The organism is Pseudomonas sp. MWU12-2345 (genome assembly GCF_023242385.1).
Taxonomy (GTDB): domain Bacteria; phylum Pseudomonadota; class Gammaproteobacteria; order Pseudomonadales; family Pseudomonadaceae; genus Aquipseudomonas; species Aquipseudomonas gingeri_D.
Map to the genome: position 1 here is coordinate 1 of NZ_JALLJA010000028.1, position 51064 is coordinate 51064.

At 62.0% G+C, this 51064-nt stretch carries 48 protein-coding genes; 25 read left to right on the top strand and 23 right to left on the bottom strand.

Features of this window, described 5'->3' with window-relative positions; translation table 11 throughout:
* Positions 1–32: 32 nt before the first annotated feature.
* The 3 genes from M5C71_RS31835 to M5C71_RS31845 all read right to left on the bottom strand — a co-directional run bounded on the left by M5C71_RS31835 (position 33) and on the right by M5C71_RS31845 (position 3087).
* Complete coding sequence (locus M5C71_RS31835) at positions 33–872, bottom strand: amidohydrolase family protein (protein ID WP_248769566.1); 840 nt, start codon at positions 870–872, stop codon at positions 33–35.
* 158 nt (positions 873–1030) lie between these two features.
* Positions 1031–2314 (bottom strand): MFS transporter, encoded by a 1284-nt coding sequence (locus M5C71_RS31840; RefSeq protein ID WP_103495858.1) that lies wholly within the window; start codon positions 2312–2314, stop codon positions 1031–1033.
* Positions 2315–2355: 41 nt separating this feature from the next.
* Entirely contained in the window at positions 2356–3087 is a 732-nt protein-coding gene (locus tag M5C71_RS31845; protein WP_248769567.1) for a GntR family transcriptional regulator, read from the bottom strand.
* 156 nt (positions 3088–3243) lie between these two features.
* On the opposite strand from M5C71_RS31845, the gene M5C71_RS31850 reads away from it, so the two are divergent.
* The gene (locus tag M5C71_RS31850; protein ID WP_248769568.1) at positions 3244–4137 is read left to right on the top strand and encodes a neutral zinc metallopeptidase; all 894 of its coding nucleotides are present in this window, start codon (positions 3244–3246) and stop codon (positions 4135–4137) included.
* Entirely contained in the window at positions 4138–5124 is a 987-nt protein-coding gene (locus M5C71_RS31855) for an alpha/beta hydrolase (protein ID WP_248769569.1), read from the top strand.
* 145 nt (positions 5125–5269) lie between these two features.
* On the opposite strand, the gene M5C71_RS31860 is transcribed toward M5C71_RS31855, so the two are convergent.
* From M5C71_RS31860 to M5C71_RS31870, 3 genes are all read right to left on the bottom strand, one after another.
* Positions 5270–5863, bottom strand: coding sequence for an HAD family hydrolase (locus M5C71_RS31860; protein ID WP_248769570.1), 594 nt, complete (start codon positions 5861–5863; stop codon positions 5270–5272).
* On the bottom strand, positions 5860–6729 hold the full coding sequence (tesB, locus tag M5C71_RS31865; protein WP_103495853.1) for an acyl-CoA thioesterase II: 870 nt from the start codon (positions 6727–6729) through the stop codon (positions 5860–5862). Before tesB ends, M5C71_RS31860 begins: the two co-directional genes overlap by 4 nt.
* Before the next feature lie 147 nt (positions 6730–6876).
* The gene (locus M5C71_RS31870; RefSeq protein WP_103495852.1) at positions 6877–7446 is read right to left on the bottom strand and encodes a GNAT family N-acetyltransferase; all 570 of its coding nucleotides are present in this window, start codon (positions 7444–7446) and stop codon (positions 6877–6879) included.
* 93 nt (positions 7447–7539) lie between these two features.
* Between M5C71_RS31870 and M5C71_RS31875 the strand changes: the two genes are divergently transcribed.
* Together M5C71_RS31875 and M5C71_RS31880 are read left to right on the top strand one after the other, a co-directional pair.
* Positions 7540–8460, top strand: a complete 921-nt coding sequence (locus M5C71_RS31875; RefSeq protein WP_103495851.1) for a histone deacetylase — start codon at positions 7540–7542, stop codon at positions 8458–8460.
* 309 nt (positions 8461–8769) lie between these two features.
* Positions 8770–10029 carry a TIGR03862 family flavoprotein gene (locus M5C71_RS31880; protein WP_248769571.1) on the top strand — a complete coding sequence of 420 codons (1260 nt, stop codon included), beginning with the start codon at positions 8770–8772 and terminating at the stop codon, positions 10027–10029.
* Between the two features lie 138 nt (positions 10030–10167).
* On the opposite strand, the gene M5C71_RS31885 is transcribed toward M5C71_RS31880, so the two are convergent.
* The gene (locus tag M5C71_RS31885; protein WP_100941488.1) at positions 10168–11502 is read right to left on the bottom strand and encodes a DEAD/DEAH box helicase; all 1335 of its coding nucleotides are present in this window, start codon (positions 11500–11502) and stop codon (positions 10168–10170) included.
* A 58-nt stretch (positions 11503–11560) separates the two neighbouring features.
* Entirely contained in the window at positions 11561–12451 is an 891-nt protein-coding gene (yedA, locus tag M5C71_RS31890; RefSeq protein WP_152741758.1) for a drug/metabolite exporter YedA, read from the bottom strand.
* Positions 12452–12612: 161 nt separating this feature from the next.
* Between yedA and M5C71_RS31895 the strand changes: the two genes are divergently transcribed.
* A complete protein-coding gene (locus M5C71_RS31895; protein ID WP_103495848.1) occupies positions 12613–13074 on the top strand; it encodes an Lrp/AsnC family transcriptional regulator in 462 nt (153 codons plus the stop codon).
* Between the two features lie 159 nt (positions 13075–13233).
* Here the strand turns inward: M5C71_RS31895 and M5C71_RS31900 are convergent, their stop codons facing one another.
* The 6 genes from M5C71_RS31900 to M5C71_RS31925 form a co-directional block, all read right to left on the bottom strand.
* Positions 13234–13731, bottom strand: coding sequence for a Bro-N domain-containing protein (locus M5C71_RS31900; protein ID WP_248769572.1), 498 nt, complete (start codon positions 13729–13731; stop codon positions 13234–13236).
* Positions 13732–14136: 405 nt separating this feature from the next.
* Positions 14137–14778: a hypothetical protein gene (locus M5C71_RS31905; protein ID WP_177145902.1), complete on the bottom strand. Its 642-nt coding sequence runs from the start codon at positions 14776–14778 to the stop codon at positions 14137–14139.
* Positions 14779–14793: 15 nt separating this feature from the next.
* Positions 14794–16173, bottom strand: coding sequence for an AAA family ATPase (locus M5C71_RS31910; RefSeq protein ID WP_248769573.1), 1380 nt, complete (start codon positions 16171–16173; stop codon positions 14794–14796).
* Between the two features lie 189 nt (positions 16174–16362).
* Positions 16363–16974 (bottom strand): 3'-5' exonuclease, encoded by a 612-nt coding sequence (locus tag M5C71_RS31915; RefSeq protein WP_177145904.1) that lies wholly within the window; start codon positions 16972–16974, stop codon positions 16363–16365.
* Between the two features lie 26 nt (positions 16975–17000).
* Positions 17001–17480: an NYN domain-containing protein gene (locus tag M5C71_RS31920; RefSeq protein WP_100941494.1), complete on the bottom strand. Its 480-nt coding sequence runs from the start codon at positions 17478–17480 to the stop codon at positions 17001–17003.
* A 352-nt stretch (positions 17481–17832) separates the two neighbouring features.
* Positions 17833–18618, bottom strand: a complete 786-nt coding sequence (locus M5C71_RS31925) for a DUF2076 domain-containing protein (RefSeq protein ID WP_248769574.1) — start codon at positions 18616–18618, stop codon at positions 17833–17835.
* A 182-nt stretch (positions 18619–18800) separates the two neighbouring features.
* Here M5C71_RS31925 and M5C71_RS31930 point away from each other — a divergent pair, with 182 nt between their 5' ends.
* Entirely contained in the window at positions 18801–19463 is a 663-nt protein-coding gene (locus M5C71_RS31930; RefSeq protein ID WP_103495843.1) for a YciC family protein, read from the top strand.
* A 10-nt stretch (positions 19464–19473) separates the two neighbouring features.
* Positions 19474–20556, top strand: coding sequence for an endonuclease/exonuclease/phosphatase family protein (locus tag M5C71_RS31935; protein ID WP_248769575.1), 1083 nt, complete (start codon positions 19474–19476; stop codon positions 20554–20556).
* A gap of 148 nt (positions 20557–20704) precedes the next feature.
* On the opposite strand, the gene hrpB is transcribed toward M5C71_RS31935, so the two are convergent.
* A complete protein-coding gene (gene hrpB / locus M5C71_RS31940; RefSeq protein ID WP_248769576.1) occupies positions 20705–23236 on the bottom strand; it encodes an ATP-dependent helicase HrpB in 2532 nt (843 codons plus the stop codon).
* 265 nt (positions 23237–23501) lie between these two features.
* Between hrpB and M5C71_RS31945 the strand changes: the two genes are divergently transcribed.
* Together M5C71_RS31945 and M5C71_RS31950 are read left to right on the top strand one after the other, a co-directional pair.
* Complete coding sequence (locus M5C71_RS31945; protein ID WP_103495838.1) at positions 23502–23921, top strand: polyribonucleotide nucleotidyltransferase; 420 nt, start codon at positions 23502–23504, stop codon at positions 23919–23921.
* A 33-nt stretch (positions 23922–23954) separates the two neighbouring features.
* Positions 23955–24845 (top strand): cation diffusion facilitator family transporter, encoded by an 891-nt coding sequence (locus M5C71_RS31950; RefSeq protein WP_152741752.1) that lies wholly within the window; start codon positions 23955–23957, stop codon positions 24843–24845.
* 4 nt (positions 24846–24849) lie between these two features.
* On the opposite strand, the gene M5C71_RS31955 is transcribed toward M5C71_RS31950, so the two are convergent.
* Positions 24850–25995: a DUF6515 family protein gene (locus M5C71_RS31955; protein ID WP_103495836.1), complete on the bottom strand. Its 1146-nt coding sequence runs from the start codon at positions 25993–25995 to the stop codon at positions 24850–24852.
* Positions 25996–26451: 456 nt separating this feature from the next.
* On the opposite strand from M5C71_RS31955, the gene M5C71_RS31960 reads away from it, so the two are divergent.
* Together M5C71_RS31960 and M5C71_RS31965 are read left to right on the top strand one after the other, a co-directional pair.
* Complete coding sequence (locus M5C71_RS31960; RefSeq protein ID WP_007937367.1) at positions 26452–26931, top strand: Lrp/AsnC family transcriptional regulator; 480 nt, start codon at positions 26452–26454, stop codon at positions 26929–26931.
* A gap of 216 nt (positions 26932–27147) precedes the next feature.
* A complete protein-coding gene (locus M5C71_RS31965; protein WP_100941503.1) occupies positions 27148–27357 on the top strand; it encodes a DUF2788 domain-containing protein in 210 nt (69 codons plus the stop codon).
* A gap of 12 nt (positions 27358–27369) precedes the next feature.
* Here the strand turns inward: M5C71_RS31965 and M5C71_RS31970 are convergent, their stop codons facing one another.
* The 4 genes from M5C71_RS31970 to M5C71_RS31985 form a co-directional block, all read right to left on the bottom strand.
* Entirely contained in the window at positions 27370–28002 is a 633-nt protein-coding gene (locus M5C71_RS31970) for a pseudouridine synthase (RefSeq protein WP_248769577.1), read from the bottom strand.
* A gap of 238 nt (positions 28003–28240) precedes the next feature.
* Positions 28241–29713 carry an AMP nucleosidase gene (gene amn / locus M5C71_RS31975; RefSeq protein WP_152741749.1) on the bottom strand — a complete coding sequence of 491 codons (1473 nt, stop codon included), beginning with the start codon at positions 29711–29713 and terminating at the stop codon, positions 28241–28243.
* Positions 29714–29796: 83 nt separating this feature from the next.
* Entirely contained in the window at positions 29797–31446 is a 1650-nt protein-coding gene (locus M5C71_RS31980; protein ID WP_103495834.1) for an acyl-CoA dehydrogenase family protein, read from the bottom strand.
* 90 nt (positions 31447–31536) lie between these two features.
* A complete protein-coding gene (locus tag M5C71_RS31985) occupies positions 31537–33921 on the bottom strand; it encodes a hybrid sensor histidine kinase/response regulator (protein WP_248769578.1) in 2385 nt (794 codons plus the stop codon).
* Positions 33922–34207: 286 nt separating this feature from the next.
* Between M5C71_RS31985 and M5C71_RS31990 the strand changes: the two genes are divergently transcribed.
* From M5C71_RS31990 to M5C71_RS32005, 4 genes are all read left to right on the top strand, one after another.
* Positions 34208–35005: a hydroxymethylpyrimidine/phosphomethylpyrimidine kinase gene (locus M5C71_RS31990; RefSeq protein ID WP_103495832.1), complete on the top strand. Its 798-nt coding sequence runs from the start codon at positions 34208–34210 to the stop codon at positions 35003–35005.
* 35 nt (positions 35006–35040) lie between these two features.
* A complete protein-coding gene (gene thiE, locus M5C71_RS31995) occupies positions 35041–35664 on the top strand; it encodes a thiamine phosphate synthase (RefSeq protein WP_103495831.1) in 624 nt (207 codons plus the stop codon).
* 17 nt (positions 35665–35681) lie between these two features.
* Positions 35682–36965 (top strand): glutamate-1-semialdehyde 2,1-aminomutase, encoded by a 1284-nt coding sequence (hemL, locus tag M5C71_RS32000; RefSeq protein ID WP_248769579.1) that lies wholly within the window; start codon positions 35682–35684, stop codon positions 36963–36965.
* Between the two features lie 225 nt (positions 36966–37190).
* A complete protein-coding gene (locus M5C71_RS32005) occupies positions 37191–37739 on the top strand; it encodes an SEL1-like repeat protein (protein WP_103495829.1) in 549 nt (182 codons plus the stop codon).
* A gap of 3 nt (positions 37740–37742) precedes the next feature.
* On the opposite strand, the gene M5C71_RS32010 is transcribed toward M5C71_RS32005, so the two are convergent.
* The gene (locus tag M5C71_RS32010; RefSeq protein WP_103495828.1) at positions 37743–38069 is read right to left on the bottom strand and encodes a DUF1820 family protein; all 327 of its coding nucleotides are present in this window, start codon (positions 38067–38069) and stop codon (positions 37743–37745) included.
* Between the two features lie 133 nt (positions 38070–38202).
* Here M5C71_RS32010 and miaB point away from each other — a divergent pair, with 133 nt between their 5' ends.
* The 5 genes from miaB (at position 38203) to lnt (ending at position 43463) form a co-directional block, all read left to right on the top strand.
* A complete protein-coding gene (gene miaB / locus M5C71_RS32015; RefSeq protein WP_248769580.1) occupies positions 38203–39531 on the top strand; it encodes a tRNA (N6-isopentenyl adenosine(37)-C2)-methylthiotransferase MiaB in 1329 nt (442 codons plus the stop codon).
* Between the two features lie 73 nt (positions 39532–39604).
* Entirely contained in the window at positions 39605–40606 is a 1002-nt protein-coding gene (locus M5C71_RS32020; RefSeq protein WP_103495826.1) for a PhoH family protein, read from the top strand.
* Positions 40599–41057: an rRNA maturation RNase YbeY gene (gene ybeY, locus M5C71_RS32025; RefSeq protein WP_103495825.1), complete on the top strand. Its 459-nt coding sequence runs from the start codon at positions 40599–40601 to the stop codon at positions 41055–41057. The genes M5C71_RS32020 and ybeY overlap by 8 nt, the downstream gene beginning before the upstream one ends.
* Before the next feature lie 34 nt (positions 41058–41091).
* Positions 41092–41931, top strand: coding sequence for an HlyC/CorC family transporter (locus M5C71_RS32030; RefSeq protein ID WP_103495824.1), 840 nt, complete (start codon positions 41092–41094; stop codon positions 41929–41931).
* Positions 41932–41939: 8 nt separating this feature from the next.
* Positions 41940–43463, top strand: a complete 1524-nt coding sequence (lnt, locus tag M5C71_RS32035; protein ID WP_248769581.1) for an apolipoprotein N-acyltransferase — start codon at positions 41940–41942, stop codon at positions 43461–43463.
* A 126-nt stretch (positions 43464–43589) separates the two neighbouring features.
* On the opposite strand, the gene M5C71_RS32040 is transcribed toward lnt, so the two are convergent.
* Together M5C71_RS32040 and M5C71_RS32045 are read right to left on the bottom strand one after the other, a co-directional pair.
* Positions 43590–44351 (bottom strand): YdcF family protein, encoded by a 762-nt coding sequence (locus M5C71_RS32040; protein ID WP_248769582.1) that lies wholly within the window; start codon positions 44349–44351, stop codon positions 43590–43592.
* 121 nt (positions 44352–44472) lie between these two features.
* The gene (locus M5C71_RS32045; protein WP_152741742.1) at positions 44473–44790 is read right to left on the bottom strand and encodes a hypothetical protein; all 318 of its coding nucleotides are present in this window, start codon (positions 44788–44790) and stop codon (positions 44473–44475) included.
* A gap of 223 nt (positions 44791–45013) precedes the next feature.
* Here M5C71_RS32045 and leuS point away from each other — a divergent pair, with 223 nt between their 5' ends.
* The 5 genes from leuS to M5C71_RS32070 all read left to right on the top strand — a co-directional run bounded on the left by leuS (position 45014) and on the right by M5C71_RS32070 (position 51034).
* A complete protein-coding gene (gene leuS, locus M5C71_RS32050; RefSeq protein WP_103495820.1) occupies positions 45014–47620 on the top strand; it encodes a leucine--tRNA ligase in 2607 nt (868 codons plus the stop codon).
* Positions 47621–47708: 88 nt separating this feature from the next.
* Positions 47709–48314 (top strand): LPS assembly lipoprotein LptE, encoded by a 606-nt coding sequence (lptE, locus tag M5C71_RS32055; RefSeq protein ID WP_152741740.1) that lies wholly within the window; start codon positions 47709–47711, stop codon positions 48312–48314.
* 40 nt (positions 48315–48354) lie between these two features.
* On the top strand, positions 48355–49392 hold the full coding sequence (gene holA, locus M5C71_RS32060; protein WP_248769583.1) for a DNA polymerase III subunit delta: 1038 nt from the start codon (positions 48355–48357) through the stop codon (positions 49390–49392).
* Between the two features lie 90 nt (positions 49393–49482).
* Positions 49483–49644: an alternative ribosome rescue factor ArfA gene (arfA, locus tag M5C71_RS32065; RefSeq protein ID WP_103495818.1), complete on the top strand. Its 162-nt coding sequence runs from the start codon at positions 49483–49485 to the stop codon at positions 49642–49644.
* Between the two features lie 79 nt (positions 49645–49723).
* On the top strand, positions 49724–51034 hold the full coding sequence (locus tag M5C71_RS32070; RefSeq protein ID WP_248746873.1) for a lytic murein transglycosylase: 1311 nt from the start codon (positions 49724–49726) through the stop codon (positions 51032–51034).
* The last annotated feature ends 30 nt before the right edge of the window (positions 51035–51064 follow it).

The window sequence follows — 51064 nt, forward strand, 5'->3', positions numbered from 1 at the left end:
GATCGGGTTCCAACGCAAAGATATCGTCGTGTTCAGTCCTTCACGAAGCCGAACAACTCCGCCGCCGTATTGCACAGCAGATGCTGACGTAACGGCGCGGCGCAGGCCAGACGACGCAGACGATCAAGCTCCGAGCTGAAACCTACCTCCTGCTCATGCTGCGTATGCGGCCAATCGCTGCCCCACAACAAACGGTCCGGCCCCAGGGTTTGCAGCATCAACGACAAGGCCTTCTCGGCGAAATGCAGGTTTTCCATCGGCGTCCCGCCCAGCCGGTAAATACCCGAAACCTTGATCCACAAGCGCCCGCTTTCACCCAGTTCAAGCAGACGGGCAAAAGCCGGTTGCCCGGCCCCGAGCCGTGCATCGGGACGGCCGAAATGATCCACCACCACCTTGCAACCCAGCGCCAGCAACGGCTCGACCAAAGCCGGCAGATCCTCCAGTTGACGGTGTACTTCGACATGCCAGTCGAGGCGGCGTAAATGGCCGAAAAACACCTGCCACGACGCTTCGGCAAAGTCCGGTAGCGGCTGCCCCATCAGGTTCAGGCGAACGCCCGCCACGCCGAGTCCGGCCATCCGCTCCAACTCGCTGACGGCAATATCGCGCTCAACCACCACCACCCCGCGCAGCCGTTCGGGCTCCTGCTGCAATGCTGCCAGCAGATAGCTGTTGTCGGTTCCGAGGAAACTCGGTTGCACCAGCACACCGTGGCTCAGGCCGTTTTCCTGCAAGCGCTGCAGGTAGTCGGCCAGGGTCGCATCGTAGTCCGGTGCATAACGGCGCACGGTCGCAAGCCCCAGGCCGCGTTCGAAAACATGGGCATGGGCATCGATGCCGCGAATCGGCAGTGGGCAAGTCTCGGGCATGGAACTCATCTATGGCTGAAGCACCGCACAGGGCGGCGCGATATAAAGTTGAATCACGTCTGAACGCAGGTCTTGTGGCGATGAGGCCCTTGAGCCTGGCGTTGCCTGTCAGGACGCCTTCGCGGGCAAGCCCTGCTCCTACAAGTTACGTGGTGCTCTCAGGATAATTGGCGGGCATCTGCGCCCTTGGCCGACGCGACTTCCGGCACAGCCTCCTGCAGATTGCGGCCCTTGGTTTCCGGCAGCGCCAATGCGGCCAGCACCGCCACGCCGTAGGCGATCCCCGCATCGATACCGATGGCCGAACCCAGGGACATCGACTCGCTCATATGCCCGACCATGAACGGGAACACCGCCGACAGCACACGACCGAAGTTGTAGCAAAAGCCCACGCCGGCACCACGGACATCCGCTGGATACAGCTCATTGAAGAACGACCCCAGGCTGGCCGGGATCCCGGCGGCGAAAAAGCCCAGGGGGAAGCCGAGGAACAGCATCTGGGTATTGCTCAACGGCAGGAACAGATAGCACTGCACCGTGATCACGCAACAGAAGGCGAAGAGGATGATGTTCTTGCGCCGGCCGATACGGTCCAGCAACAGACCGCTGACCACACAGCCGAACCAGAACGCCACGATGATCACCGCCAGGTAGCCGCCAGAACTCAACACCGAAAGGTTGCGTTCGGTCTTGAGGAAGGTCGGCAGCCAGGTCATCACCGCGTGATAACCACCGTGCGCCCCCAGACCGAGGATGCCGCCGAGCAGCGTCACCCGCAGCAACTCGGGACGGAAGATCGCCGCCATCGAAGCCAACAAACCACGGCTCTGGGCCTTGGCCTGGCGTTGCGCGCTGTCGGGTTCGACCACGCTGCGCCGCACATAAATCACCAGCAGCGCCGGCAACAGGCCCACGAGGAACATCACGCGCCAGGCCATGGCCTCGGGCACGAAGGTATAGATCAGCGTAAACACCCCGACCGCCGCGCCCCAGCCGATCGCCCAGGCGCTCTGTACCGCGCCCATGACCTTGCCGCGGAACCGGGCCTGGATGGTCTCGGCCATCAGCACCGCGCCCGCCGCCCACTCGCCGCCGATGCCAAAGCCTTGCAGCGCCTTGACGATCAGCAACTGATTGAAGCTGGTGACAAAGGCCGAAAGAAAGGTGAACAACGAGAACCAGAGGATCATCCATTGCAGCGTTCGGACCCGGCCATAGCGGTCGGACAGCGTGCCGCCGAGCCAGCCACCGATGGCCGAACTGATCAGGGTCACGCCGCTGACCAACCCGGCATCGCCCTTGCTCAGGGCGAAGGCGGCGATCAGCGCGGGAATCGCCAGGCCGAACATTTGCACTTCCAGCGCATCCAGGGACCAGCCGCCAAAGCAGGCCCAGAATGTCTTGCGCTCCCTCGAGGTGATATCGCGATACCAACTGAACATGATTTCTTATCCTTATAGGTGAACGGGGAGCAGACCAGGGCTCAGCGAATCTCGACGCTGTAGCGGAAGTGGCTGGCCTGGCCACGGGAGCGCCGCCACTCCAGGGGCTGGCCGGCGTAGTCGCGGGCCAGTCGCTCGATCACCACCACCGGGCTGTTGGCCTCGATCTGCAACAACCGCGCATGGACCTCGCCCACGGCTTCGGCGGTGAGGGTTTCCTCGGCACAGGCGACGACCTGGCCGCACAGTTCCTCATAGATCGGATAGAGCAGCGGCCCCTGCTGTTCCAGATCGGCGCTCAGCAGCGCCTGGAACGGCCCCTTGGGCAGCCAGATTTCCTCGGCCAGCACTGGCGCGCCTTCCAGCAGTCGCAGACGGACCATACGGATAACCTCGGCCTCGGGCGGCAGCCCCAGGGCCTGGCTGACCGCCGAGGGCGCGGGCAGGGAATCGATATTGAGGATTCGGCTTTCGGGGACCTGGCGTTCACCGGCCAGGGTCTGGAAGCGGAAGAAGCGGAACAGCGAAGACTGGAACTGCGGGCGACGGATAAAGGTGCCGCGGCCTTGATGGCGTTCGAGAATGCCCTCCTCCACCAGCTTGTCGATGGCCTTGCGCACGGTACCGATGGACAGCTGGTACTCGCCGGCCAGCACCGTTTCGGTGGGAATCGCCTCACCCGGGCGCCAGCGGTTATTGGCTATTTGCCGGGCCAGTTCGTCACGCAGACGTTGATAAAGGGGCAGGCGTTCGTCGCTGGAAAGGGCATTCATTCTTGTAGTTATCCAGTCATCTATATGAATTTTTACCGAGTATTCTCCCTGGATGAAAAAGCGTCAAGTGGCTCGCCGAAACGGCCTGACGACCGGACTGGCGCTCACCCGCCCCAGCAGCAACACTCATTGCGACAGCAGCAAGAGGATTCCCACATGCTCTGGAGAAAAGGACGGCGCAGCGACAACGTGGTGGATGCTCGCGATGACGGCAATGCCGGGAGTGGCGGTCTGCGTTTTGGCGGGGGCAAAGGCTTGAGCCTGGGTGCCGTCGTGCTGATCGTCGGCATCGGTCTGCTCACGGGCCAGGACCCCATGCAGATTCTCGGAGAACTCAGCAACCACCTCAGCCAGCAACCTTTAGCCCCCGCCACTCAGCCAACCCGCCAGGCACCGCCGGCCAACGATGAGCAGGCGGACTTCGTCCGGGCCATTCTCGGGGACACCGAAGACACCTGGGGCCAGATCTTCCAGCAGGCCGGTCGTCAATACAAAGACCCGACACTGGTGCTGTTCCGCGGACGGGTCGCCTCCGCCTGCGGCCTGGCCGCCTCCGCCACCGGGCCGCTCTATTGTCCGGCGGATCAACGGGTCTACCTGGACCTGGATTTCTTCCGCGAGATGTCCCAACGCTTCAAGGCCGCCGGGGATTTTGCCCAGGCCTATGTGATCGCCCACGAAGTCGGCCATCACGTGCAAAACCTGCTCGGCGTGTCCGCCAGGATGCAGGCGGCCCGCCAGCAAGGGCAAAAGATGGAAGGCGCCGACGGCTTGCTGGTCCGCCAGGAACTGCAAGCCGATTGCCTGGCCGGGGTCTGGGCCTATCACGCGCAGCAACGCTTGAAATGGCTGGAGCCCGGCGATATCGAAGAAGCCTTGAATGCCGCCAACGCAATCGGTGATGATCGTCTCCAGCAGCAGGGTCAGGGGCGCGTGGTGCCGGACTCCTTCACCCACGGCACCTCTGCGCAACGGGTGCGCTGGTTCAAGACCGGCTTCGCCCAAGGGCAACTCAACCAATGCGATACCTTCGCCGCCAAGAGTCTGTAAATGAAAAAAATACTGTGTGGGTCATTGTTGTTGGGCATGTGCGTGATCGGCGCCCAGGCCCAGGCCAAGGAACACGGGCTCGAAGTCAGCCCCAATCACTTGAAGTTGTCGGCCGGTGAATTGAGCGTCGGGCTCAATCGCGATTGGCAGGGGCCGATGCCGGATGTGGAACGGGTGCTGATCATCGTCCACGGTCGGCTGCGTAACGCCATGACCTATCTGCAGAGCGCGGAGACCGCCGCGGCCCAGGCGGGCCAGGACCGCAATACCCTGATCATCGCCCCGCAGTTCCTCAATGACAGCGATGCGCGGAGCAATCACCTGCCGGGCAACCTGCTGCGCTGGCACGGCGATGACTGGATGGCCGGTTCGGAATCGACCGGGCCTTCGGCGATAAGCTCCTATGCGGCCCTGGACGAAGTGCTCCAGCGCCTGGGCAACAGGAAGAAGTTTCCGGCCCTGCGTGAAGTGGTCGTCGCCGGGCACTCCGGGGGTGGCCAGGTGGTGCAACGCTATGCGCTGGTAGGGCATGGCGATGCGCAATTGGCGGGGAGCGGCGTCAAGCTGCGCTATGTGGTCGCCAACCCGTCGTCCTACGCCTATTTCAACGCCCAGCGGCCAGTGGTGGGGTTCAGCCCGGCGAGTTGCCCGGGGTTCAACGACTGGAAGTATGGCCTGCAGAACCTGCCGGACTACGCCAAGGGGCAATCGCCGTCGCAGTTGGAGCAGGGTTATGTGCAACGCGATATCACCTACCTGCTGGGGCAACAGGACACCGACCCGAACCATCCGGCCCTGGACAAGAGCTGCGGGGCGGAAGCCCAGGGGGCGTATCGGTTGATTCGTGGGCATAACTATTTCGCCTACCTGCAACAGCGTCATCCGCAAGGGTTTACGCAGACGCTGGTCGAGGTGCCCGGGGTTGGGCATAACGGCGACGGGATGCTGACTTCGCCGCAGGGGCAGAAGGCGTTGTTTCAGCGCTGACGGTTTTCAGTGTGGGCAATGAGAGCAGCATTGCCCGCACTGGCCTCTTCGCGGGCAAGCTCCGCTCCCACAGGTTTTGCGTACTACTCAAAACTTGTGTACGACACTCCCCCTGTGGGAGCGGAGCTTGCCCGCGAAGAGGCCCTCAAGCCGAAAGCATCTGCCGAAGCGCGACACAATCCTCGGCATGCCAATCCGTCAGCTCCGGCCACGGGTTGTCCGGCAGGTTGACCAAGATGGTCCGAGCCCCCGCCGCCCGTCCGCAATCCAGGTCGAAACGATAGTCACCGACCATCACCATCTCGCTCGGCGCCACCTCCCAGGCTTCGGCCAATTTCAGCAAACCGCCCGGATGCGGCTTGGGCGGTGCTTCATCGCGACCCAGCACATCGGCCTCGGCGAAACAGTCCGCCAGGCCGATGGCCTCCAGCGTCACATGGGCCAGCTCGCGGGCATTGCGCGTCAGGATACCCAGGCGATAACCGCGCCCGGCCAACTCACGCACCAGCTCCACCGCCCCCACCGCCGGCTTCGAGCCCAGCGCCAGGTCCCGCTCGTGCTCCAGCAACCAGGCATGTTTGGTCGCGGCTTCATCCGCCGGCAATGCCGCCAGATGGGTGAGAATGTCGTGTTCCGGCGGAATCGACAGGGCCACGCGGATCGCGGCGAAATCGTGCACGGCCACCGTCAGGGTGCCGTCCATATCGAACACCCAATGACGTACCTCGGACAGACTCATGCCCAATCCTTGCGATGACGGATCAAGCCTTCCTGGGTCACCGATGCCACCAGCACACCGGCGCGGTTGTACACGCTCCCCCTGGAAAATCCGCGGGAATTGCCGGCCCACGGGCTGTCCATGGCATAGAGCAACCAGTCGTCAGCGCGCAGATCGGCATGGAACCACAAGGCATGATCAAGACTGGCGACCTGCATATCCTTCTGCCACACCGACTTGCCATGGGGCAGCAAGGACGTGGTCAGCAGACCGAAGTCCGAAGCATAGGCCAGCAGATATTTATGCAGTGCCGGCGAGTCGGCCAGTGCCCCATCGGCACGAAACCAGACGTACTTCACCGGGTCCGACGGCTGCGGGTTGTAAGGGTCCTTCTCGGTGACCGGGCGCACTTCGATGGGCTTGGGGCACAGGAGTTTTTCACGCATATGTTCGGGAATCAGGTGCGCACGTTGCTGGGTGAGCTCCAGCTCCGTGGCCAGGTTCTCCGGCCCGACGACCTGGGGCATGCTGCTCTGGTGCTCGAAACCTTCCTCGTCGTACTGGAACGAGGCGCTGCAGGTGAAGATCGGCTGGCCCTTCTGGATCGCCGTGACGCGCCGCGTGCTGAAGCTGCCGCCGTCGCGCACCCGATCGACCGAGTAGACCACCGGCAAACCGGCATCGCCCGGGCGCAGGAAATAACCGTGCATCGAATGCACATGCCGCGCTTGCTCGACCGTCTGGCTGGCCGCCGACAACGACTGGCCCAGCACCTGGCCGCCGAACAACTGGCGAAAGCCCAGGTCCTGGCTGCGGCCGCGAAACAGGTTTTCTTCAATCGGTTCCAGGGTCAGCAAGTCGACCAGGTCTTCCAGCACTTGGCTCATTCAAACGCTCCTCACACAGGGCAATACTGTTCACTTAACGACGATATCAAGCCATCCGTGCTTGTGTGGCCGGCACGCTGGCCACAGGCCTCGAATGATACAGCCTTTGTCGCTCCCGGCGGTGCAGCGGATCGGCCAACCCCGGGGTTATCCTTGCAGGGTGCGCAGCCATTGCGCGTGGTTGATGCGGTAGAGCACGTGGCGGCGCAACGGATGATCGTCGGCCAGCTTCGGATGCTCGAAGTCCGATTGCGGGTCGTAATGCATGCCGATAGCCTGCATGACCTTCTGCGATGCCGTATTGCTCTCGCTGGTAAAGGCCACGACCTCGTCCAGGGACAGGCGCTCGAAACCGCAGCGCAAGGCCGTCCAGGCCGCCTCGCTGGCATAGCCCAGGCCCCAGTGCTCGCTGGACAGGCGCCAAGCGATCTCCACCGCCGGGGTGAAGGTGGCCTCGAAGTTCACCTGCATCAGCCCGGTCAGGCCGATAAAGGCCCCGGTGTCCTTGCGTTCCAGCGCCCAGAGGCCAAAGCCGTATTCGGCGAAGTGCCCGCGAATCCGACCGATCAGCGCGGCACTTTCCAGACGGTTGAGGACTGTCGGAAAATAGCGCATCACCTGAGGATCGGCACACATCCGGGCAAACTCCGGCAAGTCCTCGTCGCGCCACTGGCGCAACAGCAAGCGTGCACTCTCAAGTTCCAGTATCGGCCCCATCAACTCTCTCTCCGGATTCTTTCAACACGGACTCCCTGCTCGTCAGTGTATCGCGCTGATAAGATCCTTCACTCCTTCCTACATGAATTCGCCATGCCGTTGCCTTTGATCTACCACGATGATTACAGCCCGGACTTCCCCGCGGACCATCGCTTTCCCATGGACAAATTCCGCCTGCTGCGTGATCACCTGGTGGACAGCGGCCTGACCCGGGACGCCGATCTGCTGCGCCCGGCCATCTGCCCTGTGGATATCCTCGCCCTGGCCCACGACCGTGGCTACATCGAGCGCTATATGGCCGGCGAACTGTCCCGCGAAGACCAGCGCCGCCTTGGCCTGCCCTGGAACGAGGCCCTGGCGCGGCGCACCGTGCGCGCGGTCGGCGGCTCGCTGCTGGCCGCCGAACAGGCGCTGGAACACGGTCTGGCCTGCCACCTGGCGGGCGGCACCCACCATGCCCATTACGATCACCCGGCGGGTTTCTGCATTTTCAACGACCTGGCAGTCATCAGCCGCTACCTGCTGGAAAGCGGCCGCGTGGGTCGGGTGCTGATCTTCGACTGCGACGTGCACCAGGGCGACGGCACCGCGCGCATCCTCGAAGACACCCCGGACGCCATCACGGTGTCCCTGCACTGCGAGAAAAACTTCCCGGCGCGCAAGGCCCACAGCGATTGGGACATTCCCTTGCCGATGGGCATGGGTGACGGTGACTACCTCAAGGTGGTGGATGACGCGTTGAACTACCTGCTGCCGCTCTACCAGCCGGACCTGGTGCTGTATGACGCCGGCGTGGATGTGCACAAGGACGATGCCCTGGGTTACCTGAAACTGACCGATGAAGGGGTGGCCGCCCGGGATGAAAGTGTCCTGCGCCATTGCCTGGGCCGGGATATCCCGGTGGTCGGGGTGATCGGCGGTGGCTACAGCAAGGATCGCCAGGCCCTGGCCCGGCGCCACGGGATCCTGCACCACAGCGCGCGGAAGGTCTGGGCGTCATCAGGTTGTCACTGAAGCCTGGGCTTACCCACAATGGCTGTGGAACCGCCTGTGGATAACCTGAGTGAAATGCGCTGCAGGTCTTATGGGGAAAGGGCTGTACAGGACTGTATATTTTTTGTACAGGGATTCTGAATCTACCATCACTCCTAAGGCCCCCACCGTCCTGTAGGAGCAGGGCTTGCCCGCGAAGCTTTTAGCGATTTGGGGGCCTTTCGAGGCCAATCGAGCGTCGACCGGCCGCTCCTACAAGGCCCGCGTACACCACATCCTCGGTGGAAAAACGTAGAATGCCCGGCTCGTTCAGCCAATTCGCCGCCCGCCATGACCCAGCCAACCCCTGACACCACCCCTCACGTTGCCATTATCGGTGGCGGCCCCGCCGGCCTGATGGCCGCCGAGGTCCTGAGCCAGGCGGGTATCCAGATCGACCTCTACGACGGCATGCCTTCGGTCGGGCGCAAGTTCCTGCTGGCCGGCGTCGGCGGCATGAACATCACCCATTCCGAAGCCTACCCGGCGTTTCTCTCCCGCTACGCCGAACGTGCGCCCCACATCGCTCCGTTGCTCCGAGCTTTTGGTGCCGATGCACTGTGCGAATGGATTCACGGCCTGGGGATAACTACGTTCGTCGGCAGCTCCGGCCGGGTTTTCCCCAGCGATATGAAAGCCGCCCCGCTGCTGCGCGCCTGGCTCAAGCGCCTGCGGGAAGCCGGGGTAGTTATCCACACCCGCCATCGCTGGCTGGGCTGGCAGGATGGCAGCCTGGTTATCCACAGCCCGGAGGGCGAAAAAACCTTGCGCCCCGACGCCACGCTCCTCGCATTGGGTGGCGCCAGCTGGGCGCGACTGGGCTCCGACGGGGCCTGGTTACCGCTGCTTGAGCAACAGGGCGTGACGGTCGCACCCTTGCAACCGAGCAACTGCGGCTTCGACGTCGCGGCCTGGAGCGAGGTTCTGCGCGGCAAGTTCGCCGGTGCGCCACTGAAGAACGTCGCTATCGCCCTGCCCCACGGCACGCCGCGCCTGGGGGAATGCGTGATCACCGCCAGCGGCATCGAAGGCAGCCTGATCTACGCGCTGTCCGCGCCGATTCGCGAGCAGATCAACCAGCAAGGCCAGGCGACGATCGAGATCGACCTGCTGCCCGGCAAGCCTGTGGACAAGGTCCAGGCCGCGCTGGCCAAACCCCGTGGCTCACGTTCCATGGCCAAGCACCTGCACAGCCAGTTGGGGATCGACGGAATCAAGGCCGCGTTGCTGCGGGAGCTGACCGATGCCGAGACCTTTGCCGACCCGGCGCGTCTGGCCAGCGCCATCAAGGCCCTGCCGCTGACGCTGGTCAAGGCGCGTCCGCTGGACGAGGCCATCAGCAGCGCCGGTGGCGTACCGTTCGAGGTCATGGACGAGCGGTTGATGCTCAAGGCCTTGCCCGGGGTGTTCTGTGCGGGCGAAATGCTTGATTGGGAAGCGCCGACCGGCGGCTACCTGCTCACGGCCTGCTTTGCCAGCGGGCGGGTGGCGGGACAAGGGATATTGGAGTGGTTGCGGCAGCGGAGCCGAGACAAGGTCATCCCAGGATAACGCACACAACTGTAGGGGCCGGCTTGCTGGCGATGAGGCCCTTGAGCCTTGCATCAATTTCAAGGACGCCATCGCCAGCAAGCCAGCTCCTACAATGACCGTGTTGACCCTGGAGCCAACACGGCATCGATGCTCGCCTTACGGCTTGCGCTTGCGCGGCCCGGTATTGAACACCGGCACCTTGCGCACCGGTTTGATCGACTGCACCACATCTTCCGGCTTCTCGCCGCTGTCGACCCACTTGCCCAGGTTGCGCTTGCCACCAGCGGCTTTCGGTTTTTTCGGCTTCTTCGGTTTCTTGATCACGCTGCCCGAGGCATCGGTGTCCGGCACCCGGTGATCCGGTTCGAAACCGGCTTCGTCCTGACGCTTCAGAGTCTGACGAGTCAGGGTCTCGATGGCTGACAGCAGATTCACCTCATCGGCGCAGACCAGGGAAATCGCCTCGCCAGTGGCGCCGGCACGGCCGGTACGACCGATCCGGTGAATGTAGTCCTCGGCCACGATCGGCAGGTCAAAGTTGACCACCAGTGGCAAGTCCTCGATGTCCAGGCCACGGGCCGCCACATCGGTGGCCACCAGGATCTGGATCTCGCTCGCCTTGAAGCGGTCCAGGGCGCGCTGGCGGGTAGCTTGTGGTTTGTCGCCATGGATGCCGTCGGCATTGATGCCCAGGCCCTGGAGTTTTTCCACCAACTGGTCGACGCCATTGCGGGTCTTGGCAAACACCAGGACCTGCTTCCAGTGCTGCTTGCGCATCAGGTGCACAAACAACTCCGGCTTGCGCTTCTTGTCCACCGTCACCAGCCACTGCTTGACGGTGTTGGCCGCCACGTTGCGCGGGCTGACTTCGATGCTCAGCGGATCGTTGAGCATCTGCCCGGCCAGCAGGCGGATCGCATCGGAGAAGGTCGCGGAAAACAGCAGGGTCTGGCGCTTTTTCGGCAGGGCCTTGTAGATATTGCCCAGCTCTTCCTGGAAACCGAGGTCGAGCATGCGGTCGGCTTCGTCGAGCACCAGGGTCTGCAACTGGTTGAACTTGAGAGCGTTCTGGCGATAGAGATCGAGCAGGCGGCCCGGGGTCGCCACCAGCAGGTCGACGCCCTTGCGCAGCTTCATCATCTGCGGGTTGATGCTGACGCCGCCGTACACCGCATAGGTGCTCAGCGGCAGGTGCTCGGCGTACTGGCGCACGCTTTCATGCACCTGCTCGGCCAGCTCCCGGGTCGGCACCAGGATCAGCGAACGCACCGAGTTGGCGGTGACCTTCGGCCCTTCCAGGGTCAGCAGTTGCAACAGCGGCAAGGCGAAACCGGCGGTCTTGCCGGTGCCGGTCTGGGCCGCGGCCATCAGGTCGCGACCGGCCAATACGGCGGGAATGGCCTGGGCCTGGATCGGTGTGGGGGTCTGGTAACCCAGAGTGTCCAGGGCCCGCGTCAGGGGTTCGATCAGGCCGAGTGTGGCGAATGTCATGGAAGTACCGTAGGAAAAAGTGTCAGCGCCGTAAAGCAATGCGCGGCAGTTTACCCTGTCAGGCCTCTTTCGGCTTGCGCCACTGCGGTAAACCGATCAACACCACGGCGCTGATGATCACGCCCATGGCCATGCACTCCTGCCAGCCGATGTGCTCGCCGGCAAAGAGGATGCCCAGCAGCACCGCCACAGCCGGGTTGACGTAGGCATAGCTTGTGGCCGCCGCCGGGCGCACATGCTTCAACAGGTACATGTAGGCGTTGAAGGCGATGATCGAGCCGAAGACGGTCAAGTAAGCCATGGCGATCCAGCCGTCGGTCGAGGGCATCTGGGTCAGGCGCTCGCCGCGGACAAAGCTGGCCATCAGCAACACCACACCGCCCACCAGCATTTCCGCCGCGCTGGCCATGCCGCCCTGGGGCAGCGGCAGGTGCTTGCTCCACACCGAACCGAAGGCCCAGGTCGCGGCGGCCAACAGCAGCAGGCCGGCACCGAGCGGGCTGGCTTGCAGGTTGGAGCCCATGTTCAGCAGGGCGATACCGATCAGGCCGAGCACAATGCCGGCCCATTCAAGACCGGTATTGCGGTTGCCCCAGAAATAGCCGCAAAGCAAGGTGAACAGCGGCACCGTGGCCACCGTCAGCGCGGCGACGCCCGAGGCCACGCCCATGTGCTCGGCCAGGGTCACCGCGCCATTGCCGAAGCTGAGCAGCAGCACGCCGATGGCCGCCGCTGCTTTCCATTGCGGCCAGGTCGGTGCCGGTACGCCGCGAAGGCGTTGATAGGCAAACAGCAGGCTGCCGGCGATCACAAAACGGATGCCGCCCATCATCAACGGTGGCCAGGATTCCACGCCGATACGAATGGCCAGGTAGGTCGAGCCCCAGATGAAATACAACGCAAAAAAAGCACCGATCAGCGGTAACGGGAAACGGCGTGGGGCAGACATGGGGGGCAGATCCAGGCAGGGCAAGGGAGGCTTATTCTAGAAAGGCGCCTGAAAAATAATAAGTTACAAAACCGTGTTATAAGGCCAGTACACTTTGTAAAGCATGGATATCAGGGTGCTTGGCCATTGTTTCGAAAGCCCACGTAGTAGAGAGCCTGTGGATGGATAAATACGATCGTTTGATTCTGGGTGAGCTGCTGGACAATGGCCGCGCCTCGTTCGCCGAACTGGCGCGCAAGGTCAACCTGTCCGCGCCGGCGGTGGCGGAGCGAGTGGCGAAGCTGGAAAGCAGTGGGGTGATCACCGGGTATCAGGCCAAGGTGGACCTGGCGAAGATCGGTTTACCGATCCAGTGCGTGATCGAGTTGCGGCTCAACCAGCATGGCAAGCAACAGGTCTATGACGACCTGGCGCAGATTCCGCAGATTACCGAATGCCATCGGGTGACCGGGGACCCGTGCGTGATTCTGCAGGCGGCGGTGGGGAGCATGGCGGAGCTGGAGCAGTTGATCAATCGGATTGCCCAGTTCGGTTTCAGCAAGACCTCGATTGTGCTGTCGAGCGCGATTGAGCGGCGGGTGCCGTTGGGGCATTTGGACATGAATGGGAAGGCGAAGGGCTGATAAACCGGCTGCAGTGTTCTGCCTGATGGTCCGTGTTTTCCGGTTTTGGGGGCGCTTCGCACCCCATCGCGAGCAAGCTTGCTCCTACAAGTTTTGCGTCATGCACAGACTTTGCGTACGACGCGGTCCTGTAGGAGCAAGCTTGCTCGCGATCGCTATCTACCAGACGCTGCCACACCCACTGACCGGCACCACCTGCGGCATATCACGCAGCCGAATCCACGGTTCTTTCCGCCAGTGCAGCAGGCTCAATGCTCCGCCGTCCCACTCCAGAATTCCAAGGCTCGGCGCCTGGGTCAACGCCGGCTGCGGCTGGCCGCGCAACATCGGCAGCACCTGATGCGTCAGCCATTGGCGCAGGTGGCGATTCTCCGGCAGGTAGTGATAGACCAACATCGCGTAGACGCCGGATTCGCTGAGCATCAGGTGATCTTCAGATCGGCCGCTACCCTTGAATTTCAGCACCCGCCGCTGATCCGGATCGAGCTTGATGGCTTTGCGTTCATGCCACTCGATCCCCATCAGATGCCCGATATCACGGGCACAGAACCAGGCTTCGTCATGCAGGAGCAAGGCGCGGAGTTTGAGGTGGTGGCGAGTATAGATTTGCGGTTCGAAGCTGATGTCCGCTTGTATTTCAAGAGTGGAACTTTCCATTTGGCGTAACTCCTAGACTTCCTATAAGAGCTGCCAGAAAAGCTTTCCTACGAGCTTGGGTGGCAGCCGTACGCGGAGTAGGAACCGGGTCCTAGGCTACCCGGCCACGCAGAAGCGTGCCCGCGCACGGCCACCATGACTGATTATCCCGGCATAAAAAAAACGCCGCAATCAGAAGGTGGACGCAAAGCGCCTAGTCCAGCTCTGCAAGGGTTCCTACGCCCTGTCACCGATTTGGCGATGACAGGAGAAAGGCTAGAGGCACAATACATTTCGAGCAAGACAGCATAAGTCGCCAGACGGAGTACGATTTTTCCTCGATTTCGTCAGACAAAGGCCGTAAATAGGTGGGTTCTGCGCCTCCAAACAAGCTCAAAACCACGCAAACACCGAAAATACTCAAACCTATTCAAAAAGATTACGCTGAGCAAAAGACGTTATCTGCCGTCGAAAATTCTGATAAGAATCCAACTGCCTGACAGGGCCCTCTGGGTCAAGGCCTAACGTTAACCTCGCACGCATTTCTGAGAATCGCTTTTTAAACTTCGTCAAGCGTGCGCCTTGAGTTTCACTAGCCTCACACAATGCAGTCAGTAGTAACTGCTTAGAATCTCTTACACTTTCTAGTCGGCGAGGAGGCGGTACACAATCCAAACTCCCTCTATAGCTAGGGTTTCCCGCCACCCGTTTAACCTCTTCGATGTCAGCCAGCAACCACGTTTCCAACATCGTCACAGGAACCACCGGAATTACTTTATCTGACTCAATCAATCCGTTTGCGGCACTAGATATTTCTTGTTCCCGGACAGAAACGCCAACATTATCAGCATCGCGGTGAACAAATATCAAGTCCGCATGAGGATAATATTTTAAAATTGCAACAAGTTTCTCCCGAACAGAACGCCCAACAGGAGTCTTAAACATGCCAAGATCTGGAGTTTCACCACTGACTTCGGAGAAGCCCTCTTGGATCAAAAGATTTTCTATATGTTCAACCAAGCGAAGATCTGAGCTACCTTCCCCAACTAGAATAAACCTTACTTTCATAATTCTTCCTTGGACTCAGTCTTCAAAAATCGATATTTGGTTACCCGGAGGAAGTGACAAATATGAAACTATAGAACCTTGATTGATTGACTCGACTCCTGATTTGAAACGCCAGCTATCCTGCAAACTTTTACAGCGAATGGTGGAAGCAGGCATTCCATCAAGCCCTCGCACTTTAACAACATCCGCATAGATCAAATCATCCCGCCCTTCTAATTTAACAAGTACAGGAGAATGGGTCGCAATTAAAATTTGCCGCATAGGATTATCTTCACCCACCGGCTGACTTGTATCAACGGCCAGCTCTTTCAACAAATCAAGCATTGCTCCCATTTTTGCCGGATGAATCCCATTTTCAGGCTCTTCGAAGCAGAGAAGACCTTTAAACTCTGGGTCCTCTGCCATAATGCACAAGGCCATAAAACGTAACGTGCCATCTGACAAGGCTCGGGCAGGCAGAAAGGCTCCTGAACGCTCTTTGACTTCTACTGTTAATAACTGTCGCACTTGATCCACATCAACTCGAACATCTGAAGTTGGCACAATTTCAGAAAGACGACTCGCAATCCGAGAATAAACATTATGATCTTTTCGGAAGAGCTTATAAAGGGCAGCAGCCAACTTGCCGCCATCCGACCCAACGCTGCTTTCCTCGTGCATTTTGTTCGAGCGTCTCATTGCACTCGGTTCCAAAGACAAAAAGCGCCATGACTGCATCTCTCTACGAGCAGCAAGAATTGTCGGCCATGCGGCGCTATTTGTATTTGCTACGACGGTTTTTGGAACACGTCTTGCCGGAAATTTTTGCGGCTGACCACTACTCCCGCCATCTTGGTGCAAGCTAATTTCAACAATGCCATCGTCCATTTGCTTCGTTGATATGTAACCAGCACCTTTACGATCATTCACAACCACTTGATTGCGAAACTGAGAGGCACTTAATGGGAAATGCAAAAAATTAGCAGACTCCCCCTTAGTTATATAAGATAACGTTTCCCGAGAAAGGTATAACCCCAACGTTCCGGAGTCTTCCTCTAGAGGATCTCGCGCAATTTCTACTTCATAGCGTAAAAACGTAGAGGTTGCTTGAGCCTTACGACCGAAGTCATCAACAATATCTAGAGGTACAATCATCTCCACAGCAAGAGTCAAACTTTCCGCTCGATAGTCACCATTGGTCCAAAAGACATCCAACGGATCATTCGACTCAGAATCCCTAACCGCAATAGCGGCCTCAACAATAGTCTTATCACTCAACAGAGAAAGAAATTTTATCGCATCGAAAATATTTGATTTCCCCACACCATTTAGGCCCGCAATACAATTGAAAGGGCCGAGGGAAACTGAGAAATTTAGAAGATTTTTGAAGCCATGGGCTTCGAGTTTGGTAAGCATAGGCGCTCTCTGTCGTCGAGCTAGTGGTTAGCAATTCACACGAGTATCTTTGATCCGGGTACAGGTCTCAAGGGTAAAAACACTCAAATCTGAACAGGCTTCATTTCAAAAAATACCGCCCCCCCCTCAAAAACAAAGCGAGTCCGGCGCTAATCGGAAGCTAAACCTGCCCGTTCGGTCCCATAGAAATCAAGAGGCCCGATACCGCTTCAAATGCTCGCCGATCTTCGCCGCCGGCACCTTCTGCAATTTGCACAACCAATCATGGGACAACACCTGCACCCCATGTTTATCGCGCAGCTCGCCGGCCATATGCGCCAGCAGGTTCGCCGCCATCTCTGCATCGGCCATGGCCCGGTGCGCCTGCCCCGTGTGTGGCAAGCGAGCAAAGGCGGTCAGCGTGCCCAGCTTGTGATTCGGCGCCGCCGGCATCAAGCGCCGCGCCAGCAACAACGAACAGGCAAAATTCTGCAAACGCGTACGCTTGATCCGCCCCAATTCGTAATCCCAGAACTTCTGGTCAAATGCGGCGTTGTGCGCCAGTAACGGAGTCGTACCGACAAACTCGTTGACCTCGTTCATCACCCGCTCCGCCGACGGTGCGGTGCGCAACATGGCGTTGCTGATGCCGGTCAGCTGTTCGATAAAGGCCGGCACTCTCACGCCGGCATTCATCAGGCTCTGGTAACGGTCGACGATGCGCCCTTGTTCCAGGATGACCACGGCGATTTCCGTGGCCCGGCACCCCGCGTTCGGTGTGATGCCCGTGGTTTCAAAGTCGATGACCGCAATACGTTCCAAAAGCCCAGCCCTTTGCAAAATCGGTTTCAGTTTTTCAACAACAACGCGCCTTCGATGGGCACGTAGCGGCTTGCGGCGCGGATCAACGAGTTGGCCGTCAGCCCCGGCACGCCATAGGCCACGGCTTCGACGCCGTGCTTGTCGATGATGCGTGTGAGCAGCAGGTCGAAATCGCCGTCGCCGGAAGCCAGCACCACTTCGTCGACATGGGGCGCCACGTCCATGATATCGATGGTAATGCCCACGTCCCAGTCGCCCTTGGCCGAGCCGTCACTGCGCTGGATATAAGGCTTGAGCTTCACCGTAAAGCCCAGGTTGCGCAGGATCTGCTGGAACTGCTGCTGCTTGCTGTCGCCGCGATCGATGGCGTAGGCGTAGGCCTCGACAATCTCCCCGCGCTGGCTGATATCAGCCCACAGGGCGGCATAGTTGAAGTGACAACCATAGGCCTGGCGAACGGTGTAGTAGAGGTTCTGCACATCGGCGAACACAGCGATTTTCTTCACCGCGAATCCTCATGGCGCAAAAGCGCACTGGCGGGTGATGACGAGCGCTCGGAAGCGATTAGGTGCGCAGTATGCCAGCCCGGGGAGAAGTTCAGCGAATATTCGGCGGGGCGAGGGTGGGCTGGAGGAACAGATTTTCAGAAGCCTGCTTGTCTACAAAGCTTTTGGCGAGCTTGAGGGCGCTTTCGCGGATAAATCCGGCTCCCACAATTACCGGTCAAACCAAAAATCCACATACAACCGAATACCCATTGTGGGAGCGGAGCTTGCCCGCGAAGCTTTTGGCGGCCTTGAGGACGCTTTCGCGGGCAAGCTCCGCTCCCACAGGTTATGCGTAACCCTCCTTCCTCGGTCAGACGAAGGAATCGTCGTCGCCGGAAATGGAGGAACCGTCGTCATCGAAGTCGGTATCAGCGAAACCACCCTGGTTGTTATTGCTGCCCCAGGAGTCGTTGTTGGCCATGCGCTGATCATCGCCCCAACCACCGCCACCACCGTTGTTGCTCATCGGGCTCGGCTCGATGATTTCTTCGATGATCTGCGGTTGCTGCTGATTGTGATGGAACAGGCTGCTGATACCTTCCGCCAGCATCACGCCACCGGCCACGCCGGCCGCGGTTTTCAGCGCGCCACCAAGGAAACCGCTACCCATGGGCGCCGCCGGGGCCGCCTGCTGTGGCGCGGGCTGGGCGTAGGCAGGCTGCTGATAGTTGGGCTGGGTGTTGTAGTTCTGCTGCGGTGGCGGAGCATTGAACCCAGGACGCCCCGGCTCACGCCAGCCGCCACCGGAATTGCTCGGTGCAGGCGCTGGAGCCGGATCGCGGCTGCCACCGAAAATGCTCGACAGGAAACCACCGCTGCTCGACGCCGGCGCGGCGCTCTGGGCACGGGCCTGCTGCAACTCGTCCTGAAGCTGCTGCAACTGCGCCTGCAGTTGCTTGTTCTGTTCGTCGAGGCTCTTGATCGCGTGCTCTTGCACCAGGATCGACTGGGTCATGTAGTACGGTGCAGCCGGTTGGCGAGTCAGGTGTTCCTTGATCCGCGCCTCGGCCAGGGCGTCACGCGGGGCTGAGTCCGTTCCGGCTTGCTGCAACCGTGAAAACAGTCCATCGATCAGGGTTTGCTCTTCGCTGTTCATGGCGACCTCATTAGATTGCCGGGTAGAAATCGATCGCCTCGACCCAACCGGGTCAGGCGTCCCTCAGTTATGGGGTTGTTACTGGAAGTTTCAATAGTCCTTACCTAACGTTTACATTTGAGTGTCGGCCCGCGCCATCGGTTAAAGTGTGGCTCTGCCTCAGCCTGCGCGATAGACAACCGATGAACCCGTTCAATGTAATCCGCGATTCCCTGTATTTTTTCCAGCGCAACCTGCGCCAGATTGCCCTGCTCTGCCTGCCGCTGGTGATCTTCGAAACCTTGCTCCAGCAGGTGTTGGACAACGCGGTGGGCCCGGATGCTTCACCGGCCTATGGCTTGGTGGCCGGACTGCTGGTCTATCCGCTCTACACGGCAGCGCTGATCCTGTTTCTCGATGCCCGCAGCCGTGGCGAAGCGCCAGCCAATCGTGATCTGCTGGCCATGTCCCTGCGCCTGTGGCCACGCTTTGCGCTGCTCTCGGCGGTCAATACCATTGCCATCGTGCTGGGCCTGTCGCTGTATTTCATTCCCGGTATCTGGCTGACCGTGATCCTGGCCTTCTCCGAATACCTGCTGGTGCTGCGCGGGCGCGAGCCGTTGCGGGCGATGAAGGAGAGCTTCGCCTTGAGCCGTGGCCACTTCTGGCTAACCTTCACCTGCATCTTGTGTGTAATGGGTCCACTCTGGCTGCTCAAGGGGTTGAGCCTGAGTGTCTACCCGGCACCGCAGAACCCGGTGTTGATGCTGATCATCGACAGCGCCCACAGTTTCCTGCAACTGTTCAGCTGCGTCGTCTTGTTCCGAATCTACATGCTGATCGGTGAAAATTCCGCCAAAGACTGAACCGAGGCCCATGACCCGTCTATTACGTTACCTGGTGGCAGGCCTGCTGATTGTCGCGGGCCTGGCCGCCCTGCTGGTCTACAGCCTGACCTGGCGCCCGGAAGAGCGCGAGACCCTGCCCGTGCGCTGTACCGCCGAGGCGCCGGTGCTGGTTCCCGGCCAGGCCCTCAAGGTGATGACCTGGAACCTCCAGTACCTGGCGGGCAAACGTTATGTGTTCTGGTACGACCTGCCCGACGGCAGCGGCCCGGACGATCGCCCGACCCCGGAAGACATGGCTTTCAGCCTGGACGAGGTGACCCGGGTGATCCGCGACGAACAGCCGGACATCGTGCTGTTGCAGGAAGTCGACGAGAATGCCAAGGCCAGCGACTACCAGGACCAGTTGAAGTTGCTTCAGGAACGGCTTGCGGACCTGTATCCCTGCAGCTCCCAGGCGTTCAACTGGAAAGCCGACTTTGTCCCGAACCTGCATATTTTCGGCAGTGTCGGGCGCAAGCTGGCGACCTTGAGTCGCTATCAGGTCGAACACGCCGAACGCCAGCAACTGCCGCTGGCCTCGGGCAATCTGCTCAAGCGCCAGTTCGAGCCCCGGCCGGCGCTGCTGGTGAACTACCTGCCGCTGAGTGACGGCGGACAGTTGGCGGTGGTCAATACGCAACTGGGGGCCTTTGCCCAGAACGACACCCAACTCAGGCAAGCAGCGGCAACCCTGCAATTGCTCGACAAGTTCGAGAGCCAGGGCACGCCGTGGCTGATCGGCGGTGATTTCAACCTGCTGCCGCTGGGACAGTATCTGCGCCTGCCACCACGCTTGCGCGGCGGTTACTCGGCGGACAGTGAGTTGCATCTGCTGTGGGACAAATACCCGATGATCCCGAGCAACAACGAAGCCAGCGGCATCGACCGTGAGCGGTGGCTGACGTTTTACCCGAACGATCCCGACGTCAGTGGGCCGGATCGGACCCTGGACTACTTTTTCTACAGTTCCAAGCTCAAGCGGGTCGAGGCCCAAGTGCGGCAGGACGATACCTTGACGATTTCCGATCACTTGCCGGTGCTGGCGCGGTTTCTGTTGCCGGCGGCGCAGTAGTCGCCATCCAGCCCCGGGCGCGCTACTGCGGCCAACACGGCCCCTGTAGGAGCCGGCGTGCCGGCGATAGCGGTGTGAAGGGCGAAATCTCTGTCGCCTGAAAAATCGCATCGCCAGCACGTCGGCTCCTACAGGTTTGGGCGGGCTCTTACTTGCGTGGTTTGATCCGTGCCGTCGCCTCGGCTACCAAGGGATCATCCGGCCAGTAGTGCTTCGGATAACGCCCCTTGAGGTCCTTCTTCACTTCGGCGTAGGTGCTGCGCCAGAAGTTCGCCAGATCCTGGGTGACCTGTACCGGGCGCCGAGCCGGCGACAGCAGGTGCAGTTTCACCACTTGGCGGCCACCGGCAATCCGCGGAGTCTCGGCCAGGCCGAACAACTCCTGCAGACGCACCGCCAGAATCGGCGGCTGCTCGCTGTAGTCCAGGCGGATCGACGAGCCCGAAGGCACGCTCAGATGATGCGGTGCCAATTCCTCCAGACGTTGCGGCAACGGCCAGGGCAACAGGCTGTGAAGAATTCCGGCCAGTTCCAGGTTGGCGAAATGACTGAGCCGAGAAACCCGCCCCAGATAGGGCTTGAGCCACTGTTCCAGGGTCGCCAGCAAGGTCTTGTCGCCGACATCCGGCCATTCGCTCTCGCCCTTCTCATCCAGGTCCAGTTTGCGTAACAAGGCTACCCGCGCCTGCCACTGGCGCAGCTCCGGGGTCCAGGGCAACAGTTCCAGGCCCTTGCGCCGCACCAGGTTGACCAGCGCCTGGCTACGCGCTGCCTCGTCCAGCCCGGTCAGGGGTTCGCGACTGAGGATCAACTCACCGACCTTGCGCTGGCGCTCGGCACGCAGCACACCTTCGCGCTCATCCCAGTCCAGTTGGTCGACCGTGCTCACCTGCTCGGCCAGCACGCTGTCGAACAGGCCCGGATCGAACTCCGCCGCCAGGTAGATACGTTCTTCACGCTGGCCCTGGCGACTGCCCAGATCGGCCACCACCAACCAGGGCTGTTTCATCAGGCTGTCGGTTTCGCTGAACAAGGCCGCCCGGCCGTTGGCCAGCCGGTATTCCGCGCCACCGTCGCGGCGCTGTTGCGCCACCCGATCCGGATAGGCCAGGGCCAACAGCGCCCCGAGCCAGCGCGGATGATCCGGATCAGCCACCGGTTCGTTCGCCGAACCGCGCAAGTAGCCGCGATACTGCCGCGCCAGTTGCCGCGCACGCTGCACGCCCCCCTGAGCACCACGGGTTACCCGCTCTTCACCCGCCAGCAAGGCCAATCGCGTGTGCAGGTCAGCCCCGCCACCACGCTGGATATCCCGCTCGCCCAGGAGTGCCGCGACATCGCAGGCCATGGCCGCCAGCCCCAGCGCCTGCCCGCGCAACAGCAAATGGGCAATACGCGGATGGGCCGGCAACTCGGCCATGGCCTGGCCGTGATTCGTCAATGCGTACTCGGCGCCGGCCTTACCGGCCAACGCCCCAAGCCGCTGCAACAGATCCTGGGCCTGGGCATAAGCGGCAGCAGGCGGCGCGTCCATCCAGACCAGCTCGCCGGGCGCCACGCCCCAGCGCGCCAGCTGCAAGGCCAACCCGGCCAGGTCCGCCTGAAGGATTTCCGCGCTGCCATAGGCCGCCAACTGCTCATGCTGGGCCTCGGACCACAACCGATAACACACCCCCGGTTCCAGGCGCCCGGCACGGCCCGCGCGCTGGGTGGCGCTGGCCCGGGAAATGCGCTGTGTGTCGAGGCGGGTCATGCCGCTGCCGGGGTCGAAACGCGGCACCCGCGCCAGCCCGGCATCGATCACCACCCGCACGCCGTTGATGGTCAGGCTGGTTTCCGCGATATTGGTCGCCAGCACCACCTTGCGCTTGCCGGCCGGCGCCGGTTCGATGGCGGCGCGCTGGGCCGCGAGGTCCAACTCGCCATGCAGTGGGCACAGCAGCACATCGGCCCGCCCGCCCAGGCTTTCCTCCAGTTGCTGGTGCACCCGGCGAATCTCCGCCTGACCCGGCAAAAATACCAGCAGGCTGCCGTGCTCGGCGTCCAGCGCCTCGTGCACGGTTTGCACCACTCGCGACTCGATAAATTCTCCGGGTTGAAAGGCCCGGCCCCAGCGCAAGGTCACCGGGAACATCCGCCCTTCGCTGCGTACCACCGGCGCGTCGTCCAGCAAACCGGCCAGGCGTTCGCCTTCAAGCGTGGCGGACATCAGCAGGATCTTCAGCGGCTGCTCGTCACGAAACATCTGCCGCCCGTTGAGGCTCAGGGCCAGGGCCAGGTCGGCATCCAGGCTGCGTTCGTGGAATTCGTCGAAGATCACCAGCCCGACCCCCTCAAGGGCCGGATCGTCATTCAAACGACGGGCAAGAATACCTTCGGTGACCACTTCGATACGCGTCTTGGGGCCGACCCGGCTTTCCAGGCGAATGCGATAGCCGACGGTTTCACCAACCTTTTCCCCCAGCTCACTGGCCAGTCGCTCGGCCGCCGCACGGGCCGCGAGACGCCGCGGCTCAAGCATCAGGATGGTTTGCCCGGCCAGCCACGGCTCGTTCAGCAACGCCAGCGGCACCCGGGTGGTCTTACCGGCACCGGGCGGCGCTTCCAGCACTGCCTCATGGCGTTCGTTCAACGCCTGGCGCAAAGCCGGCAATACTTCATCAATCGGCAACGAATTCATGGTGGCTCCCAGGCTGACCGTGAATTATACGGTGAACCCCGCGGGCCTCCAAAGCCAAAGGCTTTGCAAGCGGTTGTCAGCTCATCACGCGCCTGGCCCGGCGCCGGGTACAAAGCCGGCAAGACTTCATCAATCAGCAACGCATTCAGGGTGGCTCCCGGACAAAGAGCCGGGTATAACGGCGAACTGCCCGGTCTTAATCGCGGTCTTAACAACTGATCCAGACGCGGCCCCAGCGGCTTCACGTTTCCTTCAGGAGATATCCATGCGCATTGTTTCCCGTGTTATCGGCACCGTTCTGGTTGCTACCCTGCTGACCCAACTGAGCGCTTGCGGCTCGATTTTCTACCCGGACCGGCGTGGCCAGATCGAAGGCCGGATCGACCCGCTGATCGCCGGTCTCGACGCCATCGGCATCCTGTTCTTCGTTATCCCCGGCCTGATCGCGTTCGGCATCGACTTCGCCACGGGCGCCATTTATCTGCCCCACGGCAAGACCGCACAGATCGCCCCGGAAAAACTCCAGGAAGCCATCACCGCCGATGGCCACGTCGACAACCTCAAGCTGCAGGCGATTCTCAAGACCGAACTGCACCAGACCCTGCCGTTGAACGACCCGCGCCTGATCCAGCAAAAAGGCAATCTGCAACAACTGGCGATGTACAACCTGCGCCCCGCGGCCTGAGCCCAGGGACACTGAAAAAGGATCGCGGCCTTCATGACCAGCAGCCCGGAACACGCCCGCCTGTTACGTCTGGCTACCCGGGCCTCGGTCGGGGTGGCGAGCCTCCTGATCCTGACCAAGGCCGCCGCCTGGTGGCTGAGCGGTTCGGTGAGCATGCTCGCCGGGCTGACCGACTCGCTGCTCGACGGCGTCACCTCGTTTCTCAATCTGCTGGCGGTGCACTACGCGCTGCGCCCGGCGGATAACGATCACCGCTACGGGCACGGCAAGGCCGAATCCCTGTCGGGCATGGCCCAGGCGCTGTTCATTGCGGTAAGTGCGGTGCTGATTGCGATCCAGGCCTTCGAGCGCCTGAAAAACCCGGAACCGATCGGTGCCCCGTGGATCGGCATCGGGGTGATCGTGTTGTCGCTGCTCCTGACCGCCGGGTTGCTGCTGTTGCAGCACAAGGTGGTCCGCGAGACCGGCTCCACCGCCGTGCGCGCTGACTCCCTGCACTACCGCTCGGACATGCTGCTCAACGCCAGTATCCTGCTGGCGCTGGTGCTCGCCGGCTTCGGCTGGCCGCAGGTGGACGCCTGGTTCGGCCTGGGGATCTCGGTCTATATCCTCTGGAGCGCGATCCAGATCGGCCGGGAAAGCTTCGCCGTGCTGATGGATGAGGAGCTGTCGCCGGATATCAGCCAGCACATGCTGGAACTGGCGTGCAGTGTGCCTGGGGTGCTGGGCGCCCACGATCTGCGGACACGGATCTCCGGCAACCGCTGGTTTGTGCAGTTGCACCTGGAGTTGCCGGGAGAATTGACGCTATCGGTGGCCCACGACCTGAGTGACCAGGCCGCCGATGCCATCCAGGCCGCCTACCCGCAGGCCGAGGTGCTGGTGCACGCCGACCCGCGGGAAGTGGTAACGCCGCGCCACTGATCCGTCAGTAGTTGACCTGATAGCCGCGACTGCTCAGGCAGTTACCCTGGGCCTGGCGGTAAGCCTGGACCACCGCCGGTGCCGGCGCGTAGGTCACGTTGGCCGGGTCGAAGCCGCTTTGCTGCACCGCCCAGCGATAGCAATCCTCGCCATCCTGCTGGACCTGCTGCGGGCTCTGGCCGTTGGCCGGATAAGCCACCACATCGTAGCCGTTGCCTTGCGGCTCGGGCGCAACCTGTGGCGCGGCGGCCGGTGGATCGACCACCACGTAGTCCTGGGTATCTTCCTGGTAGAGGTAATAGGCACCGGCCGCGAGGAAAAACAGCGAGCCACCGATCCAGACTTCCCGCGCATAGTCAGGCAGGTAGGTGGTGCGAATCCCACGTGGCGGAGCGACGACTATGTAACGTGCGCCCTGCGGGCGATACCAGTAGCCACCGGAGAAGAAATAGTCCTGGCCACGGTAAGGCACCCGCCAGTTGCGATCCGGAAAGCGATCGACCACATAGCCGGGGCGATATTGCGGGCCCGGGCCCCAGCCATTGCCATGACCGTCGGGACGACCCGGCCAGCGACGATCATCGTGATGCTCGAAATTACCGCCGGGACGGTTGTTATTGTTGCCACCCTGCCAGTTCGGGTTGTTGCCGTTGCGCCGGGGAATGTCGGAATAGTTGCCACGCAACGGTTCCTGGGTCTGGCGTACGCTGTCGGGATGAGGCTGGATCGGCAGGTTGTTCTGCGGTGCCGGACGCGGCGCCTGATTGGGCTCGTTCTGCGGCGGCCGGCCTTGCCATTGGCCGCCTGGGTTCTGGTCGTGCCGCTCGAAATGCTGATTGTTCTCCGGGCGAACCTGGGGCGCAGGAGCAGGAGCCGGTGGACGCGGCGCCTGGATGTGGACTTCGGGTGCTGGTGGCCGCGGAGCGGGTGCCGGGGGACGGACTTCCGGCGCGGCTGGCCGTGGGGCCGGGGCCTGGGGACGCGGTTGATTGTTTTGCGGATGCGCCTCGTTACCTCCCGGGCGCCCTTCAGGGCGATGTTCGCCCTCATGTTTCTGATTTTCATCACCCTGGTTTTCAGCCAGTGCTTGCGCACCAACACTCATACAGAGCAAGCCAACACCTGCCAGACGCCAGATGCGCGATTTCATTCCATTCCTCACTGCGGTTCAGGGCTTAACCATAAGACTGGGAAAGCGGATTCCGGTTCTGTGACACTCTACCAGTCGCACAACTTATTTTTCGCCCATTAAAAAAGGGAGACCCGTCGGCCTCCCCTTGAGAACTTCGTCCGTGCTCGGCGCTTTTGACGCCGGCTCACCTCACACCGTCTTCTGGACAGCGTGTAGCCCGGTGGCCGGCGCAACCCTGTGGGATTGTCGGCCGCGGCTGGCCTGATTCGGCGGGCCGCAGTGGACTGGGGTGTCTGTCTCGAATGTGAACAGGCTTGCGAGACAGGACACTTGTCCGGGCAGTGATTCTGGTAATAAGCATAGGCCCGGGGCGACGGCAGAGGATTGCGAACATTGCTCAAATAAACATCTCTTGCGCAATTTTTAACTTCAGATAGATAATTTACCGCAATAGTTCTTGGAAAGGCCCTGACGATGAGCAAACTCGACCGATACGACCTGAGCATTCTGGCGGAATTGCAGCGTGATGCCCGCATCTCCAACCAGGAACTGGCCGAGCGTATCGGCCTGTCGCCCTCGCCCTGTTCGCGGCGGGTCAAGCAATTGGAGGACGACGGTTATATTTCCCGCCAGGTGGCCTTGCTTGATCGCAAGATGCTCGGCCTGAGCCTGACCGCCTATGTGCTGATCGGCATGGACCGGCATACGCCGGAGCGCTTCGAAAACTTCGAGGCGGCGATCCGCACCCTGCCGCAGGTGCTGGAGTGCAGCCTGGTGACGGGGATGGACGCCGACTATCAGCTGAAAGTGGTGGTGCCGGACATGGATCACTACCAGAAACTGCTGCTGGGGCACCTGACGCGTATCGAGGGGGTGACCAGCGTACGCTCCAGCTTTGTGCTGAACCAGGTGCTCAACAGCACGGAATTACCGTTGACCCATTTGCGCAGTTGATGGCTGCGAACGCGACCACCTGTAGGAGCCAGCTTGCTGGCGATAGCGGTTTTCCAGGCGGCAACGATGTCAGCTATCAGATCGCATCGCCAGCAAGCCGGCTCCTACAGGTCCGCGTGGGATTGATCGAGTGCTTTATTGCCCGAGATCAGATCAGTTCTCGCCCATGGCGTATAATCGGACGGTTTTCCACCCCGCTCGTGCTGGAGAGGTCTGATGGATCCTGCCGTTTTCGAAGAGTGGATGATGACCGGCCTGGTCAGCATCCTGGTCATTTTCATGGGCTTTATCGTCTGGGACCTGGCTAAGAAATCCAAGGCCGGGCGCTTCGGCACCTTTATCCTGTTCTTCGTGCTGGGCCTTGGCATCGTCGCGTTTGTGATCAAGAGCGTGGTGATCGGGCTGATCGAGTCGGGCTCGCTTTAACGCCGCCACAAGCTACAGACGCGCCGGCACTTCTCGCCACTGGCCTTGATCCAGGCCGTCCAGGGTCCAGTCGCCGATACGCACCCGCACCAGGCGCAAGGTCGGCAAGCCCACCGCCGCCGTCATGCGCCGAACCTGACGGTTACGTCCCTCGCGAATGATCAACTCCAACCAAGCCGTGGGAATGCTCTGACGAAACCGCACCGGCGGGTTGCGCGGCCAGAGAGTGGGCTCGTCGATCTGCCGCGCCTGGGCCGGCAAGGTCATGCCATCGTTCAATTCCACACCCTTGTGCAACTGCTCGATCTGCTCGGCGCTAGGCACACCCTCGACCTGTACCCAATAGGTTTTCGCCAGTTTGTGCTTGGGGTCGGCGATGCGTGCCTGGAGTTGGCCGTCGTTGGTCAGCAACAGCAGGCCCTCGCTGTCGCGGTCGAGCCGGCCGGCGGGATAGACGCCCGCCACGTCGATAAAATCCTTGAGGGTCGCGCGCCCTTCACCATCGCTGAACTGCGTCAGCACATCGAAGGGTTTGTTGAACAGGATCAGCTTGGGTTCGGCCGGCGGGGCCTTGGCGACCCGACGCGGCGCGACAGGCGTTTTCGCGGCCGAATGGCGCACGACGGGACGGGGTGGACGAGACATGGCAAAGAGGACATCTGAGGATCAGGAGCCGCCATGCTAGGGCGTGCCGGCTATTATTTCCACAAGCGCATCCATGGACTTGCTGGCGATGACACTCTCAAGGCCGCCAAAAGCTTCGCGGGCAAGCTCCGCTCCCACATGAGTTTCGTGTCGTACACAAAACTCGTGATCGACATCCAACTGTGGGAGCGGAGCTTGCCCGCGAATAGGCCCTCAAGATCGCTAAAAATCCGAACCCTTAGCGGAACGGCGGCTCATCAAAGCTGCGCAGCTTGCGCGAATGCAGCGAATGCAGCTCGGTGCGCAGCAGGTCCACCGCCGCAATACCGATCTTCAAATGCTGGCTGACCGCACGTTCATAGAAGGCGTTCGCCGAACCAGGCAGCTTGATCTCACTGTGCAGCGGTTTGTCCGACACACAAAGCAAGGTGCCATACGGTACCCGCAGACGATAACCCTGGGCGGCGATGGTGCCGCTTTCCATGTCCACGGCCACGGCTCGGGACAGGTTGATCAACGGCCGCTCCTGGGCCCAGCGCAGCTCCCAGTTACGGTCGTCGTAGGTCAGTACGGTGCCGGTGCGCAGACGCTTCTTCAAATCGTCGCCACGTTCGCCGGTGACGTTCGCCGCCGCCTGTTGCAAAGCCATCTGCACTTCAGCCAGGGCCGGGATCGGGATATTCGGCGGCACTACCCGGTCGAGAATCCCATCGCGGCGCATATAAGCGTGGGCCAGCACATAGTCGCCAATGGTCTGGGATTGGCGCAGGCCGCCGCAGTGACCGATCATCAGCCAGCAGTGCGGACGCAGCACCGCCAGGTGGTCGGTGATGTTCTTCGCGTTGGAGGGGCCGACGCCGATATTCACCAGGGTCACGCCATGGCCATCGGCGGCCTGCAGGTGGTAAGCCGGCATCTGGTAGCGGTGCCAGACCACCCCGGCGGCCACGGCCTGGGCCTCGCCGTATTCCATGCTCTGGTCGATGATCACGTTGCCCGGCAACACCATGCGCACGAAACGCGGATCATCACGCAGCTGTTGCAGGCCATGGAGGATGAACTGGTCGACATAGCGGTGGTAGTTGGTCAGCAGGATCCACGGCTGCACATGGCGCCAGTCACTGCCGGTGTAATGCACCAGGCGGCGCAGGGAGAAGTCCACCCGGGCGGCGTCGAACAGGGCCAAGGGCAAGGGCGAAGTGTTTTCCCAGTCGTGCAGGCCATCGGCGATGTCATCGGTGGCGGCCGACAGGTCGGTGCTCGGGAATACCCGCGCCAGGGCCGAGGCGGTGACGCCGGAGCCGGCCAGTTCATCGCCCTGCTCGACCACGTAGGGATAAGGGATGTTCTGTTCGCTGACGCCCACTTCCACCGTGACGGTGAAATCGCGCATCAGCGGTACCAGTTGTTCCAGCAGGTATTTGCGGAATGCCGCCGGGTGAGTGACGGTAACGCTGTAGGTGCCCGGCAACTGGACCTTGGCGTAGGCCCGGGTGGTGGCGGGGACTTCACCCTGGTAGGTGTAGGTCAGGCGCAATTCGGGGTAGCGGAATACGGCACGCTGTTCGGCGTCGGGTTCGACGCGGTCCTTGAGGTAACGCTTGAGGGCCTGGCTCAGGGCGCTGGTGGCACGCTCGTGGAGTTCGGCCAGACGGTCCACGGCTTCTTCGGGGGATTGCACGACAATAAAAGCTTCGGTCACGGAGAGCATCCTGTCTTCTGATGTTGCAGACCTTCATCTTGCCTGCAACATCGTCGGACGGGAACAGTGGCTTATCGTTCAATGCCAAGCCATCAAAAACCCTGCGGCGTCGAACGAGCGACAATAGCCTCGACATTCACTCCACGGGGCAAGGTGCCGTAGACCCGTCCCCTACCCTCTAGCCGACTGGCGATAAAGCCGTCGCTGACCTCCGCATTGCCCGCCTCCAGCAGCAACTTGGCCTGCAACGCCAGGGCGATGTCTTCGGTCAGTTGCCGGGCGCGGTACTGGATATCGTGGGTGTCGGTAAACGCCAGCTTCAAATGTTCGATATGCCGGGCCAGGCGCTTGTCGCCATGGCCGTCGCCCAATTCGCTGAACAGCACTTCCAGCACGCCCGGCTCCTTGGACAACGAACGCAACACATCCAGGCACTGCACGTTCCCCGAACCTTCCCAGGTCGAGTTGACCGGTGCTTCGCGGTACAGCCGCGGCAGGATGCTGTCTTCCACATACCCGGCGCCGCCCATGCATTCGGCGGCCTCGTTGATCATCGCCGGGGCACGCTTGCAGATCCAGTATTTGCCCACCGCCGTCACCAGCCGGGCGAACTTCGCCTCATGCTCATCCCCCAGATGATCCAGCGCCCGGCCCATGCGCAGGCTCAAGGCCAGCGCCGCCTCGCTCTCCAGCGCCAGGTCGGCGAGCACGTTCTGCATCAGCGGCTGCTCGCTGAGCACGCGACCGCCGACCAACCGATGGGCACAATGATGGCTGGCCTGGGTCAGCGCCTGGCGCATCAAGGCACTGGAGCCGACCATGCAATCGAAACGGGTCATCGCCACCATCTCGATAATGGTCGGTACGCCGCGCCCTTCCTCGCCGATCATCCAGGCTAAAGCACCACGGAACTCCACTTCGCTCGACGCGTTGGAACAATTGCCCAGCTTGTTTTTCAAGCGCTGGATATAGAACTGGTTGCGACTGTCATCCGGGCGATGGCGCGGCAGCAGGAAACAGGTCAGGCCCTTGTCGGTCTGGGCCAGGGTCAGGAAGGCATCGCACATCGGCGCCGAGCAGAACCATTTGTGCCCCACCAATTCATAAGGTTGTCCCGGGCCACCAGCGCCGACGGGATAGGCCCGGGTGGTGTTGGCGCGCACGTCAGTCCCCCCCTGCTTCTCGGTCATGGCCATGCCGATGGTTGCCCCGGTCTTGTGGGCGATGCCGATATTGCGTGGGTCGTATTGGGTACTGAGAATGCTCGGCAGCCATTGCCCGGCGATATCCGCTTGCAGACGCAAGGCCGGCACGCAGGCGAAGGTCATGGTCAACGGGCAACCGGTGCCGGCCTCGGCCTGGCTGTGCAGGTAGGTCATGGCGGCGCGGGCGACATGGGCGCCGTCCTGCGGATCGGTCCAGGGCAACGACGGCAGGCCGTGTTCGACGGCGGTGCGCATCAGCTCGTGATAAGCCGGATGGAACTCCACCAGGTCCTGGCGATGGCCGTAACGGTCATGGCTGACGAACACCGGTTTGTTCTGGTTGGCGAGAAACCCCGCCTCCATCAGCGGCCCGCCGGCCAGGGCGCCATAAACGTCGATCCGCGATTCGGCCCAACCGGCGCCGAAACGCCGCGCCCACTCTTGCAGCGGCAGGTCGATGCGATAGAGGTTGGTCCCGTCCAGCGACGGCGGCTGGTTGGTGACCTCGTGGGTTTCGGCGTATTGATGGAGGTTCATGTCGGGCTCCTTTGAGAAATGGCTTCGCAGAGAAAGGCCAGGGAACCCAGTGAATCACGCGTACCGTCGCGAAAAAAGCGACATAAGCGCCTAAGTACCGGCGCTTTCACCCTGTACAGGCGTCAATAGACGACGGGCCAGCAGGCTCTTCAACTCCTCGAAACGCACCGGCTTGGACAAGGTGTCCGTGACGCCCGCCGCCAGGCACCGCTCGCGTTCGCTGGCCTCGGTCGAGCTGACCAGGGCCAGGATCAGCAGGTCGGCGCCGCCGGGCATCGCCCGCAACTGTCGACAGAGCAATACCTCGTCCGCCGGCTGCGCCGGGCAATCGAGCAACAGCCCATCCACGGCCTGCCCATGCAGGACATCGAGCGCGGCCCGGGCGTCGACCGCGGTGAACACCCGATACCCCAGCTTGAGCAACATGCCGCGCACCACCAGTTGGCTGACGGTGTTGTCATCCACCAGCAACAGGGTGCAGTCGTAGGGATAACGCGCCACCGACAGCGCCGAGGGCCGCAACGCCCGCGGGATCAGCGCCTCGACTTCGACATCAAGCTGGAAACGGCTGCCCATCCCCGGCTCCGACTGATGGGTGAGGTGACCGCCGAGCAGATCGATCAATTGCCGACAGATCGCCAGGCCAATCCCCAGGCCGCCATATTCACGGGTCATCGAGCCATCCAGCTGGAAGAACCGTTGATAGAGCGTGGCTTCATCCAGATCGATAAAACCGATACCGCTGTCGATGACCGCAAACGACAGGGCCCATTTCTGCTCCGCGACCTGCCGGCCGTGCACCCGCAACACCAACCCGCCTTCACGGGTGAACTTGATGGCGTTGTCCACCAGGCATTCCAGGCACTGCAGGATTTTCTGCGCGTCGCCATGGAGACTGTCCGGCACGTTGTCGTCCACTTCAATGGCGAAATGCAGCCCCTTGCCCTGGACGCGACCGGCAAACTGCTCCTGCAAACCATCCAACAGGCGCCGCAGGCCGAACGACTGCGTCGTGACCTTGAGCCGGCCGGCCTGCAACTCGGTCAGGGTCAGGATGCCATTGACCATGCGCATCATGTCCCGCGCGGAACCGGCCGCCGTCTGCTGGTATTGCGCCAGTTCCGAGTCCAGTTCCAGGGTCTGCATCAGTTCCAGGGAGCCGATCACACCATTCATCGGCGTGCGTAGTTCATGGGTGACGGTGGCGAGGAATTCATCCTTGAGCCGGTTACTGTTGGCCAGCTCACGGTTCAGCACTTCCAGCTTCTGCCCGGACTCGAGCAAGGTCTGAGCCTGCTGCTCGCGCATGGTATTGATCCGGTCGGCCAGGGCCAGGGACAACAGCCCGACCTCCAGGGCCGAGCCGATCTGGCTGGCGTACATGGTCAGGAACACGTTCGGCAGATAACCCAACACCATCAGCGTATTGACCAGGCCGCCGAGCAGGAACGCCGACCAGGCGATAATGAAGTAGCGCGCCACCCGCAAGCCGCAATACCAGGCACTGATCCCGGCAACGAAAATAGTCACGGTGAACGCCAGGGCGAGGACGGTCGCCAGGCGCAGGGCCAGGGCATAACCGGTCAACAGCGACATCGCCGTGACCACCGCGCTATAGGCCATCAACAGCAGCAACAGCCGGTCCAGCCAGCGACTGTGGGCACCCGTGTGCAGGAAGCTGCGGGTGAACTGACAACCGAAGAAACCCGCCAGGCCGATAAAGAAAGGCGTCGATGCGTTGGCCCACCAGGGGTTGTTCGGCCAGAAATACTGCGCCGCGGCGCCATTGACCGACAGTTGGTAGAAGCCGAACGAGGCGATGTAGAAAATGTAGTAGAGGTAGCTGGTGTCGCGCACGCTGAGGTAGATGAACAGGTTGTAGACCAGCATCCCCAGCAGCACACCATAGATCAGCCCCAGGACATACAAACGCACCGGTTCGTCTTCGAGGTAGGCCTGCATCGACCAGAGGGTCAGTGGCGCCTGCATCGAGCCTTCGGTTTGCAGACGCAGGTAGACGGTCTTGCTTTCCTTGGGAGCGAACGCCAGCTCGAACAGGTAGTTGTTCTGCTTGATCGGCCGGCTGGCGAACGGTAATTCATTACCGGTGCGCTGGGCCAGGCGGTAGCTGCCTTTGGCGTCAGGCACATAGAGTTCGATGTGTTTCATCGGCGGATAGGCCAACTCCAGCAACCAGATGCGCCGGGCGCTGGGATCCTTGGGGAGGTAGGTCAGGTCGACCTTGAGCCAGAACGCCGAGAGCGTATAGCCGGCATTCAGCGAGGCCTTGTTGTGCGCATGAAACTGTGGGGCCATGGCGGGCGAGGCGATCTGCGCGATATCGGCCTGGCCGCTCGCGTCTTCGAACACCTGCATGACCCGGCCCAGAGGCAGGCTCTGGGTGGACTCATCAAACTCGACCGCGCTCGCCGACAGCGGCAGCCAGCTCAACAAAATCAGCAGCAAATAGCGCATACAGCCCCAGCATGGCCAATCAAGTCGCGTCAGGAGCCCCCCTTCCCTTTGAGACGACGTGAAACTTCATGACCTGTTATTCGTTTGGATCCACTCTAGCATAGCCACTAATGGCTAAAACACACCATTGAAACATTTTATCCAAAGGCTCTAGAACGGGCGTCCCAGCACAAAACCTGGCTGTATGACGAAGGGTTATCGGCCGCCCTGAAAAAACCTTCAGGGGACAAATTCAACGCCGGGCGGACGATCCCGAAAAAAGCGTTTGGTGGTAAGCTCGCGCTCCATGAATACCTACAGCTCCCGTCCCGTTGTCCTCTGTCTCTCCGGCCACGATCCCAGTGGCGGTGCCGGCCTCCAGGCAGATATAGAAGCCCTGCTCGCCCAGGGTTGCCATGCCGCTCCCGCGGTCACCGCGCTGACCGTGCAAGACACGGTCAATGTCAGTGACTTCCGCGTGCTCGATCGTGAGTGGGTGTTGGCCCAGGCCAATGCCGTACTCAACGACTCGACCGTGGCGGCCGTCAAGCTGGGCATGCTCGGCTCCCTGGAAATGGTCGACACCGTGGTCGAACTGCTCCTGGCGCACCCGCACCTGCCGCTGGTCTGCGACCCGGTGCTGCGCGCCGGCGGCGGCGGCCGCCTGGGCAAGGACGAAGTCGGCTATGCCATGCGCGAACGCCTGCTGCCCTTGGCGACCATTGCCACCCCCAACCTCCCGGAAGCCCGCATCCTCGCCGAATTGCCCGAGGGCAGCGCCGACGAATGCGCGGAAAAACTCCTGCCGTTCTGCCAACACCTGCTGATCACCGGCGGACATGGCGATGAAGACGAAATCCACAACCGCCTGTATAGCCGCGACGGCACCCGCCAGACCTTCAAGTGCCAACGCCTGCCCGGCAGCTACCATGGCTCCGGCTGCACCCTGGCGAGCACCCTGGCCGGACGCCTGGCCCTGGGCGAAGGCCTGGTCAGCGCCGTACAGACCGCGCTGAACTACACCTGGCGGACCTTGCGTGATGCCGAGCAACTGGGCAAAGGCCAGTTCGTGCCCCGACGCCTGCCCCTGGATTTCTGCTCGTAACTTTCAGCGCTACCCAACACCCCGAGGCTGACCCGATGAAACTACGCGGCCTGTATGCCATCACCGATAGCCAGTTGCTGGCCGGCAAGTTCCTGTCTTATGTCGAGGCGGCGCTGGAGGGCGGCGTGACCTTGCTGCAATACCGCGACAAAAGCACCGATGAGGCCCGCCGCCTGCGGGAGGCCGAGGCCCTGCGGGTGCTCTGCGAACGCTACAAGACCCGCCTGATCATCAACGACGACGCCGAACTGGCGGCACGGCTGGGGGTCGGCGTGCACCTGGGGCAGACCGACGGCCCGCTGACGCCGGCCCGCGCGCTGCTCGGCAGCCGGGCCATTATCGGCTCCACCTGCCACGCGCAGCTTGAGCTCGCCGAACAGGCGGCCCGGGAAGGCGCCAGCTATGTCGCTTTCGGGCGCTTCTTCAATTCCACGACCAAGCCCGGAGCACCGGCCGCCGACGTCGCGCTGCTGGAGCGTGCCCGCCCGCGGCTGCAACTGCCGATCGCGGTGATCGGCGGCATCACCCTGGACAACGCCGCCCCGCTGGTGGCCCACGGCGCCGACCTGCTGGCGGTGATCCATGGCCTGTTCGGTGCCGACAGCACCCGGGAAGTGACCCGCCGCGCCCAAGCCTTCAATGCCCTCTTCACTTCATGACTCCTGAGAGCCTGCCCATGTCTCGTTCCGAAACCCTGTTTGCCAGTGCCCAGAAACACATCCCCGGCGGCGTCAACTCGCCGGTTCGCGCGTTCAAGAGCGTTGGCGGCACCCCGCTGTTCTTCAAGCACGCCGAAGGCGCTTATGTCACCGACGAAGACGACAAGCGTTATGTCGACTACGTCGGTTCCTGGGGCCCGATGATCCTCGGCCACAGCCACCCGGACGTGCTCGATGCCGTGCGCAAGCAGCTGGAACACGGCTTGTCCTACGGCGCGCCGACCGCCATGGAAACCGAGATGGCCGACCTGGTCTGCGCGATCGTGCCGTCGATGGAAATGGTCCGCATGGTCAGCTCCGGCACCGAGGCGACCATGAGCGCCATCCGCCTGGCCCGTGGTTTCACCGGCCGTGACAGCATCATCAAGTTCGAAGGCTGCTACCACGGCCACTCCGACAGCCTGCTGGTCAAGGCCGGCTCCGGCGCCCTGACCCAGGGCGTGCCGAGCTCGGCCGGTGTACCAGCGGACTTCGCCAAACACACCCTGACCCTGCCATTCAACGACATCAATGCTGTCGAGAAGATGCTCGGCGAAGTCGGCCAGCAAGTCGCCTGCATCATCGTCGAGCCCGTGGCCGGCAACATGAACTGCGTGCCGCCGGAGCCAGGTTTCCTCGAAGGCCTGCGGACCCTGTGCGACCAGCACGGCGTGGTGCTGATTTTCGACGAAGTGATGACCGGTTTCCGCGTTGCCCTCGGCGGCGCCCAGGCCCATTACGGCGTCAAGCCGGACCTGAGCACCTTCGGCAAGATCATCGGCGGCGGCATGCCGGTGGGCTGCTTCGGCGGCAAGCGCGAAATCATGTCCTGCATCGCCCCGCTGGGCCCGGTCTACCAGGCCGGGACCTTGTCGGGTAACCCGCTGGCCATGGCCGCCGGTCTGACCACCCTGCGCCTGATCAGCCGCCCGGGCTTCCACGCCGAACTGAGCGACTACACCAGCCGCCTGCTCCAGGGCCTGCAGGAACGCGCCGACGCGGCCGGCATCCCGTTCGTGACCACCCAGGCCGGCGGCATGTTCGGCTTGTACTTCAGCGGTGCCGACGACATCGTCACCTTCGACGACGTGATGTCCAGCGACGCCGAGCGCTTCAAGCGTTTCTTCCACCTGATGCTCGACGGCGGCGTGTACCTGGCGCCCAGTGCCTTCGAAGCCGGCTTCACCTCCATCGCCCATGGCGAAACCGAATTGAAGCTGACGTTGGATGCGGCTGAAAAGGCTTTTGCCGCACTGAAGTAACCGATGTCCCCGACGTCGGTTTCAGCCGACGTCGGTTTTCCCGCCTAAACTTCCCCTGTTTCCTACCGTCCTCTGTGCAGATACTTGCAAAACAAGGCCATATAGCGCCCGTGCAGCAGAAAAACGAGTAAAGACTTTGTAAGGTGGCCCCCGCTTATTTCATAATGCGCGCCATAGTCATCCCCTGGCCGGGTCCGCCCGCCCTTCAGAGGTACGTCGATTCCCATGAACCGCACCGGCCGCGCCCTTGCCTTGGGCTGCCTGTTGCTCCTTCAGCCGCTGCTGGCCTATGCAGGCGGTAACTCGTTGTTGATCCCGGCGATGGGCCGTTGCACCCTCAACTCCCAGCCACAGGACCTCGCCGAGGCCCTGGCCGCCTGCGAAGAAGCGGCAAAGGGCGGCGATGCCCAGGCACAATACGAGTTGGGCGCGTTCTATCACGACGAGAAAAACCCGCAACACGACCTCAACAAGGCCCTGAGTCATTTCGAACAGGCGTCCCTGCAAGGTCACGCCCAGGCGCAATACCAGCTCGGCATCATGTTCTACAAGGGTGAGGGTGTGCCGGCCAACAACGTCCAGGCCTATATCGTGCTGAAGATGGCGGCGGTCAACGGCGCAGAGGACGCGCTGGACACGGCGGATGAGGTCGCGGCGCAGATGCCCCGTGACCAGTTGGAGATGGCAACCCAGGTGCTGGGGCAGATTTTCCGCAAGTACCTGCTGGAATTGCAGACGGCTGACGGCCGTACACCGTTCTCGCCGCTGCCCTGAGCCTTATTTGTCGGGCATCGGCATCGGGAATGGCATCACGTTGCTCATTCCCCTCGCCTCGCTGATCTTCGGCGTACCCAGGCGCTCGACCTCGTCGATGCGCACGATCGAATGCATCGGCACGAAACTGCGCACCACGCCTTCGAACTGGGCCTTGAGCTTTTCCTCGCCGGGATCGACCACCAGTTGCGTGCGCTCGCCAAAGACAAACTCTTCGACTTCCAGGAAGCCCCACAGATCGCTCTGATAGATCTGCTTGGCGTACATTTCGAACACCTGGCCCTGGTTGAGGAAAATCACCTTGTAGATGGGGGCTTCACGTTTGGTCATGGTGGGCGGGCAACACATCGGGGGATAAAAAAGAGGGCGCGAACTATAGCATAGCCGCCGAACGCACAGCGCTAGGAAGCAAGCGCGATGACCACTATAATGCGCGGTTCTTTGAACCACCTGATGAAACTCCATGGCCAAGAAGCTTTACATCGAAACCCACGGTTGCCAGATGAACGAGTACGACAGCTCGCGCATGGTCGATCTGCTGGGCGAACACCAGGCCCTGGAAGTCACCGCCCGCGCCGAAGACGCGGACGTCATCCTGCTCAACACCTGCTCGATCCGCGAGCGCGCCCAGGACCGGGTCTATTCACAGCTGGGCCGCTGGCGCGAACTGAAACTGGCGAACCCGGAGATGGTGATCGCCGTCGGTGGTTGCGTCGCCAGCCAGGAAGGCGCCGCCATTCGCGACCGCGCGCCCTATGTCGATGTGGTCTTCGGCCCCCAGACCCTGCACCGTCTGCCGGAAATGATCGACGCCGCGCGCCTGACCAGGCTGCCGCAGGTGGACGTGTCGTTCCCGGAAATCGAAAAGTTCGACCACCTGCCCGAACCGCGCATCGACGGCCCGAGCGCCTATGTCTCGGTGATGGAAGGCTGCAGCAAGTACTGCACCTTCTGCGTGGTGCCCTACACCCGTGGCGAAGAAGTCAGCCGGCCGTTCGACGACGTGATCGCCGAGATCATCCACCTGGCCGAGCACGGCGTGCGCGAAGTGACCCTGCTGGGACAGAACGTCAACGGCTATCGCGGCACCACCCATGACGGCCGCCTGGCGGACCTGGCGGAGCTGATCCGCGTGGTCGCCGCCGTCGACGGTATCGAGCGGATCCGCTACACCACCTCGCACCCGCTGGAGTTCTCCGACAGCCTGATCCAGGCCCACGCCGAGGTTCCGCAGTTGGTCAAGCACCTGCACCTGCCGGTGCAGTCGGGCTCGGACCGGATTCTTTCGGCGATGAAACGCAACCACACGGCGCTGGAATACAAGTCCAAGCTGCGCAAATTGCGCGCCGCCGTGCCGGGCATCTGCATCAGCTCGGACTTTATCGTCGGCTTCCCCGGCGAAACCGAGAAAGACTTCCAGCAAACCATGAAACTGATCGAAGACGTCGGTTTCGACTTCTCCTATTCGTTCGTCTACAGCCAGCGCCCCGGTACGCCTGCGGCGGATTTGCCGGACGAAACCTCGGAAGCGGTGAAGAAAGAGCGCCTCAATACCCTGCAACATCGCCTGAACCAGCAGGGATTCGAGATCAGCCGACAAATGGTCGGTACGATCCAGCGCATCCTGGTGACCGATTATTCGAAGAAAGACCCCGGAGAATTGCAGGGCCGCACCGAGAATAACCGTATCGTCAACTTCCGCTGCGACAATCCCCAGCAGATCGGGCAGTTTATCGACGTGCACATCGATGCGGCACAACCCCATTCACTGCGCGGCTCGATGCTGCAATGAGAGCTTTCACCCCCGGGCTGCTAGCGTTATCCTTGATTTCATCTCAATTGCCGTCGGGCGGCTAAAAACGACCTTGAACGCACCCATCGAACCTCATCGTTTCATCCTCGAGCCTTTCGAGGCTCGCCGCTTCGCCAATCTGTGCGGGCAGTTCGACGAGCATTTGCGCTTGATCGAACAACGCCTGGCCATCGAGATCCGCAATCGCGGCAATCAGTTCGAACTGATCGGCGAACCCAAGCTCACCTCCTCCGCGGAAAACCTGCTGCGCCGCCTGTACCGGGAAACCAAGGGTACCGAGCTGTCGCCGGACATGGTCCACCTGTTCCTGCAGGAATCGGGCGACGAAGACCTGCGCAACAACCCGGTGGCCGAAGCCAGCGTGGCCCTGCGCACCAAGAAAGGCATGATTCGCCCCCGCGGCCTGAATCAGCAGCTCTACGTGAAGGAAATCCTCGGCAACGACATCAACTTCGGCATAGGCCCGGCCGGTACCGGCAAGACCTACCTGGCCGTGGCCTGCGCCGTGGATGCCCTGGAGCGCGAGCAGATACGCCGCATCCTGCTGGTGCGCCCGGCGGTCGAAGCCGGTGAAAAACTCGGCTTCCTGCCCGGCGACCTGGCCCAGAAGATCGACCCGTACCTGCGCCCGCTCTACGACGCCCTGTATGAAATGCTCGGCTTCGAATACGTGGCCAAGCTGATCGAACGCCAGGTTATCGAGGTCGCGCCGCTGGCCTACATGCGCGGCCGGACCCTGAACAACAGCTTTATCATCCTCGACGAAAGCCAGAACACCACCGTCGAACAGATGAAAATGTTCCTGACCCGTATCGGCTTCGGCTCCACGGCGGTGATCACCGGCGACATCACCCAGGTCGACCTGCCCAAGGGCACGAAATCCGGACTGGCCCACGTGATCAAGGTCCTCAAGGACGTACCGGGCATCAGCTTCACCCATTTCATGCCCAAGGACGTGGTCCGCCACCCGTTGGTGCAGCGGATTGTCGAAGCCTACGAGCGCTTTGAAAACAGTGCCGAAGCAGACACCCCGGGTGCCCGCCGCGATGCTTGAGCTTGATCTGCAACGGGCCTCTGACGCCCCCGCTCCGACCGACGCCGAGTTTCGCCGCTGGTGCGAACTGGCCCTGCGCCAGCGCACGGCCGACTCCGAGCTGACCATCCGCCTGGTGGATGAAGCCGAAGGCCGCGAGCTCAACCACACCTGGCGGCACAAGGACTACGCGACCAACGTGCTGTCCTTCCCCGCCGACGTGCCGGACGAATTGCTGGATATCCCGCTGCTGGGCGACCTGGTGATCTGCATTCCGGTGGTCGCGCGTGAAGCCGGCGAACAAGGCAAGGCACTGGAGGCCCATTGGGCCCATCTGGTCATTCACGGCTGCCTGCATCTATTGGGCTACGACCACATAGATGACGAGGAAGCCGAGGAAATGGAAGCACTGGAACGAACGTTGCTTGCCGAATTGGGTCATCCCGACCCCTATATCGATGATGAACACTGATCACTCCACCACCAAGGGATACGAGTAAATCGCTATGAGCGAAGATCGATCGAGCAACGGGCAGAAGTCCTGGCTGGGTAAACTGACCCAGGCTTTTGCCCATGAGCCGAAAAACCGCCAGGAGCTGCTGGAGCTCCTGCGCGAAGCCCACCAGAACAAATTGCTGGACAGCGAAGCGCTGGCCATCGTCGAAGGCGCCATCCAGGTCGCAGACCTGCAGGTCCGGGACATCATGGTCCCGCGCTCGCAGATGATCAGCATCAAGGCGACCCAGACACCCCGCGAATTCCTCCCGTCGGTCATCAACGCCGCGCACTCACGCTACCCGGTGATCGGCGAAAGCCATGACGATGTCATGGGTGTGTTGCTGGCCAAGGACCTGTTGCCGCTGGTGCTGCAGGAAAACGGCGACGCCTTCAACATCAGGGACCTGCTGCGCCCGGCGACCTTCGTCCCCGAGTCCAAGCGCCTGAACGTGCTGTTGCGCGAGTTCCGCGCCAACCATAATCACATGGCCATCGTCATCGACGAGTACGGTGGTGTGGCGGGCCTGGTGACCATCGAGGACGTGCTGGAACAGATCGTCGGCGATATCGAGGACGAGCACGATGTCGAGGAAGACAGCTACATCAAGCCCCTGCCCAGTGGCGACTTCCTGATCAAGGCGCTGACGCCGATCGAGAACTTCAACGAGTTCTTCGACAGCGAATTCTCCGATGATGAGTTCGACACCGTTGGCGGCCTGGTGATGAGTGCGTTCGGGCACCTGCCCAAGCGTAATGAAATCACCGAAATCGGGGCGTATCGTTTCCGCATCCTGAATGCCGACAGCCGTCGCATCCACCTGATCCGCCTGACCCCCATTAGTCGCTAAGGATTCACATGCTGCGCTTAACCCGCCCCGGCTGGCCCGGTAATCTGCTGGCCGTGGTGGCCGGCGCACTGACCACCCTGGCCCTGGCGCCGTACGATATCTGGCCCTTGGCGTTGCTGGCGGTGGGCGTGTTCTACGCCGGCCTGCGCGAGCTGTCGCCGCGCCAGGCACTGGGGCGCGGCTGGTGCTTCGGGTTCGGCCTGTTCGGCGCCGGTACCAGCTGGATCTACGTGAGTATCCATACCTACGGCGATGCTTCGATGTTGCTGGCGGGTTTCCTGATGCTCGCGTTCACGGCAGCCATTGCCTGGTTCTTTGCCCTGCCTGCCTGGCTCTGGGCACGCTGGATACGCCGCAACGAAGCGCCGCTGGCCGATGCCCTGGCCTTCGCCGCCTTGTGGGTGGGCCAGGAAGCCTTTCGCGGCTGGTTCCTGACCGGTTTCCCCTGGCTTTATTCCGGCTACAGCCAGCTCGACGGCCCGCTGGCGGGGCTCGCGCCGCTGGGTGGCATCTGGTTGATCTCCTTTGCCCTGGCCCTGACCGCGGCGCTGCTGTACAACGCCCGCCGACTGCTCCAGGCCGGACGCAAGGGCTTTATCGCCGTGGGTGTGGTACTGCTGCTCGGTCCCTGGGTGGCGGGGATCGCGCTCAAGCATCACGCCTGGACCAGCCCGGCGGGCGAACCGCTGACGGTGGCGGCGGTGCAGGGCAATATCGAGCAGAGCATGAAGTGGGATCCTGCACAGGTCGATGCCCAGTTGGCGCTATACCGCGACCTGAGCTTTCGCTCCAAGCGCGTGGACCTGCTGGTCTGGCCGGAAACCGCCGTGCCGATACTGAAGGAGTCGGCCGAGGGCTACCTGGCGATGATGGGCCGCTTTGCCGCGGACCGGCATTCGGCGCTGATCACCGGCGTACCGATCCGCCAGGTGGTGGACAACGAGAAGCGCTACTACAACGGCATCACCGTGACCGGCGAAGGTGATGGCACCTATCTGAAGCAGAAGCTGGTGCCGTTTGGTGAATATGTGCCGCTGCAAGAGCTGCTGCGTGGGTTGATCGACTTCTTCAACCTGCCGATGTCCGATTTCGCCCGTGGCCCGGCTGACCAGCCGCTGTTGCAGGCCAAGGGTTACCAAATCGCCCCGTTCATCTGCTACGAAGTGGTCTACCCGGAGTTCGCCGCCAGCCTGTCGGCGCGCAGCGACCTGCTGCTGACCATCAGCAACGACACCTGGTTCGGCACCTCGATCGGCCCCTTGCAGCATCTGCAAATGGCCCAGATGCGTGCCCTGGAAGCCGGACGCTGGATGATTCGGGCGACCAACAACGGTGTCACCGGCTTGATCAACCCATTTGGCGAGATCACCACGCGCATCCCGCAGTTCGAACAGGGCATCCTGTATGGCGAAGTGGTGCCGATGCACGAGCTGACGCCTTACCTGCAGTGGCGTTCGTGGCCGTTGATCATCCTGTGTGGCTTGCTGTTCGGCTGGGCCTTGCTGGCCAGCCGCATTGCCAAGACGGTCTGAACCCGACCAAACACCGCATAACCTTGTAGGAGCAAGGCTTGCCCGCGAAGGCGGCCTCAAGACCGCTGAAAGCTTCGCGGGCAAGCCCTGCTCCTACAGGTTCGGTGTTTTCTTCAATACTGCGATCTAACGGTAGAACAGCCTGTATCCCACCTGCCCCACCGCTTCATTGATCAACTGCCCACTGCGCCAGATCGCCTTGAACTCCGGCATCCAGCCTCCCGCCGGCCTCGCATTGTCCTGCCCGAAAAAGCCCACTGGCGCCGGCACCACGGTAAAGCCTGCTTTTTCAAAGCTCCACATCGCCCGCGACATATGCGCGGCATGGGTCACCACCACCACGCGCTTGATCCCCAGCGGTGCCAGCAGCTCATAACTGAACTGGGCATTTTCCCAGGTCGTGGTGCTACGCCCCTCCTGCCAGCGCACCGTCACATCGAAATCACTCTGCATCGACGCCGCCATCAACGCCGCCTCACTCGGCGGCGTACCGTAGTGCAAACCGCCACTGGTCAGCATCGGCAGTCCCGAAGCCTTGGCCAGGCGCGCCGCATAGCGCTGGCGCTCCAGACCGATGCCGGTCGGCTGATCGTCGCCCCACGCCGGATCACCGCGCTCACGCCCCGAGCCCAACACCACAATGGCATCGGCCCGCTGCGCCAGCCCCGCCCACTCACTGCGCTCAAGCGGCGGCACCGTCTCCAGCGCCCGCGCGCCCCATTCCACCATCACCGGCAGGCTCATCAACCAGAACCCGCCGAGGCCAAGTGCAAAACACACACCCGCCAGGCGCGGCCGAGTGCGTCGAAACCACCAGGCGCACAACAGCAACAGCAACAGAAGGCCGGGAGGCATGAACAATTGTTTGAGGATGTAACGAACAGGCATCGGGCACCTCCAGAAGATGCCCGAAGCCTAAGTGCATCGGGGTCAATCAACAACCTCTGGAACAATGACTTCAAACCGAAGCCAGGTTAGCGACAGACAACAGCACGCCGCCGGGCGAACCTTACTTGACCCCCGCGGACTTGAACTTCGCCGAACCGGGATTGGGCATTTTGTCTTTCAACCAGATGATCTCGGCCGAACGGGGTGGCACCTTGTACTCCAAAACGGAAAACGGCACAGGCACATCCTGCCCACTGAGATCCAGGTAGGCCCTGATCAATTCAAACTCGGCATGGCTCAAGCCACGCAACTCCAACTCGGCGGGCCGCTCATCACGCAAGCGCGCCGCCGTGCTGGCTGCGTCCAGGGCATGCCCCAGACGGACGATCAAACGTTCGTACAACTCGGGTTTCATGACATATCGCTGCGACTCCACCATCCGCTCACCTCATTGAAGATAAGAATCACTCCCCCTCTTCCAAGCTTAGCGGTGTCCGGCAAACCAGCCGACCGCCGCGACCAACGGCTTGGGCGGTGCAATCAGGGTTTCCCTCGATAGAGCGGCGTCATGTATGCTACGGCGCTTCCTGTAACTCCACTTCCAGCACCGCCTGACGGATGCGTTGAAGAGGATTAGGCCACCCTTTCCAGTACAAGTAGCCATGCACGAACACTATCAGCCCCGTGAAATCGAAAACGCCGCCCAATCGTTCTGGGATGCGCAAAAGTCCTTTGAAGTCAGTGAACAGCCAGGCAAGGAGACGTACTACTGCCTGTCGATGTTCCCTTACCCCAGCGGCAAGCTACACATGGGGCACGTGCGCAACTACACCATTGGTGACGTGATCGCGCGTTATCAGCGCATGCAAGGCAAGAACGTCCTGCAACCCATGGGTTGGGACGCCTTCGGCATGCCGGCGGAAAACGCCGCGATGAAGAACAATGTCGCACCGGCCAAGTGGACCTACGAAAACATCGCCTACATGAAGACCCAGCTGCGCAGCCTGGGCCTGGCGGTGGACTGGTCCCGCGAAGTGACCACCTGCAAGCCGGATTACTACCGTTGGGAACAATGGCTGTTCACCCGTTTGTTCGAAAAAGGCGTGATCTACCGCAAGAACGGTACCGTCAACTGGGACCCGGTGGACCAGACCGTACTGGCCAACGAGCAAGTGATCGACGGCCGCGGCTGGCGTTCCGGCGCGCTGATCGAAAAGCGCGAAATCCCGATGTACTACTTCAAGATCACTGCCTACGCCGATGAGCTGCTGGAAGGCCTCGACGAACTGCCGGGCTGGCCTGAACAGGTCAAGACCATGCAGCGCAACTGGATCGGCAAGTCCCGTGGCATGGAAGTCCAGTTCCCGTACCACGTCGATTCCATCGGCGAAGCCGGCAGCCTGAAAGTCTTCACCACCCGTCCGGACACCCTGATGGGCGCGACCTACGTCGCCGTGGCCGCCGAGCATCCGCTGGCGAGCCTGGCCGCGCGCAACAACCCCGAGCTGCAGGCGTTCATCGCCGAATGCAAGGGCGGCAGCGTCGCCGAAGCCGACGTCGCCACCCAGGAAAAGAAAGGCCTGCCGACCGGCCTGTTCGTCGAGCACCCGCTGACCGGCGAGCAACTGCCGGTGTGGGTCGCCAACTACGTGCTGATGCACTACGGCGACGGCGCGGTCATGGCCGTACCGGCCCACGACGAGCGTGATTTCGAGTTCGCCCACAAGTACAACCTGCCGATCAAGTCGGTGGTGCGCACCAGCTCGGGCGATACCACCCCGGCACCGTGGCAGGACGCCTACGCCGAACATGGTAGCCTGATCAATTCCGGCACGTTCGACGGCCTGGACTTCGCCGGCGCGTTCGACGCCATGGAAGTCGCGCTGATCAAGAAAAACCTCGGCGCCTCGCGCACCCAGTTCCGCCTGCGCGACTGGGGCATCAGCCGCCAGCGCTACTGGGGCTGCCCGATCCCGATCATCCACTGCGACACCTGCGGTGACGTGCCGGTCCCGGAAGACCAGCTGCCGGTCGTACTGCCGGAAGACGTGGTGCCGGACGGCGCCGGTTCGCCACTGGCGCGCATGCCCGAGTTCTACGAGTGCAGCTGCCCGAAATGCGGCGCACCGGCCAAGCGTGAAACCGACACCATGGACACTTTCGTCGAGTCGTCCTGGTACTACGCCCGCTACGCCTCGCCGCACTACGAGGGTGGCCTGGTCGACCCGAAAGCCGCCGACCACTGGCTGCCGGTGGATCAGTACATCGGCGGTATCGAACACGCGATCCTGCACCTGCTCTACGCACGCTTCTTCCACAAGTTGATGCGCGACGAAGGCCTGGTCAGTTCCAACGAGCCGTTCAAGAACCTGTTGACCCAGGGCATGGTGGTCGCCGAGACCTACTACCGTCGCGAAGCCAACGGCGGCTACACCTGGTTCAACCCGGCGGACGTCGAACTCGAGCGCGACAGCAAGGCCAAGATCATTGGCGCCAAGCTGATCAGCGATGGCCTGCCGGTGGAAATCGGCGGCACCGAGAAGATGGCCAAGTCGAAAAACAACGGCGTCGATCCACAGTCGATGATCGAGCAGTATGGCGCCGACACCTGCCGCCTGTTCATGATGTTCGCCTCGCCGCCCGACATGAGCCTGGAATGGTCCGACTCAGGCGTCGAAGGCTCGCACCGCTTCCTCAAGCGCGTCTGGCGCCTGGCTCAGGCCCATGTGACCCAGGGCCTGCCGGGCAAGCTGGAGCTGGCAACACTGAGCGATGAGCAGAAAGTCATTCGTCGCTCGATCCACCTGGCGATCAAGCAAGCCAGCCAGGATGTCGGCCAGCACCACAAATTCAACACCGCCATCGCCCAGGTGATGACGCTGATGAACGTGCTGGAAAAAGCCCCGCAAGGCACCGCGCAGGATCGAGCCCTGGTCCAGGAAGGTCTGGAAACCGTGGCCCTGCTGCTGGCCCCGATCACCCCGCACATCAGCCACGAGCTGTGGAACCGCCTGGGGCACGATGGCGCCATCATCGACGCCAGCTGGCCGGTGCTGGATGACAGCGCGCTGGTCCAGGACAGCCTGCAACTGGTGATCCAGGTCAACGGCAAGCTGCGTGGCCAGATCGACATGCCGGCCAGCGCCAGCCGTGAAGAAATCGAAGCGGCGGCGCGGGTCAACGAAAACGTACTGCGCTTCACCGATGGCCTGACGATTCGTAAAGTGATCGTCGTGCCCGGCAAACTGGTCAATATTGTCGCCAGCTGAACAGGATCGGGCGCCTGCTGTTGCGGGCGCCTTGCAAGACTTCCGCGGTCGCACCGTCGACCCACAGGGTTTCAAGGGGAGCAACAAGATGATCAAACGCAATTTGCTGGTAATGGGCCTCGCCGTGCTGCTGAGCGCCTGCGGCTTCCAGCTGCGCGGCACCGGCACCAACCAACTGACCATCAAGGAACTGTCGGTCAGTGCCCGTAACGCCTATGGCGACACGGTCAAGCAGTTGACCCAGGTCCTCGAGCACAGCGGCGTCAAGGTCTACAGCGGCGCGCCTTACAAGCTGGTCCTGACCGACGAGCAGGAAACCCAGCGTGACGCGACCTACTCGGGCTCCGGCCGCAACGCCGAGTACGAGCTCAATACCGCGCTGTACTATGAAATCCGTGGCGACCACGACCTGCAACTGCTGACCGGCAAGCTGCAAATACAGAAGTACTACGTGCACGACGGCAACAACATCACTGCCGGCGACGCCGAGGCGGGTCAGCTGCGCAAGGAAATGCGTCGTGACCTGATTCAACAGATGGTCCTGCGCCTGCAACTGCTGACACCGGAGCAACTGGACGCCCTGCAACAGACCGCCGACAACAAGGCCAAGGCCGATGCCGACGCCCTGGAAGCCGCGCGCAAGTACGAAGCGTCGCAGCCGCAGCAATCGCCGCTGCAACTGCCTAAGCAATAAGCCTGTCGGGGCGCCCTGGGCGCCCCGCCGTTGCCCGCCTATGAAACTCGCCCCCGCCCAACTCGCCAAACACCTGCAAGGCAGCCTTGCGCCGGTCTACGTCATCAGCGGCGACGATCCGCTGCTGTGCCAGGAAGCCGCCGACGCCATTCGTGGTGCCGCTCGCCAACAGGGTTTCGACGAACGCCAGGTGTTCAGCGCCGACGCCAACTTCGACTGGGGCACGCTGCTGCAAGCCGGTGCCAGCATGTCGCTGTTCGCCGAAAAACGCCTGCTGGAACTGCGCCTGCCTTCGGGCAAGCCCGGGGACAAGGGCGCCGCGGCACTGATCGAATACTGCTCGCGTCCGGCCGAAGACACCCTGCTGCTGATCAGCCTGCCCAAGCTCGATGGCAGCGCGCAGAAGACCAAGTGGGGCAAGGCCCTGGTCGAAGGCCAGGCCACTCAGTTCATTCAGATCTGGCCGGTGGACGCCGCGCAGCTGCCGCAGTGGATTCGCCAGCGCCTGTCCCAGGCCGGCCTTTCGGCCCAGCAGGACGCGGTGGAACTGATTGCCGCGCGGGTCGAAGGCAACCTGCTGGCCGCTGCCCAGGAAATCGAAAAGCTCAAGCTGATGGCCGAGGGTGGACAGATCACTGTGGAAACGGTGCAGGCGGCTGTGGCCGACAGTGCTCGTTTCGATGTGTTTGGCCTGGTGGATGCGGTGCTTAACGGCGAAGCGGCCCATGCCTTGCGGATGCTCGAAGGGTTGCGTGGCGAAGGGGTCGAGCCACCGGTGATTCTCTGGGCCCTGGCCCGGGAACTGCGGCTGCTGGCCAACCTGTCGCTGCAATACAGCCAGGGCACACCGCTGGACAAGGCCTTCAGCCAGGCCCGCCCTCCGGTCTGGGACAAACGCAAGCCGCTGATGAGCAAGGCCCTGCAACGGCACTCGGCGCAACGCTGGAGCCAGCTGTTGCTGGACGCGCAACGCATCGACGCGCAGATCAAGGGCCAGGCGGCGGGCTCCCCATGGAGCAGCCTGAGTCGGCTGAGCCTGTTGATGTGTGGACAACGCCTGGCATTGCCAGCGGAATAACCGCCAGCATAGCCAAATGCCCCCACTGGACAGACAGCCACATCTGCCCGATGATTCGCACTCTTCAACACACCTCAAGAGTGCACGTCCATGAGCAAGCCGTCCCGGCAGCGTCCCAATAAAGCCAAATCCATCATCGCCCAGCCACTGTTCCGCAGCCGTCAGGAACAACCGGCGAAGGGCAAAGGCAGCTACCGCCGCGAAGCCTTCCAGTCTAAAAGCTGGGAGGCTTCTTACTTTCTGGCGGCCTGAAAGCATAGAGCGCCATCACGACTCCACCCCCTCAAGCATGGTAAGGTCAGCACCTGATTCGCATTATCCGGACCCGCGCATGCCCTTTTGCCTTACCCTTCGTCGTCCCCTACGTCGACTGTTCGCCGCCACCAGCTTCATCCTGTTAGTTGCCTGCGCGGAAAAGCCGACCGCCGCCGACGCCGAGCCGCTGCAAACCCTCCCCGCAGCCCCGGTCACCACCCAGCCACAGGTCAATGACGACCTGACGATCCAGCCTGCGCAAAGCTTCGATGAATGGATGTCCGCCTTCCGTATCGAAGCCCTGAGAGCCGGCATCACGCCCGCCATCTTCGACGCCGCCTTTGCCGGTGTCACCCCGGACATGAGCGTGATCAAGGCCGACCGCAGCCAGCCGGAATTCACCCGTCCGGTCTGGGAATACCTCGACGGCGCCCTGTCCCCCGTGCGTGTGCGCAAGGGCCAGGCCCTGCTGGTACAGAACAGCGCGCTGCTGGCGAGCATTGAACAACGTTATGGTGTCGACCGTGAGGCCCTGGTGGCGGTATGGGGCATGGAAAGCAATTTCGGCCAGTTCCAGGGCGACAAGTCGGTGATCCGTTCACTCGCGACCCTGGCCTATGAAGGCCGCCGCCCGGGATTCGCCCAGGCCCAGTTGCTGGCGGCGCTGCAGATTATCCAGCATGGCGATATCCAGCCTGAGCAGATGCTCGGTTCCTGGGCCGGAGCCATGGGCCAGACCCAGTTCATCCCCACCACCTACAACAGCTACGCGGTGGACTTCGACGGTGACGGTCGCCGCGATATCTGGAATGACTCGGCCGATGCCCTGGCCTCCACCGCCAACTACCTGCAAAGCTCCGGCTGGCAGCGTGGGCAGCCGTGGGGACTGGAAGTGGTGCTGCCACAGGCCTTCGACTACGCCCAGGCCGACGGCACGATCCGCAAGACGGTGAACGAGTGGCTGCAAATGGGTATTCGCTTGCCAGCGGGCGCCGTATTGCCAAATGGCTCGGCGTCGCTGTCCGCCGCCCTGCTGCTGCCGGCCGGTTATCGCGGCCCGGCGTTCCTGGTGCTGGATAACTTCCGCGCCATCCTCAAGTACAACAATTCGTCGTCCTATGGGCTGGCGGTGGGCTTGTTGTCCCAACGCTTCGGTGGTGCGGGTCTGATTCGTGGCGACTGGCCGAAGGAGGACCTGCCGTTGAGCCGTTCCGAGCGGATCGAGTTGCAGACCCTGCTCAGCACCAAGGGTTATGACGCAGGCAATCCCGATGGGATTATCGGGGCGAATACCCGCAAGGCGATTCGTGGGGCCCAGCAAGTGTTGGGCTGGCCGGCGGATGGCTATCCGAATCACAAGCTGCTGGAGAGCTTGCGTAGCCGGTAGAAGCGCACTGCCCCCTGTAGGAGCTGGCTT

Excerpts from the sequence above, each read along its gene's own strand:
- M5C71_RS31835 (WP_248769566.1), bottom strand. The coding sequence starts at position 872 with ATGCCCGAGACTTGCCCACTGCCGATTCGCGGCATCGATGCCCATGCC.
- M5C71_RS31840 (WP_103495858.1), bottom strand. The coding sequence starts at position 2,314 with ATGTTCAGTTGGTATCGCGATATCACCTCGAGGGAGCGCAAGACATTC.
- M5C71_RS31845 (WP_248769567.1), bottom strand. The coding sequence starts at position 3,087 with ATGAATGCCCTTTCCAGCGACGAACGCCTGCCCCTTTATCAACGTCTG.
- M5C71_RS31850 (WP_248769568.1), top strand. The coding sequence starts at position 3,244 with ATGCTCTGGAGAAAAGGACGGCGCAGCGACAACGTGGTGGATGCTCGC.
- M5C71_RS31855 (WP_248769569.1), top strand. The coding sequence starts at position 4,138 with ATGAAAAAAATACTGTGTGGGTCATTGTTGTTGGGCATGTGCGTGATC.
- M5C71_RS31860 (WP_248769570.1), bottom strand. The coding sequence starts at position 5,863 with ATGAGTCTGTCCGAGGTACGTCATTGGGTGTTCGATATGGACGGCACC.
- tesB (WP_103495853.1), bottom strand. The coding sequence starts at position 6,729 with ATGAGCCAAGTGCTGGAAGACCTGGTCGACTTGCTGACCCTGGAACCG.
- M5C71_RS31870 (WP_103495852.1), bottom strand. The coding sequence starts at position 7,446 with ATGGGGCCGATACTGGAACTTGAGAGTGCACGCTTGCTGTTGCGCCAG.
- M5C71_RS31875 (WP_103495851.1), top strand. The coding sequence starts at position 7,540 with ATGCCGTTGCCTTTGATCTACCACGATGATTACAGCCCGGACTTCCCC.
- M5C71_RS31880 (WP_248769571.1), top strand. The coding sequence starts at position 8,770 with ATGACCCAGCCAACCCCTGACACCACCCCTCACGTTGCCATTATCGGT.
- M5C71_RS31885 (WP_100941488.1), bottom strand. The coding sequence starts at position 11,502 with ATGACATTCGCCACACTCGGCCTGATCGAACCCCTGACGCGGGCCCTG.
- yedA (WP_152741758.1), bottom strand. The coding sequence starts at position 12,451 with ATGTCTGCCCCACGCCGTTTCCCGTTACCGCTGATCGGTGCTTTTTTT.
- M5C71_RS31895 (WP_103495848.1), top strand. The coding sequence starts at position 12,613 with ATGGATAAATACGATCGTTTGATTCTGGGTGAGCTGCTGGACAATGGC.
- M5C71_RS31900 (WP_248769572.1), bottom strand. The coding sequence starts at position 13,731 with ATGGAAAGTTCCACTCTTGAAATACAAGCGGACATCAGCTTCGAACCG.
- M5C71_RS31905 (WP_177145902.1), bottom strand. The coding sequence starts at position 14,778 with ATGAAAGTAAGGTTTATTCTAGTTGGGGAAGGTAGCTCAGATCTTCGC.
- M5C71_RS31910 (WP_248769573.1), bottom strand. The coding sequence starts at position 16,173 with ATGCTTACCAAACTCGAAGCCCATGGCTTCAAAAATCTTCTAAATTTC.
- M5C71_RS31925 (WP_248769574.1), bottom strand. The coding sequence starts at position 18,618 with ATGAACAGCGAAGAGCAAACCCTGATCGATGGACTGTTTTCACGGTTG.
- M5C71_RS31930 (WP_103495843.1), top strand. The coding sequence starts at position 18,801 with ATGAACCCGTTCAATGTAATCCGCGATTCCCTGTATTTTTTCCAGCGC.
- M5C71_RS31935 (WP_248769575.1), top strand. The coding sequence starts at position 19,474 with ATGACCCGTCTATTACGTTACCTGGTGGCAGGCCTGCTGATTGTCGCG.
- hrpB (WP_248769576.1), bottom strand. The coding sequence starts at position 23,236 with ATGAATTCGTTGCCGATTGATGAAGTATTGCCGGCTTTGCGCCAGGCG.
- M5C71_RS31945 (WP_103495838.1), top strand. The coding sequence starts at position 23,502 with ATGCGCATTGTTTCCCGTGTTATCGGCACCGTTCTGGTTGCTACCCTG.
- M5C71_RS31950 (WP_152741752.1), top strand. The coding sequence starts at position 23,955 with ATGACCAGCAGCCCGGAACACGCCCGCCTGTTACGTCTGGCTACCCGG.
- M5C71_RS31955 (WP_103495836.1), bottom strand. The coding sequence starts at position 25,995 with ATGAAATCGCGCATCTGGCGTCTGGCAGGTGTTGGCTTGCTCTGTATG.
- M5C71_RS31960 (WP_007937367.1), top strand. The coding sequence starts at position 26,452 with ATGAGCAAACTCGACCGATACGACCTGAGCATTCTGGCGGAATTGCAG.
- M5C71_RS31965 (WP_100941503.1), top strand. The coding sequence starts at position 27,148 with ATGGATCCTGCCGTTTTCGAAGAGTGGATGATGACCGGCCTGGTCAGC.
- M5C71_RS31970 (WP_248769577.1), bottom strand. The coding sequence starts at position 28,002 with ATGTCTCGTCCACCCCGTCCCGTCGTGCGCCATTCGGCCGCGAAAACG.
- amn (WP_152741749.1), bottom strand. The coding sequence starts at position 29,713 with ATGCTCTCCGTGACCGAAGCTTTTATTGTCGTGCAATCCCCCGAAGAA.
- M5C71_RS31980 (WP_103495834.1), bottom strand. The coding sequence starts at position 31,446 with ATGAACCTCCATCAATACGCCGAAACCCACGAGGTCACCAACCAGCCG.
- M5C71_RS31985 (WP_248769578.1), bottom strand. The coding sequence starts at position 33,921 with ATGCGCTATTTGCTGCTGATTTTGTTGAGCTGGCTGCCGCTGTCGGCG.
- M5C71_RS31990 (WP_103495832.1), top strand. The coding sequence starts at position 34,208 with ATGAATACCTACAGCTCCCGTCCCGTTGTCCTCTGTCTCTCCGGCCAC.
- thiE (WP_103495831.1), top strand. The coding sequence starts at position 35,041 with ATGAAACTACGCGGCCTGTATGCCATCACCGATAGCCAGTTGCTGGCC.
- hemL (WP_248769579.1), top strand. The coding sequence starts at position 35,682 with ATGTCTCGTTCCGAAACCCTGTTTGCCAGTGCCCAGAAACACATCCCC.
- M5C71_RS32005 (WP_103495829.1), top strand. The coding sequence starts at position 37,191 with ATGAACCGCACCGGCCGCGCCCTTGCCTTGGGCTGCCTGTTGCTCCTT.
- M5C71_RS32010 (WP_103495828.1), bottom strand. The coding sequence starts at position 38,069 with ATGACCAAACGTGAAGCCCCCATCTACAAGGTGATTTTCCTCAACCAG.
- miaB (WP_248769580.1), top strand. The coding sequence starts at position 38,203 with ATGGCCAAGAAGCTTTACATCGAAACCCACGGTTGCCAGATGAACGAG.
- ybeY (WP_103495825.1), top strand. The coding sequence starts at position 40,599 with ATGCTTGAGCTTGATCTGCAACGGGCCTCTGACGCCCCCGCTCCGACC.
- M5C71_RS32030 (WP_103495824.1), top strand. The coding sequence starts at position 41,092 with ATGAGCGAAGATCGATCGAGCAACGGGCAGAAGTCCTGGCTGGGTAAA.
- lnt (WP_248769581.1), top strand. The coding sequence starts at position 41,940 with ATGCTGCGCTTAACCCGCCCCGGCTGGCCCGGTAATCTGCTGGCCGTG.
- M5C71_RS32040 (WP_248769582.1), bottom strand. The coding sequence starts at position 44,351 with ATGCCTGTTCGTTACATCCTCAAACAATTGTTCATGCCTCCCGGCCTT.
- M5C71_RS32045 (WP_152741742.1), bottom strand. The coding sequence starts at position 44,790 with ATGGTGGAGTCGCAGCGATATGTCATGAAACCCGAGTTGTACGAACGT.
- leuS (WP_103495820.1), top strand. The coding sequence starts at position 45,014 with ATGCACGAACACTATCAGCCCCGTGAAATCGAAAACGCCGCCCAATCG.
- lptE (WP_152741740.1), top strand. The coding sequence starts at position 47,709 with ATGATCAAACGCAATTTGCTGGTAATGGGCCTCGCCGTGCTGCTGAGC.
- holA (WP_248769583.1), top strand. The coding sequence starts at position 48,355 with ATGAAACTCGCCCCCGCCCAACTCGCCAAACACCTGCAAGGCAGCCTT.
- arfA (WP_103495818.1), top strand. The coding sequence starts at position 49,483 with ATGAGCAAGCCGTCCCGGCAGCGTCCCAATAAAGCCAAATCCATCATC.
- M5C71_RS32070 (WP_248746873.1), top strand. The coding sequence starts at position 49,724 with ATGCCCTTTTGCCTTACCCTTCGTCGTCCCCTACGTCGACTGTTCGCC.